Annotated in this window: 50 protein-coding genes (2 of these 50 cut by a window edge); 16 read left to right on the forward strand and 34 right to left on the reverse strand. The window is 41.6% G+C overall.

Annotated features, from left to right (window positions below; genetic code table 11):
- The 3 genes from KZA12_RS10875 to KZA12_RS10885 all read left to right on the forward strand — a co-directional run.
- Positions 1–330, forward strand: the 3' portion of a protein-coding gene (locus KZA12_RS10875; protein ID WP_218690241.1) for a YqiA/YcfP family alpha/beta fold hydrolase. 204 nt of this gene lie to the left of the window's left edge; only the last 330 of its 534 coding nucleotides appear in the window; its start codon lies beyond the left edge, outside the window; the stop codon is at positions 328–330.
- A gap of 81 nt (positions 331–411) precedes the next feature.
- Entirely contained in the window at positions 412–1128 is a 717-nt protein-coding gene (locus KZA12_RS10880) for a hypothetical protein (RefSeq protein ID WP_201623525.1), read from the forward strand.
- A 53-nt stretch (positions 1129–1181) separates the two neighbouring features.
- Positions 1182–3083 (forward strand): monovalent cation:proton antiporter-2 (CPA2) family protein, encoded by a 1902-nt coding sequence (locus KZA12_RS10885; RefSeq protein WP_201623524.1) that lies wholly within the window; start codon positions 1182–1184, stop codon positions 3081–3083.
- 153 nt (positions 3084–3236) lie between these two features.
- Here KZA12_RS10885 and KZA12_RS10890 read toward each other — a convergent pair whose 3' ends face one another.
- Complete coding sequence (locus KZA12_RS10890; RefSeq protein ID WP_218690242.1) at positions 3237–4166, reverse strand: DUF2628 domain-containing protein; 930 nt, start codon at positions 4164–4166, stop codon at positions 3237–3239.
- Positions 4167–4379: 213 nt separating this feature from the next.
- Here KZA12_RS10890 and trmB point away from each other — a divergent pair, with 213 nt between their 5' ends.
- The 3 genes from trmB (at position 4380) to KZA12_RS10905 (ending at position 8618) form a co-directional block, all read left to right on the forward strand.
- Positions 4380–5201, forward strand: coding sequence for a tRNA (guanosine(46)-N7)-methyltransferase TrmB (trmB, locus tag KZA12_RS10895; RefSeq protein WP_218690243.1), 822 nt, complete (start codon positions 4380–4382; stop codon positions 5199–5201).
- A 1288-nt stretch (positions 5202–6489) separates the two neighbouring features.
- Complete coding sequence (recA, locus tag KZA12_RS10900) at positions 6490–7548, forward strand: recombinase RecA (protein ID WP_201623521.1); 1059 nt, start codon at positions 6490–6492, stop codon at positions 7546–7548.
- A gap of 47 nt (positions 7549–7595) precedes the next feature.
- Positions 7596–8618 carry a regulatory protein RecX gene (locus KZA12_RS10905; protein ID WP_218690244.1) on the forward strand — a complete coding sequence of 341 codons (1023 nt, stop codon included), beginning with the start codon at positions 7596–7598 and terminating at the stop codon, positions 8616–8618.
- A gap of 79 nt (positions 8619–8697) precedes the next feature.
- Here the strand turns inward: KZA12_RS10905 and KZA12_RS10910 are convergent, their stop codons facing one another.
- The 7 genes from KZA12_RS10910 to KZA12_RS10940 form a co-directional block, all read right to left on the reverse strand.
- Complete coding sequence (locus KZA12_RS10910; RefSeq protein ID WP_218690281.1) at positions 8698–10155, reverse strand: anion permease; 1458 nt, start codon at positions 10153–10155, stop codon at positions 8698–8700.
- A 257-nt stretch (positions 10156–10412) separates the two neighbouring features.
- Entirely contained in the window at positions 10413–11138 is a 726-nt protein-coding gene (locus KZA12_RS10915; protein ID WP_218690245.1) for a YidB family protein, read from the reverse strand.
- Between the two features lie 238 nt (positions 11139–11376).
- Complete coding sequence (locus tag KZA12_RS10920) at positions 11377–11823, reverse strand: hypothetical protein (RefSeq protein ID WP_256932943.1); 447 nt, start codon at positions 11821–11823, stop codon at positions 11377–11379.
- Between the two features lie 104 nt (positions 11824–11927).
- Entirely contained in the window at positions 11928–12230 is a 303-nt protein-coding gene (locus tag KZA12_RS10925) for a succinate dehydrogenase assembly factor 2 (protein WP_218690247.1), read from the reverse strand.
- Positions 12231–12275: 45 nt separating this feature from the next.
- Positions 12276–13301, reverse strand: coding sequence for a dihydropteroate synthase (folP, locus tag KZA12_RS10930; RefSeq protein ID WP_218690248.1), 1026 nt, complete (start codon positions 13299–13301; stop codon positions 12276–12278).
- Positions 13302–13542: 241 nt separating this feature from the next.
- Positions 13543–15435 carry an ATP-dependent zinc metalloprotease FtsH gene (gene ftsH / locus KZA12_RS10935; protein ID WP_320157834.1) on the reverse strand — a complete coding sequence of 631 codons (1893 nt, stop codon included), beginning with the start codon at positions 15433–15435 and terminating at the stop codon, positions 13543–13545.
- Positions 15436–15709: 274 nt separating this feature from the next.
- Entirely contained in the window at positions 15710–16342 is a 633-nt protein-coding gene (locus KZA12_RS10940; protein WP_201623515.1) for an RlmE family RNA methyltransferase, read from the reverse strand.
- Between the two features lie 430 nt (positions 16343–16772).
- On the opposite strand from KZA12_RS10940, the gene KZA12_RS10945 reads away from it, so the two are divergent.
- Positions 16773–17084 carry a YhbY family RNA-binding protein gene (locus tag KZA12_RS10945; protein ID WP_201623514.1) on the forward strand — a complete coding sequence of 104 codons (312 nt, stop codon included), beginning with the start codon at positions 16773–16775 and terminating at the stop codon, positions 17082–17084.
- A 123-nt stretch (positions 17085–17207) separates the two neighbouring features.
- Positions 17208–17996 (forward strand): hypothetical protein, encoded by a 789-nt coding sequence (locus KZA12_RS10950; RefSeq protein WP_218690249.1) that lies wholly within the window; start codon positions 17208–17210, stop codon positions 17994–17996.
- A 132-nt stretch (positions 17997–18128) separates the two neighbouring features.
- Here the strand turns inward: KZA12_RS10950 and KZA12_RS10955 are convergent, their stop codons facing one another.
- Positions 18129–18848, reverse strand: coding sequence for a CHAP domain-containing protein (locus tag KZA12_RS10955; RefSeq protein ID WP_201623512.1), 720 nt, complete (start codon positions 18846–18848; stop codon positions 18129–18131).
- A gap of 259 nt (positions 18849–19107) precedes the next feature.
- Here KZA12_RS10955 and KZA12_RS10960 point away from each other — a divergent pair, with 259 nt between their 5' ends.
- Positions 19108–19626, forward strand: a complete 519-nt coding sequence (locus KZA12_RS10960) for a hypothetical protein (RefSeq protein ID WP_201623511.1) — start codon at positions 19108–19110, stop codon at positions 19624–19626.
- Between the two features lie 285 nt (positions 19627–19911).
- On the opposite strand, the gene lpxC is transcribed toward KZA12_RS10960, so the two are convergent.
- The 12 genes from lpxC to KZA12_RS11020 form a co-directional block, all read right to left on the reverse strand.
- Complete coding sequence (lpxC, locus tag KZA12_RS10965) at positions 19912–20829, reverse strand: UDP-3-O-acyl-N-acetylglucosamine deacetylase (RefSeq protein ID WP_218690250.1); 918 nt, start codon at positions 20827–20829, stop codon at positions 19912–19914.
- 456 nt (positions 20830–21285) lie between these two features.
- The gene (ftsZ, locus tag KZA12_RS10970; RefSeq protein WP_201623509.1) at positions 21286–22473 is read right to left on the reverse strand and encodes a cell division protein FtsZ; all 1188 of its coding nucleotides are present in this window, start codon (positions 22471–22473) and stop codon (positions 21286–21288) included.
- Between the two features lie 171 nt (positions 22474–22644).
- Positions 22645–23937: a cell division protein FtsA gene (ftsA, locus tag KZA12_RS10975; protein WP_201623508.1), complete on the reverse strand. Its 1293-nt coding sequence runs from the start codon at positions 23935–23937 to the stop codon at positions 22645–22647.
- A gap of 157 nt (positions 23938–24094) precedes the next feature.
- Positions 24095–25075: a cell division protein FtsQ/DivIB gene (locus tag KZA12_RS10980; protein ID WP_373416614.1), complete on the reverse strand. Its 981-nt coding sequence runs from the start codon at positions 25073–25075 to the stop codon at positions 24095–24097.
- A 449-nt stretch (positions 25076–25524) separates the two neighbouring features.
- On the reverse strand, positions 25525–26610 hold the full coding sequence (locus tag KZA12_RS10985) for a D-alanine--D-alanine ligase (protein WP_256932944.1): 1086 nt from the start codon (positions 26608–26610) through the stop codon (positions 25525–25527).
- Positions 26611–26677: 67 nt separating this feature from the next.
- Positions 26678–28117: a UDP-N-acetylmuramate--L-alanine ligase gene (gene murC, locus KZA12_RS10990; protein ID WP_218690251.1), complete on the reverse strand. Its 1440-nt coding sequence runs from the start codon at positions 28115–28117 to the stop codon at positions 26678–26680.
- 61 nt (positions 28118–28178) lie between these two features.
- Entirely contained in the window at positions 28179–29264 is a 1086-nt protein-coding gene (gene murG, locus KZA12_RS10995; protein ID WP_218690252.1) for an undecaprenyldiphospho-muramoylpentapeptide beta-N-acetylglucosaminyltransferase, read from the reverse strand.
- A gap of 313 nt (positions 29265–29577) precedes the next feature.
- Entirely contained in the window at positions 29578–30549 is a 972-nt protein-coding gene (gene gshB / locus KZA12_RS11000) for a glutathione synthase (RefSeq protein ID WP_201623505.1), read from the reverse strand.
- A gap of 206 nt (positions 30550–30755) precedes the next feature.
- Complete coding sequence (gene pyrE / locus KZA12_RS11005) at positions 30756–31469, reverse strand: orotate phosphoribosyltransferase (protein WP_201623504.1); 714 nt, start codon at positions 31467–31469, stop codon at positions 30756–30758.
- A 213-nt stretch (positions 31470–31682) separates the two neighbouring features.
- On the reverse strand, positions 31683–32714 hold the full coding sequence (locus KZA12_RS11010; RefSeq protein ID WP_218690253.1) for a hypothetical protein: 1032 nt from the start codon (positions 32712–32714) through the stop codon (positions 31683–31685).
- Between the two features lie 132 nt (positions 32715–32846).
- Complete coding sequence (locus KZA12_RS11015; protein WP_218690254.1) at positions 32847–33689, reverse strand: SDR family oxidoreductase; 843 nt, start codon at positions 33687–33689, stop codon at positions 32847–32849.
- A gap of 73 nt (positions 33690–33762) precedes the next feature.
- Positions 33763–36063 (reverse strand): DUF4105 domain-containing protein, encoded by a 2301-nt coding sequence (locus tag KZA12_RS11020; protein ID WP_218690255.1) that lies wholly within the window; start codon positions 36061–36063, stop codon positions 33763–33765.
- A 218-nt stretch (positions 36064–36281) separates the two neighbouring features.
- Here KZA12_RS11020 and ampD point away from each other — a divergent pair, with 218 nt between their 5' ends.
- From ampD to KZA12_RS11035, 3 genes are all read left to right on the forward strand, one after another.
- Positions 36282–36893 carry a 1,6-anhydro-N-acetylmuramyl-L-alanine amidase AmpD gene (gene ampD / locus KZA12_RS11025; protein WP_218690256.1) on the forward strand — a complete coding sequence of 204 codons (612 nt, stop codon included), beginning with the start codon at positions 36282–36284 and terminating at the stop codon, positions 36891–36893.
- Between the two features lie 164 nt (positions 36894–37057).
- Positions 37058–38608, forward strand: a complete 1551-nt coding sequence (murJ, locus tag KZA12_RS11030; RefSeq protein WP_201623499.1) for a murein biosynthesis integral membrane protein MurJ — start codon at positions 37058–37060, stop codon at positions 38606–38608.
- Positions 38609–38688: 80 nt separating this feature from the next.
- Positions 38689–39294 carry a hypothetical protein gene (locus KZA12_RS11035; RefSeq protein WP_218690257.1) on the forward strand — a complete coding sequence of 202 codons (606 nt, stop codon included), beginning with the start codon at positions 38689–38691 and terminating at the stop codon, positions 39292–39294.
- A gap of 68 nt (positions 39295–39362) precedes the next feature.
- Here the strand turns inward: KZA12_RS11035 and KZA12_RS11040 are convergent, their stop codons facing one another.
- Positions 39363–39953 carry a GNAT family N-acetyltransferase gene (locus tag KZA12_RS11040; protein ID WP_256932945.1) on the reverse strand — a complete coding sequence of 197 codons (591 nt, stop codon included), beginning with the start codon at positions 39951–39953 and terminating at the stop codon, positions 39363–39365.
- A gap of 336 nt (positions 39954–40289) precedes the next feature.
- Between KZA12_RS11040 and ribF the strand changes: the two genes are divergently transcribed.
- The gene (gene ribF, locus KZA12_RS11045) at positions 40290–41399 is read left to right on the forward strand and encodes a riboflavin biosynthesis protein RibF (RefSeq protein ID WP_218690259.1); all 1110 of its coding nucleotides are present in this window, start codon (positions 40290–40292) and stop codon (positions 41397–41399) included.
- Positions 41400–41631: 232 nt separating this feature from the next.
- Here the strand turns inward: ribF and KZA12_RS11050 are convergent, their stop codons facing one another.
- The 4 genes from KZA12_RS11050 to KZA12_RS11065 all read right to left on the reverse strand — a co-directional run bounded on the left by KZA12_RS11050 (position 41632) and on the right by KZA12_RS11065 (position 46599).
- Positions 41632–41871: a DUF2789 family protein gene (locus KZA12_RS11050; RefSeq protein ID WP_201623495.1), complete on the reverse strand. Its 240-nt coding sequence runs from the start codon at positions 41869–41871 to the stop codon at positions 41632–41634.
- 219 nt (positions 41872–42090) lie between these two features.
- On the reverse strand, positions 42091–43074 hold the full coding sequence (locus KZA12_RS11055) for a malate dehydrogenase (protein ID WP_218690260.1): 984 nt from the start codon (positions 43072–43074) through the stop codon (positions 42091–42093).
- A gap of 196 nt (positions 43075–43270) precedes the next feature.
- Positions 43271–44038: a hypothetical protein gene (locus KZA12_RS11060; protein WP_256932946.1), complete on the reverse strand. Its 768-nt coding sequence runs from the start codon at positions 44036–44038 to the stop codon at positions 43271–43273.
- A gap of 413 nt (positions 44039–44451) precedes the next feature.
- Positions 44452–46599 (reverse strand): lytic transglycosylase domain-containing protein, encoded by a 2148-nt coding sequence (locus KZA12_RS11065; RefSeq protein WP_218690261.1) that lies wholly within the window; start codon positions 46597–46599, stop codon positions 44452–44454.
- Positions 46600–47147: 548 nt separating this feature from the next.
- Here KZA12_RS11065 and miaB point away from each other — a divergent pair.
- Positions 47148–48644, forward strand: coding sequence for a tRNA (N6-isopentenyl adenosine(37)-C2)-methylthiotransferase MiaB (miaB, locus tag KZA12_RS11070; RefSeq protein ID WP_218690262.1), 1497 nt, complete (start codon positions 47148–47150; stop codon positions 48642–48644).
- A gap of 147 nt (positions 48645–48791) precedes the next feature.
- On the opposite strand, the gene KZA12_RS11075 is transcribed toward miaB, so the two are convergent.
- The 6 genes from KZA12_RS11075 to KZA12_RS11100 all read right to left on the reverse strand — a co-directional run bounded on the left by KZA12_RS11075 (position 48792) and on the right by KZA12_RS11100 (position 54858).
- Entirely contained in the window at positions 48792–49037 is a 246-nt protein-coding gene (locus KZA12_RS11075; RefSeq protein ID WP_218690285.1) for a hypothetical protein, read from the reverse strand.
- 55 nt (positions 49038–49092) lie between these two features.
- Complete coding sequence (locus KZA12_RS11080) at positions 49093–50307, reverse strand: RtcB family protein (RefSeq protein WP_218690263.1); 1215 nt, start codon at positions 50305–50307, stop codon at positions 49093–49095.
- Between the two features lie 911 nt (positions 50308–51218).
- Positions 51219–51977, reverse strand: coding sequence for a LysE family translocator (locus KZA12_RS11085; protein WP_218690264.1), 759 nt, complete (start codon positions 51975–51977; stop codon positions 51219–51221).
- A gap of 176 nt (positions 51978–52153) precedes the next feature.
- On the reverse strand, positions 52154–53401 hold the full coding sequence (gene argE, locus KZA12_RS11090) for an acetylornithine deacetylase (RefSeq protein ID WP_218690265.1): 1248 nt from the start codon (positions 53399–53401) through the stop codon (positions 52154–52156).
- Positions 53402–53474: 73 nt separating this feature from the next.
- Positions 53475–53957, reverse strand: coding sequence for a nucleoside deaminase (locus tag KZA12_RS11095; RefSeq protein WP_218690266.1), 483 nt, complete (start codon positions 53955–53957; stop codon positions 53475–53477).
- Positions 53958–54204: 247 nt separating this feature from the next.
- Positions 54205–54858 (reverse strand): UPF0149 family protein, encoded by a 654-nt coding sequence (locus KZA12_RS11100; protein ID WP_201623487.1) that lies wholly within the window; start codon positions 54856–54858, stop codon positions 54205–54207.
- Positions 54859–55067: 209 nt separating this feature from the next.
- On the opposite strand from KZA12_RS11100, the gene KZA12_RS11105 reads away from it, so the two are divergent.
- The gene (locus tag KZA12_RS11105; protein ID WP_201623486.1) at positions 55068–55529 is read left to right on the forward strand and encodes a hypothetical protein; all 462 of its coding nucleotides are present in this window, start codon (positions 55068–55070) and stop codon (positions 55527–55529) included.
- 63 nt (positions 55530–55592) lie between these two features.
- Entirely contained in the window at positions 55593–56060 is a 468-nt protein-coding gene (locus tag KZA12_RS14930; protein WP_256932947.1) for a cell division protein ZapA, read from the forward strand.
- A 69-nt stretch (positions 56061–56129) separates the two neighbouring features.
- On the opposite strand, the gene KZA12_RS11115 is transcribed toward KZA12_RS14930, so the two are convergent.
- Both KZA12_RS11115 and glyS read right to left on the reverse strand, forming a co-directional pair.
- Positions 56130–56378 (reverse strand): hypothetical protein, encoded by a 249-nt coding sequence (locus KZA12_RS11115; RefSeq protein WP_227677275.1) that lies wholly within the window; start codon positions 56376–56378, stop codon positions 56130–56132.
- Positions 56379–56748: 370 nt separating this feature from the next.
- Positions 56749–57671, reverse strand: the end of a protein-coding gene (gene glyS, locus KZA12_RS11120) for a glycine--tRNA ligase subunit beta (protein WP_218690267.1). 1171 nt of this gene lie beyond the right edge of the window; 923 of the gene's 2094 nt are visible here — the last part of the coding sequence; its start codon lies off the right edge, out of view; its stop codon occupies positions 56749–56751.

Consider the following 57671-nt stretch of genomic DNA (forward strand, 5'->3'; position numbering starts at 1 on the left):
CTAGTAGGACACTCGCTCGGTGGCTGGTTTGCCAACCACTTCGCTCATAAGTATGGGCTCAAGTCGTTATTGATTGCGCCTTGTATCAATCCTAACGTAGTGCTCTTTAATAGAGCCGCTAACATAGATGACTTACCTTTTCCTCACCATAATAGCCAGATGACTAAAGTGATGATTGAAGTTAATGATGAGATATTAGCTGTGGCCACCGCGCGCCAAACCTTAATCAAGGTGCCCGAAAGCTGGGAGGTAGAATATTTTGAGGGCGGTCACCATCGCATTGCCCGTGAAGACAAGATTAAAGATTATATTGATGAGCTAACAAAATAATATCAGCGTAAATTATTCATTGTTAATGCTATAAATTATATATACTTGTTTAACTTAAACATTTATTTGATGATACGCCTTATGTCTAGACGCTCCGCTCCCTTTGTTGCCCCCGATTTTCTGGAAGGTCAGCTTGATGAGCTTGACTCAAAACAAGGAAAGAAACGCGCTAAAGCGTTGCTATCGACCCTACAAGAAGATATCGCCAGCTTTCGTGATCAGCAGTTCCCTCCTGATATTTTACGTCAGATTTTTGACATGCCTATTTTTGCAGGCAACTTAGCAGAAGTACAAGCTTATCAGCAGCGCTGGCAGAACTTACTTGAGCGCGCTATGGCTTTTTATCCTGCCGCTTATCTACCCCCTGATTATTTGCCCTTGCCTGCTAGCCTTGAGATTCCCCAGTTTATCTATCATGTTCAGCGTTTACACTTAACTAAGACCCTTGCCAAAGAATCTAAAAGCTTTGGTTCAGTGGCCGCTTTGACAGATAAATGCGGTGATTATAGTGCACAAGAGCTTGAACGCATGGCTGCGGTATTTGAGCAGGATGATGAAGCAAGATTAGTGGCCCATCGTGAGTTTATTGATTTGCGTGCTTATGTTTTTTGCCGAGACAGTAAAGGCGAGATGTTGGAGCCGGAACGGTTACGTTTTTATCGTACAGGCCTGATTATACAGGCCTTACCAGACTTTAAAGTTGTTGATAGTCGGCAGACCCCACGTAAGCGTCGTAATGACGCTTATAGCCAGCCATTGGCTAATAATGACTTGTGGAAGATCTATAAAAAGAAATAAATAATCTAACTTGTCACCTCAATTATATTTTTTTTAATAGCTAGGGATTTACTATGTTCGCTGCCGCTGCCGGCTCACCAAATTTGATGCTTCAAGCTACTATATTTTTGGGAGCAGCGCTGCTGTTTGTCCCGCTTGGCAAGCGCTTTGGTATTGCCACTGTTCTTGGCTATTTGATTACCGGCTTGATATTAGGCCCAAGCGCCCTTGATGTCGCAGGCGATGCTGAGAGCTTATTGCACTTTTCTGAGTTTGGGGTGGTGATGCTATTGTTCATCATTGGCCTTGAATTGCAGCCTTCACGGCTTTGGGCACTGCGTCGCTCTATTTTCGTACTCGGTGGCTTACAAGTCGGGGTTACTGGCACGATATTGATGGCTATTTTGTATGAGGTTTTTTCTCTACATTTAGATACTGCGTTTATTGTCGGTTTTGGTCTCGCCTTGTCCTCTACTGCTTTTGTGTTGCAGATTTTAACCGAGAAGGAGCAGCTCTCTAGTACGCATGGCCGTGAAGCCTTTACTATCTTACTATTCCAAGACATCGCCGTTATCCCCTTACTAGCGGTTATTCCCTTCTTTTCTGGAGTACGGGAACAGAGCTACGACCTTATTTACTTCGCTAAAGTTTTTGCGGTATTTGCCGGCTTAATCATTGCTAGCCGTTACATTGTAAGGCCATTCTTTAAGTTTGTAGCCTCAAGTGGTGCAACAGAGTTATTGACAGCAGTAGCACTATTCATTGTCATGGGGGTGTCCATCTTGATGGGACAGATTGGCCTATCAATGGCATTGGGAGCATTCTTAACCGGTGTGCTACTTGCCGATTCTGAGTATCGTCATGAGCTAGAGGCTAGTATTGAACCCTTTAAAGGGCTATTACTTGGCTTATTTTTTATGTCAGTCGGCATGCTTACTGATGTAAAACTTATTATAGCTAAGCCGCTATTTATCATTGGTTGTGCCATCGCCCTGATGCTGATCAAGTTTGCAGTAGTAGCGGCCATCGCTAAACTCTCAGGTAATCGCGGACCTACTAGTATTCGGCTCGGTGTCACCTTAGCGCAAGGGGGTGAGTTTGCATTTGTCCTGTTTAGTGTGGCCTCGGCGCAAAATGTCTTGCCTCCTGAGCTAGCTAATATGCTCAACCTTATCGTGACTATCTCTATGGCCCTTACGCCAGTTGCTTTTTTATTACTAGAAAAGCTCGGTGAGCCATTTTTTGCTAAGAGCAAACCCAGCCGTGACTACGATACTATCCCTGATCACGAGCATCCGGTCATTATTGCCGGTTTTGGCCGTGTCGGGCAGATCATAGGTCGGGTACTGCGTATGCATAATATTGAGTTTACCGCTATCGAGCGCTCTGCTAATCGGGTAGATTTCGTGCGTAAATTTGGTAACCAAGTCTACTATGGCGACCCGAAAAACCCTGAGATTTTACGAGCTGCGGGTATTGATAAAGCGCGAATATTCATTATTGCCGTTGACGATTTAGAACGTTCTGTCACTACCGCACAGTATCTGCACCGCAACTACCCTGATTTAGTCATTTTAGCTCGGGCGCGCGATCGTCAGCATTATTATCGCTTACGTGAAGTAGGTGTACGCCATATTTGGCGCGAGACTTATTTATCGTCACTCGATATGTCACGTGAGTCACTGCAACTATTGGGTATCTCCCCTGAAAAAGCCCGCGAAACCATTGAGACTTTCCGTGATTACGACGATGATTTGATAGAGCGTCAGCAAGCTATCTATGACGATGAAGCAAGTATGATTGCCTCTGCTCAATCGGCAAGAGCGGAACTTGAGAGCTTGTTTGATGAGGATATTGATAAAGGGCGCAAGTTGGATCTTACTGAGTTTTATGAAGCTCTAAAAAACCAAGCGACGCCGGTTGATAATGCCAATGACTCGGATAAAGATAATATTGTAACTGAGCCGAAACGGTAATGGTTTTTACCCTCTACCCTTGCTATACCCTGCTGGTTTTCTAAAGCCATGACTGTGTAAACTATCGACTAAAAAACAGCTGTTTTTGCAACAGCAGCTGTTCCTAGTAGCGGGTATGACAATCGGCAATGCTTAATACTTGATGCTTAAAGTTTAGTCATTAGCGCAGTATGGAGGTGCTTGTTTTTCATTGAGTGAGCTGGTGCAACGCCAGCTATCAGTGTCAGTATGGTGATAGAACATAAAGGTTTGATTATTAAGATGGCGTATAGGAAACCTGACCTGTTGGATAGTCCCAATAATGGCACAATCTGCTGAAGGCTGGCCCTCTACTTGGGTACTGAGACTTATACGTACTTGTGGATTATCACTATCTACTGGTAGCTCAGTTGGACAACGACCGGTTTGCTCATAAATAATGGCTACTCGATTTTGAGCGGTCTTGGTAATATCATAAGCATCGAACACTACTTCATTCTCTTTTGGCTTAGCAACAATAGGCAAGAACTGCACATAAATGACCATCATCGCAAAACCAAAGAAACCAAAACCTAAGCCAAGACCAAATAAACTCACCCCACCTTCACGTTTAAGGTGCGCTTTTTGTGCCGCTTCATCACGTGGGTTATCTTCAAGCGCATCAGCGATCTCACGACGCGCCATGCGGTAATAATACGCATCTGTCCATCGGGCCACCATAAATGACCAAAACAACCAAATAATAGCAGCAATACCGAAGCGTATAGGCATTTGGTAGACGTCAGCTATAAAAGACATAGCCACAAATTCAAAAGCAACCAATACAATAGCAATATTCAGCTGAATAAATGACCATCCCGCCACGCTATAAACTAGTGCATCCATATAGCGCTTACGATAAAGCAGCCAAGGAAAAGTAATAAAAAAAGCTGCCCAATGCCATTTGGGTGACAAATAGCCTTGTTGGTCAAACTCCGCAAAACGCTTGAGATAATAGTTTTGAGTACGCTGACCAATAAACCATTGATCCAGCTGTTTACGCTTAGTAGCTGTGAGCTTTGGTTGATAAAATGGTGGTGGCGAATCGGTCTCGATAAATAACATGACAGTAGACTCTTCTGTTGGTTATTAAAATAGGGCTAATGAGGTTTTTAACTATTTTTTGACATCAGTATTTTTATAAAAACCTCTGTCATTATAGGGCAACTTATAATGGCTTACGTTGCTTATAAGCAAAAGTGTGATATACATTCACAGTAGAAACTATTTCGCCTATAATGTGCTTATATTTTTCTCTTATTAAGTGCCACTAATCTTATGAGTCAACATCCTCACCCTGATAAACCTACTGACGACCAAGCTGATAATTTTACAGATATTATTAGTGAGGATTCAGTAGTAGCTTCTGAAGATAAGGAAGCTGCTAACAGCAAGCATATGCGTATCGTTAATACTTTTATGAAACGTCGTACTCATATGAATAAGAATGCTGAGCAAGCTCTGACTGCTCCAGAATTTGCCCAATACTTAGTCAACAATAGCTATGGCGATGGTGATTTAGACAACATTCATGATCTACGCATACTGTTCGCTGATACGGTCAACGGCAGTGCAGCGCCTCTCACCCTAGAGATTGGCTTTGGCCTTGGTGATTCGCTCATTGAGATGGCAGCTGCTGAGCCTACGCGTAATTTCGTTGGCGTGGAAGTACATGAGCCAGGTATTGGCAAATGTGCTTATATGGCGGGTACGCAGAATTTAACCAATATAAAAATTATCAATGGCGATGCTATCCAGCTGCTCAAACAACTTCCGGAAAATCATATCGATCGTATTCAATTATACTTTCCTGATCCATGGCAAAAAAAGCGCCATTATAAACGTCGTTTTGTCAGCCCAGAGCGCATGGCTATTGTTACCCGCAGCCTGAAACAAGGCGGCTGGTTCCACACTGCCACTGATTGGGAACATTATGCGTTTTGGATGATTGAGGTGCTAGATGATTTTAACGGGCTAACCAATCAGGCCGGTAAAGGCAAGTTTACTAGTCGCCCCGACTTTCGTCCGATGACTAAATTTGAGCGTCGTGGATTGCAGAGTGGTCATGGGGTTTGGGATCTTATTTATACTAAAGACTAAACCTGTGACCAGCTGATAACGACTACTGTATCCATAAACATAGCGACTGCTTAGACAGTCGCTTTTTTAGGTCTGCTGATAAATAGTTGATAGCTCAGTTTAGATAGACTAGGGTTTTTTGCTTGTCCCTCTACAGGATGATTTTTCTCAGTGCTCAGTCGGCTAATTTAATTAGTTATTATTTTTATCTGAGCTGCTGTTTTATGCTATCAGCCGTCAGCTAGTTATAATCAGCCCTCTACAGATAACCGTAGCTGATGTGAAACCTCGCTGTTATTAGTGACTTTAGTAGTAGTTATTAGCAGCAGTTAGCCCTTTTTAGCTCTAATCTATAAGCGCCAGTGGTTTTGCCATCTGCGCAAACAGTGACAGCATAAGGGTTTGCTGAGTTCTCCCCAGAAGCTGTGGATAACCCTGTGGATAACTCACTACTTGACAGCGATCTGAGTTGATAGCTTAAAGGATAAGGTAAAATTGGTTACTTTTTATACAATTTATAATTTCAATAAAATCAATAGCTTATACATAATTTAAATAGATATAAAATTATTTTAGATTATTTTTAATTAAGTTATTAATAATATCTATGTTTCACAGCTTAAGAACTAATATCAATTATTTTATAGTCCTGAGTCAATTAAATATTGACAACGGCATCCAATAATGTTGCAAATTTATTGAATCGTTAATAGCTAATAGGTGAACCATTTAATGATACAAATCACACTGAAGCCTAAACTATTCTCAACAGCATTAAATTATAGACTATGAATAATAAGGCCTACTGCTTATTTATAGCATCTTTCGTCTAATAAGTAACCTTAATTAACTACTAAAATATTAAAAATTTACGCGACAATGATTGTCGCTTAGCGTCTAGGGTCACTAAATAAAAGCCTTGGATTTTGCTATAATTACCTCATCTAATAAACAGGTGGCCGTAACAGCAAACGTCTAACCCTGTTCTATAATGTCTGGGCAAAGCCTGACTATTATTGACTTTTTATCGTTGATATTTCCTGTATAGTAAGATGATATGTCACTCATATCATCTTGCACTGTTTGTTTCACTCTCAATGCTATACCTTTGGTATGACCTTAATGGTTGTATGATTTAACGCTAGCAATTATAGCAAGGTAAGCCCTATTTACTAATAAAACGACTTACTGGCTATTAAGATAGTTTACTTATTAGGTGATGCTAAGTATCAGTCACTAACTGCTAGCTGAGATGGTTTTATATTTAAATTATCTGTTAATAATATTTGTTGATAACAAGGAGTCCATTATGGACGAGAACAAAGCTAAAGCACTTAAAGCAGCATTAGGTCAAATCGAAAAGCAATTTGGCAAAAATACTATTATGCATCTGGGTGACGATTCAGCCGCTATGGATGTTGATGTAGTCTCAACAGGCTCGCTTGGATTAGATATTGCTCTCGGTATTGGCGGTCTCCCTAAAGGTCGTATTATTGAGATTTATGGTCCTGAAAGCTCAGGTAAAACCACTATGACCTTACAAGCAATCGCCCAGTGCCAAAAGCAAGGCGGTACTTGTGCCTTTATTGATGCTGAGCATGCTCTAGATCCAGTCTATGCACGCAAACTTGGTATCAACACTGACGACTTATTGATCTCTCAGCCTGATAATGGCGAACAAGCGCTTGAAATCACTGATATGCTGGTACGATCAGGTGCAGTCGATATGATCGTTATTGACTCAGTAGCTGCTTTGACGCCACGTGCTGAAATCGAAGGTGAGATGGGTGATTCACATATGGGCTTACAAGCACGTTTGATGAGTCAAGCCCTACGTAAAATTACTGGTAATGCCAAACGCTCTAACTGTATGGTAGTGTTTATTAACCAAATCCGTATGAAAATCGGGGTAATGTTTGGTAGCCCAGAGACGACTACTGGCGGTAACGCTCTAAAGTTTTACGCTTCTGTACGCATGGATATTCGCCGTATTGGTGCAGTCAAAAATGGTGATGAAATCATCGGTAACCAGACTCGTGTCAAAGTCATCAAAAACAAAATGGCTCCGCCTTTTCGTCAAGCAGAGTTCGAAATTACTTATGGTGAAGGTACTAACCATTTAGCAGAAGTAATCGACTTAGGCGTTGAAATCGGTGCCGTAGGTAAAGCGGGCTCTTGGTATAGCTATGGCGATGAAAAAATTGGTCAAGGTAAAGCCAATTCAGTCATCTATCTCAAAGAAAACCCTGCTATTGCTGAAGAAATTGAAGCCAAAATCCGTGCCGAAAAACTAGGCCCAGTTGATGATGGTAAACCAGCAAAAGTTGAAGAAGCTGATGAAGAACTAGCAGCAGAACCAATACAATAGCAGCTGCTTGCTTAGGCGCTGTGATATAACTCGCGTGATTAACTATTATGCAGATTAAAACCTTAGCCGAAATACTAGCTGAGTCGTCAGGCGACTCGGCTAGTTCTACTGTATCTGAACGTAAGCAAAATAAAAAATCTAAAGCTTACTATTCAAACGATAAACAGCCAATCGCGTCTAGCTCTAGCGTAGACGACGCACTCTTCAGCCAAACTCTTTACCCAAAGTCTGCTATCGGCTCTTCAGTTCAAGCTGCTAAATCCAACTCCAATAATAAGAAAAAAAAGAAAAAAACTTTTCATCCCGCCTCAGACTTTATTGCTGAACCTAATGACGCCCCTATCTATCAGCCGCCTGCGGCACAAAGTATCAAGCAGATGCTCGCAGAAATAAAGCAAGATGGCCACCTTAGTCAAAACCAGGCTGTCGATAGTAACAATGACAGCAGTAGCGAAACCATTCATTCAACAGATAATCTTCCCTCTGCTTTAAAGGCCTATCTACGCACGCCTGAGCAAAAACAAGCTGAGTTAGATGCTATCAAAGCTGAGAGTCGCTTACGTTGGCTGGCTTTTTATTACTTGTCTCGCCGTGAGTATGGACGAGCTGAGCTCAAGCAAAAGCTACTCGACAAGGAGCAAGACCCAGATAGCATTGATACCTTACTAGATGAGTTTGCACAAAAAGGCTATCAAAGCGATTATCGTACGACTTTGATGCTGATTCGTGAAAGCATTCGTAAGGGTCGTGGCCGTGGCCATATTAGACAAGAATTTTATAAAAAAAATATCGATATGCCCAGTAATATTGATGAGCTTATTGACATGGCTAATACTGATTCTGAGGAGTTTAGCGAGTTCGTTGATGAAGATGAGGACAGCTTAGTTGAGGGGGTTGATTGGCTCAAACTAGCAGTGACTGCCCGTACCAAAAAATATGGCGACCATATTCCTACTGAACAAAAAGAAAAAGCTAAACAACTACGTTTTTTACAATATCGCGGTTTTAATGGTGATGTTTGCTTTCAAGCGCTCAACTATACTCTAGATACTTTAGATGAGCGCTTTTAGCAGTAGAGACTTAAGCTTACTTAGGAGCTTCTGCGAATTTTTAGCGATAACTCACATCTGATATCAATTGAGGGTGAAATTAATAATAGCCCAAGAACTTCCACCATAGTAGACCTGCGCCAATCCAAATCACTAAGTTCACTACACTCATTACTGCGCCAACTCCCCACCATTCTCCAAGTGTCACATAACCTGAGTTAAAAATAACTGGCGCCGTACCAGTTGCATAATGGGTTAGGGTCATCATAATATTACCAGCTGCTGCCAGAATTAGCGCATACAGCATCGGTGGCGCACCTAAGCTCAGTCCAACCGCATAGAAAGCTGCGAAGAGAGCAGTGATGTGCGCCGTAGTACTTGCAAAGAGGTAGTGAATATAAAGATATACTAAAGTTAGAATCACTACTGCTCCGATCCAACCTAAGCCCGTCATCGCGATCATAGCTTGAATATTTTCTGAAAACCAACTGATTAGCCCTAGTTTATTTAGGTATGAGGCCATCATAATCAAGGCACCGAACCAAATAATAGTATCCCAAGCCGATTTCTCTTGGAGTATATCGTCCCAAGTCAGCACCCCAGTCAGTATCAAAGTGGAGAGGCCAATAAACGCTGTAGTGGTAGCGTCGACGCTATATTGCTCACCTAAGAGTAACGCCGGTATATTGGCCCATAATATAAGCATTAGCGCAAACACCCCAAGCATGATCTTCTCTTGAGTACTTACCTGCCCCATCTCCCGCAAATTGTCTTTTGCAAAATTCTTAGCATCAGGGGTTTGTTTAACTTCGGGAGGATAAATAAGATAAATAACTATTGGCATCAATATCAAACACAACATACCTGGTATAAACATCGCCACTGCCCATGTAGTCCATGACAGCTGAATATCACCACCAGTAGCTTTATTGACTAAGTCAACGACTAAAGGGTTGGGAGCGGTTGCAGTAATAAACATCCCTGAAGTGATAGGGTTAGCGTGATAATTGACCATCGCTAAGTAACTACCGATCTTTTTTTGACTGCCCTCCTCAGGAGTCGAGTGAAAACTTTGCGCAATAGACTTCATAATCGGATGAATAATACCCCCACCTCGTGCAGTATTAGAGGGGGTAATAGGGGCAATCATTAATTCAGCTGCGGTTAGTGAATAAGCCACGCCGATAGTTTTTTTACCAAAAATAGAGATAAAGTAATAAGCAATACGCCGCCCTAGACCAGTTTTTATCAAGCCTCGTGAGATCATAACTGCTATCCCAATCAACCAAATCAGTGGGCTTGAATAGCTAGATAAGGCATCGGCAATAGCTTCTTTTGGACTTTCATTAGTAACACCGGTAAGCGCTACTAAAGTTACAGCGATAATAGCAATAGCCCCAATTGGTAAGGCTTTACCGATAATAGCCACAATAGTTCCAATAAATAGCGCTAACATATGCCAAGCTTCAGGGGTCACGCCAGTAGGTATAGGAATGATAAACCAAATAATTAAAGCCACTAAAATAGCAATGGCACTAGGTATGGGCTTAAACGGCATCATCTACTCTCTTCTCTAATTTATTGATCTAATAGGCTTGATATATAACACTGGGTGTTACTAACTTATAATTAAAGCACAGTTAAACTGTGAAGTAACCATCAACTAACTATATAGATGACATATAACCACTATATGAGTGCTGCTTTATCATAGACAATAAAAAAGAGCACGCTATTTAGCGTACTCTTTAGCTATCTATAAACTCACTTTTATAATAATTTATTTATCTATTCATAATCAATAGCATAAAACTACTATTTTAAGCTACCTAAGCGGCTAGATAGTTGGTTGATAATTTGATCAATCTCTTGGTTGGCTTCAGATTCGTGATCTAAGTTACCGTTAGGAGTCAGCTGATTCATTACTTCAGGTAATAGTTCCGCTAAACCTTGACGGACTTCGCTATCATTAGCTCCTGTATGCGCAGCTACTTGCTGAATCTCATTTTCATCAAATAAGCGACTGACTTCGTTGGGATCAAGATTGTCATTTTGTTGGTTATTACTCATCCAAGACTTAGCTTGGCTCTCATAGCCCATACCCATTATTTTAGATAATGCGCCACTCAAGCCACCATTACGTTGTACCCAGCTGAGTACCATAGGCATTAAAGCAGCTACCAGCATGCCTTTGCCACCGAAGCCACTGCGGCGTTGTCCACCACCTAGCACACTGCCTAAAATATCGCCTAAGCCGCCTGAACCTGAACTCATACCGCCACGTTGGTTACCGCCCATCAGCCCACCTAAGCCGCCTATAATATCATCCAGACCAAAACCATTGTCTTGCTGACGCTCATACTGCTGCGGATTGTAGTCTCGTGGCTGATGGCTACCGCCAGTCAATACGCTACCCAATATATCCCCTAGTCCACCAGTACGGCGTGGCGCACTTTGTTGATTAACGGGATTGCGCTGAGCGTCTTGTGGGTCTAAAGCACTACGGGCAACTTGTGAAACTAAATTTCCTAATAAACTCATGGTATCATCCTTTTATTATTGAGATATTGGTTTGGCCAAATAACGATTAGTAACTTTCATGTCAGCATCCCTATCAAAGAGATAGGGAATAGCTATTCAAGTAAGATAGCAGATATCAATAACTATCTAGATAGGCATTTTGTTATAGGCTGTAGCACTTAGATAACCAACCATAAAAATTTAGTTATCGTTTAACACAGCGCTTTTAATCGGCACATTTAATTCCTGTATCCCACTCTCAAGTGTGCACATAGGTAACCGTAGCTAGTATATTTAGCTGTTGCCACTGCTCCTTACTCATCTGGTCACGATATACTGTCACTGCCCAAGGTTTACGATAAGGTTCAACCAGCTGGAAACTAAAATGAATAATAGCCTGATAACGATATACTTTTACTAGATCAGCTTGCCATAACTTATCACCATGGCCGGTACGCATTAGCAGTTGCCAGCCTTGATTAAGCGGTTGACTTAGGGGTGGCTGACTTAAGTGCAGCAAGATTGGTCGCGATAAAGCCAAATAACTTCCTACCAGCGCAGTTACAGTTATTAGTAACCCATATTGCCAAAGCGATAAATTAGCCGACCAAGCTAATAGTATTAGTACGCTAGTCAATGCCACATATAGCAGCAGCCTTAAATAACTACTAGTACCGATAGCTGTGTCAATGCGTAGCGAAGTCATAAGTATCATATCCTTAGGCTTATACCTTAGCTAATGACGTCATAAAAATTCTGCATTAGCTGGCTCTATAACTGCTAGCAATTATTTTATAGTAGTCATCGCTATCATAACCCTTTGCCGTGGCGCCATGTTTTGATCTTGTTTACTAGTGCCCATACCGCTTTATCTTCTGGTTGGCTCTGATTGGTAAAATAATCTAATAAATCCGGATCTTCATAAGTAAGCATCTCCGCAAAGGTCAGCTGCTCAGCAGGAGTCGCTAGTAGATAAAGCTCTTTAATATAAGGGTCGATATAAAAATCCAACTCTTTGAGTCCGCGGCGTGCTTGATAAATAATACGGCGCTGCTCAGTAGTTGCTTCCGGCTGTTGCGCTGGTTTATTAATCCCTGAATCGATAGTGCTCATAGAATATGCTCTGTATATTATAAAAGTTGAAATAGGCCATCGAAACTACATCTTGCTACTAGTGTTGGTGTTGATGCTGCTGCTGCTGCTGCTGCTGCTGCTGCTGCTGCTGCTGCTGCTGCTGACATTGATACTATTACTGCTATTTGTACTAGTACTAGCACTTTTGTTATTGTTATCAATATCATAAGCCACTAGCTGTTGCCATAAGGCTACTGCTTGCTGCATCATGGCGACATTATGAGTACGGATGATGCTAGCCCCTTGTTGTAATGCTAATAATCCTGCCGCAGTGCTCGCAGCATCACGTTGTACGGCTTGCGTATCTGCCACCGTTGCCACCCCGCTTTTTTGTAGCACTTCTGCCAAAAAACGCTTACGAGAAATGCCGAATATGATTGGCAACTCAAGCGATTGTAAGCGGTGCAATTGGGTTAATAGCGCACAATGATGCTCATAATTCTTAGCAAAGCCAAAGCCTGGATCAATGATTATCTTATCATGCTTGACGCCAGCAGCAGTAACTTGCTCTATACGAGCAATCAGCTCAGCACTCACTTCAGTTATAACATCCTCATAGTGTGCCAAGTCGTTCATAGTCGTCGGTTCACCGCGCATATGCATTAGCATAATAGGTATATCCAGCTGCACTGCCATGGCTGCTGCACCTGGACGTTTTAGCGCGCGCACATCATTCCAAATATCTGCTCCTGCTGCAACAGCGGCTTCTATTACCGCAGGATTGCTAGTATCGATAGACAGCCATATATCATCACCGCACTGCTTACGAATGGCTTTCACTACTGGTATAACTCGATTAATCTCTTCAGTAGTGCCGATGATTTCAGCATTGGGCCGAGTAGACTCACCACCAATATCGATAATAGTTGCCCCTGCTCGTATCATTTCTTGACAGTGGCTAACGGCCTCGTCAACGCCATTAAACCGACCACCGTCTGAAAAGGAATCAGGAGTCACATTTAATATGGCCATAATATGAGGCTGGGATAAGTCTAGCACTTTATGACGACTAGTTATTTTATATGCTGGTAAAGGCTGAAATAATGACATGAGCCATCCAATAGTAGAAATATTTATAGGTAAGGTAACAAATCTTACTTATCATAGCAGTAAAATAACCTTAGGAGTAAGTAGCGCTTACTAGCGATTCTTTATCGTTGGTAACGCTTCCTATTCATCAGCCTTAGTACTAAACTCATTATTAAGCGCAAATTTGCACAAAAAAAAGCCCTTTACTAGAAAGGGCTTCTTACCATAATACTCAATCAACTTATAAAGCTAACAGCCTACTCTACATCGCTGGTAATGGCGGTGGTGTAACAGTAGTAGTCGTATGATCTTTCGAGAGATTGACTTCATTATGTTGATAAACTCTTGGTGCACGTGGTGCTTCACCAGCTAAGATATCTTGTAATTGATCCCGATCGATAGTTTCCCACTTCATTAAAGCATCTACCATAGCATGCATCTTATCTTGGTTGGCTTCGATTAGCTCACGAGCGATATCATACTGCTCTTCTAACATCCGGCGCACTTCATCATCTACTTTTTGCTGAGTAGCTTCTGAAATAGAGCGTCCACCGCCACCAAAGTAGCCTTGCGAATTATCATCATCTTCGTAGACCATGATGCCTAACGCATCAGACATACCGTATTTAGTGACCATCGCTCGTGCCATTTTAGTAGCACGCTCAAAGTCATTAGAAGCGCCCGTTGACATCTGATTAATAAACACTTCTTCTGCAATCCGACCACCGAACAAGATAGCGATATCACTGAGCATTTTTGACTTATAAAGACTAGTTTGGTCATGCTCAGGCAGCTGCCAAGTTACCCCAAGGGCAAAGCCACGTGGCATGATAGTGACTTTATGTACAGGATCAGTGCCTGGTAAAAGTTCAGCGACTAACGCATGGCCTGACTCATGATAAGCAGTAGCACGACGCTCTTCTTCACGGATGACCATAGACTTACGCTCAGGACCCATGTATAGCTTATCTTTAGCGTCTTCAAAGTCATTCATATCTACACTGCGTTTGCTGCGACGAGCGGCAAATAATGCAGCTTCGTTCACTAAGTTGGCAAGCTGTGCACCAGTGAATCCAGGAGTACCACGAGCCAGTGAATTGGCATCGACCCCAGTAGTGTTAGGCAGCTTACGCAAATGCACTTTTAAAATTTGCTCACGACCTTTAATGTCTGGCAAGCCTACTTGTACTTGACGGTCAAAACGGCCTGGACGTAATAAAGCTTTATCGAGTACATCGGCACGGTTAGTTGCCGCAATAACGATAACGCCTTCATTACCTTCAAAACCATCCATCTCAACTAGTAATTGGTTAAGCGTCTGCTCACGTTCATCATTACCACCGCCCATGCCGGAACCACGATGGCGACCTACTGCATCAATCTCATCGATAAAGATGATACATGGCGCACTTTTCTTGGCCTGTTCAAACATATCACGGACACGAGAAGCACCAACACCGACGAACATCTCCACAAAATCAGACCCTGAAATTGAGAAGAATGGTACTTTAGCCTCACCTGCAATGGCTCGCGCTAACAGTGTTTTACCAGTACCCGGTGGACCTACCATCAAAATACCACGTGGAATAGTAGCACCAAGTTTAGTAAATTTGTCAGGATCACGTAAGAACTCAACTACTTCAACGACTTCTTCTTTGGCTTCTTCACAACCAGCCACATCGTCGAAGTTTACTTTGATCTGGTCTTCAGTAAGCATTTTAGCTTTCGATTTACCGAAGCTCATCGGACCGCCACCTTTCCCGCCAGCGCCACCTTGCATATTACGCATAAAGAATAAAAAGAGGCCGATAATCAACAGGATTGGGAAGCTGGCAATTAACAACTGCATTAAGACACTTTGACGCTTAGGTGCCGTACCTTCAATATTTACTTTGTTTTCACGCAGTAGCGGTAGTAGCTGTTCATCAGCTACAGCAGGGCGAATGGTCTCAAAAGTTGAACCATTTTTCTTCTCGCCAGTGATTTGCTCGCCGTCAATTTCAATGCTAGCTACCTGATTTTCGGACACTGCGGTCACGAATTCAGAGTAGTTTAGGCTATCAGGCTCAGTAGATTTATCAAAGCCGCTGAATACCAGCACCAAAACGCCGATTATCACCAGCCACAATAAGGTATTTTTTACCATGTCGCTCACTAGTTTTCCCATCCCTTACTTATTGGTGTGTCAACTTGACACGTGACGCCTATAAACTTAATCGTTTATTATCAGACGACTTTGCTTAAAATAAATACTAGAAACAAAGTTAATATAGCATTATATGTGGATTTAACTCTTATTATTCAATACATAGGTTGAGTTTATTGAGTTAACAATTGTAGCAGTTTCTATCTGCTTTAAAGGAGCTTACCGATGATTTATCATAGGTTATCAACTTATCATAACCTATTGAATAGCCTGAATATATAAATTATTTTATAGCTATCCAAAACACCTCTTTTGAGCGCGGGCGTGATGCATCAGGTTTAATCGTACGCACTTTACTAAAATCAATCTGCATCTTTTTACGTAGCTCTTGTGTTCCAGAACCTTGGAATACTTTCATGATCAACGCCCCACCCTCTGGCAATGTGGCCAAAGCAAAATCTACTGCCAGCTCGCATAAGTAAATCATTCGTGGCTGATCAATAGCACTATTGCCTGCAGTATTAGGGGCCATATCTGACAACACTACATCTACTGACCTGTCGCCGACCTCAGCCATAATACTGTCAAAAACTGCTGCTTCGCGAAAATCCCCTTGAATAAAGGTAACATCTGCCAAGGCATCCATGGCTAAAATATCAGAAGCTATTAATGTTCCTTTTTCTCCAACCAATTTGCTGGCTACTTGTGACCAACTACCCGGAGCACTTCCTAAATCAACTACGGTCATACCTTTACTAATAAGATTAGTCTTGTCATTGATCTCAATGAGTTTATAAGCGGCACGTGCACGATAGCCATCTTGTTGGGCTTTTTTCACATAATGATCATCAATATGTTCTTTTATCCAAGCGCGGCTACTTTTGGTTAGCTTTTTATTATCGATACGCGTGGCCAAAATAATTACTCCTATTGCTATGACTATCAATTATGCTTATTGACTATGATTATTAAGTATTACTCAGCCGCTCATGACTATAGCCATGAGCAATTATTACGGATATACGGGTTTATAATTTTTAAATAAACAGTTTTTACAGCGTTACTTGATTAAGAAACTTAGCCATTAAGCTTATTTGTTTAAATTCACTATTAAGCTTAGTCATTAACCGAAACCAACCCTCTAAATAGAAGGTGATAACCATCATTTAACTGCTTTATTGTTCAGTAGCGTCTATAATGAGCTAAAGCATCCAGTTTAACATCTTCATTCGCTAAAATCGTGCACAATTCTACAGTTTCCGTGCAAGATGAGTATAAGTTATTTATAATAGTCATCAGCCTACGATGGTCATTACCTTTTTATTTTATTAACGCTTAGGAATTATATGCAACTCGACAACGCTACAATCAAACGCCTAAAAGGTATCGGTCATGAGCTAAAACCCATAGTTATGATTGGTAATAACGGCGTTACCCCAGCTATCACCGAAGAAATTAATCGTGCTCTAAACGATCACGAGCTCATTAAAGTCAAATTGCCTGCTGGTAGTAAGGCTGAACGCGACTTAGTTTGCACTGAACTTGCTGTTGCTGCCAAAGCCCAACTGATTCACACTATTGGACGCATGGCTTTATTACTACGTCAAAACCCAAATGCCAATCCAAAGCTTTCAAATTTGGCGCGTCACGCAGAATAACTATAATAAGCTAAAATTGCTTATTGTAAGAGTGATAACTATAAAGGCCGCGAGTAATAGCTACCGCGGCCTTTGTTTTATATTTTTTACTACAAATAGCAACTGCTACTGTGAATCAACATTATGAGTCAACTCTTTCAGCTACAGCTGGCTACTGAAAATTTAGCCGCAAATGCAGAGCAACTTGGGGTATCTGTATCGCAACTGTTAGCAATTCAAGTTACTGTGAGCGCCACTCTTATGCCACAGTCAACGCTTCAGCTCTATCTGAACTATAAAATACAACTGCCTAGCCAGTATTTAGCAGATCAGTTAAATTGGCCAAAATGGCAGCAGCAGCAAGTTAAGTTTACTGACTATTTATGGGAGCAGACTTGTCTTGAGTGCTTTATAGCTAGCCAGCTAAAGCCAGTTGCTAATGCTACAACTACAATAGAATATCCGACTGGTTATATTGAAATTAATGCCAGTCCAAGTGGCAGTTATGCTGTTTATGAATTTAATAGCTATCGCCAGCCCAGCTCTTTACCTCCTAACCCTTTGTTACAGCCCAATGGCGAGCATAGGGTGGATATCAATTGGCCTATTTATCCCACAAGCCAATCAAAGCGGTCCATTCAATCGCTGCTAAAATCTGATTCGAACATCAACATTGAGTCCAGTATTGTCAGCCACCCTTTTACTAGCAATGGTAATACTGATCATGCCTATGAATGTGGTTTCTCTGTTGACTTAGATCAGCTTACGATGACTACTACCAAGGCCGACGAAATGAGCTTGAATCACAATATTGGTTTACTACATCCTTGTGTAATTTTAAGCTTCGATAAGGTTGTTTTATACTTCGCCCCTAGGCACGCAACTCCACCCGATTTCCATCAACGCCAATACTGGACAGCATTCAATCAATAACCGCTGTATGCAATCCTAAATAGCCTTTAATAACCAACATAAGCAGCAGATGCAAAAAAACTCAGCGATGCTTTAAATAGCATTGCTGAGTTTTTTGAGCATTATAAGTCTATAGCCGTCTTAAGCGATCTGTTATTCAGCCATTGCTAGGTAGATACCACGGTTTGATGCATCATCCATATATTGTGAATCGCGCCATGTTGTGTAGCTATAGGCATCACTATAAGGGCTGATACTACTCTGACGGAAGTCCGATACCCAACCATTACCATCAAAGATCTGGATATGTCCGTGCGGATGCTTTGAGGAGCGATCATAAACAACAACGTCGCCTACTTGTGATTGCGAACTATTACTAATTTTAGTAAAACCTGCATTGCTAAGGGTACCACGACTAGCGTATTGATAAGCTGAAGGATTAGGTGTGAAGTCATAGCCAGCCATCTGTAAGGCTTGACGAACATAGCGAGCACAGTATCCAGTACTTCTAGATACAGCCACTCTTGAAGCATGAGCGGCAGCAATAGCAGGAGCTGAGTTACTATTCAATACAGAGCCTGATTGCTGTTGTCTTTCATAAGATAGGCGGTTAGTTAGTGAGGCTAGTTTATATTCTTTTTGTTTGGCCTGAGCACTAAGATTATCTATCGCTTGACTGATTTCATCATTGCTAGAGACATAAGCACCACTGTTAGAACTATAAATATTTTTTGTGGAACCATAATTTTTGGAAATGGTGCTATTGGTAATATGAGTCAAGGTATTATTAGGTTGAAAGGTTATTTCAGCAGCACCACTAGTTTGTGCTATGCCCATTCCCAATACTGATAATATTAATAAAGCTCGTTTCATAAATTTACTACCTATTGTTAATACAAGATTGCTCGTCATCCGTGACGAAACATCAATTAATTTAGAGGATATAATTATCAAATAAACATGATAAAATCCTGTTTAAAGCAGCTAACCTTTAGTCTTCAGTGGAGCGTTGGCAGTATTACCGATGCATTAGACCACCTCTCAAAGCGCTTGCGATCAATCTTATCTATGTTAGTAATTAACTCAATGGTTTTGTCTATCGCTTTATTCACCTATCAGATGAGTTATCACGATGCCAAAAAAACAGCCTAATCAGCTTGCTCAACTTATTGATCATCAAACCTTTGCTGGTAGCGCGCTACCCCAAACCCTTGCTGACAATATGCGTCTCTATGTAGAAGCGACTAATGAGATTAAAAAGCTTCTAGTAGACTGTCTACCAGATGAAATACTTGCTAGTTGCTGGGTAGTAGGGTTAAGCACTGAACAAATAACTCTCAGCGTAACTTCAACTACTGCAGCCAATCACATCCGTTATTTACAAAAATCTTATCTACAGCTTTTAACGGAGCAGTCTTTAACATTTCAACAACTCAAGCATATCCGTGTCGTGGTAGTTAATAAAACTAATGATAACTATCACTCTCCACAACCATCTGTACTAACAACGACTTCATCAAAACAACCTAAAGCTAGTACATATCGGGCTCTAAGCCAAAATACAAAAAGGACTATATCACAGGCTGCTGAGCATGTCACCACAGATAAAAAGCTTAAAAATGCCCTTATGCGACTGTTAAATGATGAATAATAGCCAAGTTACACTGTAATTCTATGTAAATATAACTAAAAAAAAGCTGACTAAAGCGGCATCTTTTATAGTTTTTGAATAATAAAAAAGTCGTCCTCTCTTTATATGCATTATATGAATATAAAGAGAGGACGACTTTTTGCTAGGCGAAGGGTTTATATGGCTTAGGATAGAGCTATTCATCAATTATTTACTTAGCTAAAAATTGACATTTTAGCGCTAATTAATTGCACAAGGCATGTAATCTTACGTAATTGTTGCGATACATCCTGTATATTCGTGTATTCATCCTTCAATACTTAGGCTACTCAAAGGTAAATATTCGATAGGACAACTTACATTGTCATCAAAAGTTACAATTTCGAAGCTACTTTTGTCTGAAAGAATCTCGCGCACTAGCAAATTGTTTAATGCATGGCCTGATTTATAAGCATTAAAACGACCAATTATTGGATAGCCAATCAAATATAAATCACCTAGCGCATCTAATATTTTATGACGAACAAATTCGTCAGCATAACGCAAACCTTCAGCGTTGAGGATTTTTGCGTCATCGATGACGATGGCATTGTCCATGCTGCCACCTAACGCCAAATTATTACTACGCAGTGTTTCAATATCGCTTAAAAAGCCAAAAGTGCGAGCAGAGCTTAACTCTTCGATAAAGTTTTGGGTAGAAAAGCATAATTGGGCATGCTGATGGTTCTTATCAAAAGCAGGATGATCAAAATCTATTTCGAAGTTTAATTCAAAGCCATCATAAGGACGCAGTTCTGCCCATTTATCGTCAACTTTCACTTTTACGGGCTTAACGATTCTTAGGAACCTCTTAGCAGCTTCTTGCTCACGAAAACCAGCTTGTAGCAATAGCCCTACAAAAGGAGAAGCACTACCATCCATAATTGGAATTTCGCTAGCAGATACTCGAATTAACAGATTATCAACCCCAACACCTGCGATGGCGCTAAGTAAATGTTCGACAGTACCCACACGCGTACCACCGAACACTAAGTTCGATGACATCATAGTGTCTTGTACTAAAAAAGCACTAGCAGGAATAGGAGCGCTACCGATGATATCAGAACGCTCAAAGACTACGCCAGTATTAATAGGTTGTGGATGAAACTCTAGATCGACAGGCTCGCCACTATGCAGACCGATGCCGGTTATGGCTATAGCTGTTTTTATAGTTCGTTGATTCATGGCTACTCTCTCACATATTTTGTTACAATTGCCATAGTGTACCATTAGCTACCCCTAATCCGCTATAGGTACAAATCGTTAATTTGCTCATTACTTATATTGAGTGGCTAAATCAACAACCATTTATTATAAAATTTGGCTCAGTAAGAGGGCCACTAGGCAATTACTGACTAATTAGCAACCAACAACTAAATAGTTAAATAAACAACGAAAATAGCCATTAATGGAGCATTAAACCGTCAATTAGCTGCAAAAATTCAAAAAAAAGCTAAAAAAAAGCCAACGACGAAGCGTTGGCTTTTTTGATAACTATTGATAACAACCAATAACTACAGCGATATATAACTAATGGTTATAAACAATACTATATTGCTAAATAATAGCTATTAATAGTATTCCACTAAATTATTACAGTTGCTACCACTAACTTGTAAATAATGACTATCAGTTTTAGCCTTACTTATTTTGTTGACGCTTTAAGTAGTCTTGAATACTGTTAGTTTTGGTAGCTTGATGCTCTTGGATTGCGCCAGGACGAGTAATATTGTCTTGGAAAGTCTGAGTTTTCGACTGTTTTTGACTATTCAAAGCACTAGTATGCAAATTAGGATCAACTGACTGATTACTAGTCACTGAAGGTATTGGTGCTACGACTTCAGTTAAGTCTTCATTCAAAGTCAATCCAGTAGCAATAACCGTAACATGCAGATCATCACCCATCTCTTCATCAATTACTGAACCATAGAAGATGTTAGCGTCGTCATTATCAGTGATACCTTCAACGATTTCGCTGATTTGGTTGAATTCATCTAAAGATAAAGACTCAGATGAAATAACGTTAACTAATAAGCCTTTAGCGTTTTCTAGGCGTAGATCATCAAGTAATGGTGATCTGATGGCTTTTTCTGTGGCTTGACGAGCACGATCATCGCCGCTTGCACGACCAATACCCATCATCGCATGACCTTTAGCAGTCATTGCGGTACGGATATCGTTAAAGTCAATATTGATAAGCCCTTCACGAGCGATAGTTTCAGCTATACCTTGTACAGCATGCAATAGCACATCATCAGCTTTTTTGAAGGCATCCTGCATTGAAATATTGCCGTAGATGCTCATTAACTTATCATTAGGGATAGTAATAATAGAGTCGACAAAATTGGTTAACTGCTCGATACCAGCTTTAGCCGCTTTGATGCGCTTGCCCCCTTCAAATTTGAAAGGGGTAGTGACGACAGCAACCGTCAAAACTTCCATCTCTTTGGCAATACGTGCGACTACTGGAGCAGCCCCTGTACCAGTACCGCCACCCATACCAGCAGTAATAAACACCATGTCTGAGTGTTCAAGTAAAGTGCGAATAGCTTCTTCTTCGCTCTCAGCAGCTTCACGTCCTACTTCTGGATTAGCGCCTGCACCAAGACCGCGGTTACTCTTAGCACCTAATTGTAACTTGTGCGGTGCCGTTAAGCGATCAAGCGCTTGTTTATCTGTATTAGCACAGACGAACGTCACCCCTTTTATACCCTGTTGCACCATGTGTTCAACTGCATTACCGCCGCCGCCGCCGACACCGAATACGATAAAACGTGCTTGGCCATTACTTTGAGGTTGGTTGTCATGTGGCATGGTGTATTTTGACATAAAAAGATTCTCCAGTTGCAGATAGCATGATGGTCGATACGTAATGACGCTTATACAACGTGCTATCGACTGACTATATATAAATGTAGGTAAATAAATCGAAATAAATAAGGGTCTAAATAACAGTTAGCATTCATATAATTGGTTATGAGCGCTAGCTGTAGTAACTATCTATAATATTTTTTTGAGCACACTACTAAAACGTTGGCCAACACCTTGAAAAACATTCTTTACCCGTCGCTGCTTGGCAGCTTCCGGCTCACTTTGCTCACTGTGGCGGAACTGTTCACTCTGACTATATAGTAGAGTACCAAAGGCGGTCTGATAAGCACTGTCATGTATTTGATCATTAAGCTGCTTAAACGAAGCGTCATTATCAAAATGGTTATAAGCACTAATTGCAGGATGGGTATTGGTCAATACTACTGGCATTTTCAATAGCTTTTTGGCAAAAGGTACCATGCCTTTAATAGCACTACCGCCGCCAGTAAGTACAAAACCGCGATCAAGGTAATGTAGCAGATCTACCTCATGTAGCTGACGCGCCACTTCAGTAAATATCTGCACATAACGTGCTTCAATAATTTGCGCTAAGCTGTAAGTATGTACATTAAGCGCATCGCTCGATCCTTGCGTCTTATATAACAAGAATACGCTAGGATCTATACTATTGATATCCGCAGTACCATGCAATTTTTTCAGCTTTTCAGCTTCTATCATTGAAATACCAAAGTCTGCTGATATATCCATAGTTACCGCATGGCTACCGATAGCAATACAATGAGTGAATATTAGTTTGTTTTCTTTATAGACGCAAATACTAGTTGTGCTCGCACCAATATCTATAAGACAAATACCTTGCTGACGCTCTTCACTCATTAGGCTATATTCAGCACTAGTCACTGCATCAAAGACCACGTGATCAATACCAACGTCACAACTCTGTAGTAGTTTTTGAATATTTTGACGACTGACCACAGGCATCATCATCATGTGATACATAACGCTGATGTTTTTAGCTAACATCTCGATAGCGTCATCAACGATATTGTCTTGATCATCAACATAGACGCCTTGCTGACAGCAATGCATCAAGTAATAATCCGCTGGCAAGTCCTTTGATTTAGCGTTAGCCAAGGCTTTTACCATGTCTTTAGCGCTAACTATATCATCTTCAACCAGCACGCTGCCGACGCTATTCTTGCTAGATAGCTCAGGTGTTGACAGCGTCAACCATACGCTATGAACTCGGCAATTTGCGACATCTTCGGCTTCTTGAATGGCTTGCTTAATAGCGCTTTGTAAACGTTCACGATGCTTAATCTGGCCTTGGTAAAAGTCACTGTTTTTGACTTGCCCAACGCCCATAATGCGGATGTCTTTTTCAGACACGACGCTGCCGATCACTACATAAACTGCAGTGGCACTTAGATGAACTACAACTAGATTTTCAGTATTTTTCATGGTACCAGACAAATTATCGCTAAACAGGGAACCATATGACGTCCCCATTAAATCATCAAAAAAGTGTTTTGGGCTATTATCTAAATAAATGTAATATTATTCGTCTATTTACCCAGTTTTATAAAGGCTATAACCTACAATTAATTATCCGCTACAATCAGGGTCTGTTAGTAGGGTCAACCTCAGTAGTAGAAATGTCAGTAGTAGCAACCTTAGTATCAACTTTGCTGCTAGTCACTTGAGTACTATCAGGCTTAGTGTTATCGACTTTGCTACTAGTCACTTTAGTACTATCAACCTTAGTGCTATCGACTTTGCTGCTAGCATCAGTAGCATCGGTAGTCGCTACTACGGGTTCAATCGCATGCCAAGTAATAGTAAAGCCATTCTTATAACGCAGATCCACTGACTGAACCTCATCACGGCGACTACTTAACTGATTACCCAATAACTGACTAAGATTAAGTAATTTTTGTGCTGTATTTTCATTATCAACTATCACTCGTAGACCGTTATCAAAACGAATCAACCAAGTCATGCGTTTAGTTAAGATAATATCCTCTACTTGCATGTCAATAGGAGCATACCAATCATTAACTTGCTGCATTTGTTGCATGATAACGGGTGCTTGGTCAACTTCACCTTGCAAATTAGCAAAGCTTTGTTGGCGTAAGTCTTTATTATCGGTAGGTACAAACACTACGCCTTTGGCATCTACTAAACGCTCAGTACCAAAATTAGCAATAGCTTGCTTGGGCAGCGCAGTAATAACAATACCTTGTTGCCAATCACGAGTTACGCTCACTTGATCAACCCAAGCCATACCTATAACTATGTCGCGCAAAGCTTGCAGATCAGTAGTAAAAAAACTACTAACCTTCTGTTGGTCCATAGCTTGTTTTAAGGTCTGGTATTGAGTGCTAGTCAAGCCTTCACTACTTACTTGAATAGCGGCAGGTGGTGCATCTCGTAAAGCTTTCGCACCCATTATCAATATCAGTAGTAATAAACCAATAAATAGTGCCATAAAAAAATATTTGGCTGAACTTGGCATTGACAACTTAGACTTCGAACGAAGGGTGTCATTACTCATCAAGTCATTTACTTCATTGACAGCTTGAGCCATGATGGTATTCACCCCTAATTTACTTTTGCTAATATTGAGTTACTTTTGAGACTACAGCTTTACTAATTTATCACTAAATCTAAACTTCTATCATAGCCCATTATAAACGAATAACTATAAGTCACTTAAGAAAATATTCATAATAAACATGTGATAAGCGCTAACATATAATCAATGATTAGCATTTATTTAGTCGAATTAAATCATTAATAATCTAAATATTCGGTTAATTACATGTCATTTATTTAGTAGTCAACTTTAGTTATCGAGCCTAGTGGTTAAAATTGTGACATATCATATACTTAACTACCAAAACAAGTCAATCTTTATCAGAGTAGCAGAGTTATGGCAATCTTAACGTATTTTGACGTTAAACAATAGCCTAACCCGTGCTATGACTATTGAATTTACACAAGTTTACATGAAGTTGTGCTATATCAACTCTAATCAAGCATTACTGCTTATATAGTTTGCGCTAAAATATGCCAGCATAACTGATCAAAGTCCATTCCACGAGCCTTAGCTGCCATCGGCACTAAACTATGACTAGTCATTCCAGGAACGGTATTGATCTCTAGCAACCAGAAATTACCTTGCTGATCTTGCATAGCATCCACTCGGCCCCAGCCTTTGGCGTCTACCGCACGGAACGCTGCAAGACTTAGAGCTTGAAGATGCTGTTCTTCACTAGCACTTAGGCCACAGGGAATATAGTAGCCGGTATCATTACGATTGTACTTAGCGTCAAAATCATAGAAGTTAGTAATATCTGCTGGCTCTAACCGGATAACTGGATAAGCTTCATCATCGACGATAGCGATAGTGAATTCGCGGCCAGTAATCCAACGCTCAGCCATTACCGCATCGCCGCAACCGATAGCCGTTGCATAAGCTGCTGGTAGCTCGTCTAAATTATTGACCTTAGTCATCCCTATACTAGAACCTTCGTGAACTGGCTTGATAATGAGCGGTAGACCCAACATATTAACCACTTGCTGCCAATCAGTATCTGCAGTTAATAATGCAAAAGGGGCTGTCGCCAAACCACACCCTTGCCATAGCTGTTTGGTACGAACTTTATCCATACCTAAAGCTGAGGCTAGGATGCCAGATCCAGTTTGCGGGATATCTAACCATTGTAACATCCCTTGCAGTACACCGTCTTCACCGCCACGACCATGCAGCACATTAAACACCCGATCATAGGCCATTAGATCGGTAATCTGTTGATATTTAGGATCGAAGTGAGTAGCGTCAACACCCTGATTCTGTAAAGCTAGTAATACAGCGGCTCCACTATCTAAAGAAACACTGCGCTCATTGCTGTTGCCACCATATACCACAGCTACTTTGCCGAATTCGCTAGCATCTTTTACTTTACTAACTATTGGCTGTTGCTGAGTTTTTACCACTGCTGCTAATGCCAATTCTGGCTTCTGTATTTTAGTGGCATCATGGTTAGCACTGTTATTTTGCTCATTAGCAGCAGCATCAACGCCGTCTAGATTAGGCTGATTCGAGCTTTCTTTATTATTATTACCGCTCATATGAATAACTCCTATAATTTTAAGACCCACGGTTAAGCGCTTAGGTTGTTTAATGTTTGTTAAAATCTTATTTGAGGTATAGACCATTGGCTACCAAATCGATAGCTATTTGCCCTACATTACCAGCACCTTGGGTAATAAGCATATCATTTGCTTGTAATAAGCGCTGCATCACTGGCGCGATATTGGCTTTATCGACGATAGTCGGCTCAACAGCGCCACGCAGACGGATACTACGTGCTAATGACTTAGTATCAGCGCCAGTAATTGGGCTCTCACCTGCCGAATAAACGTCTAGTAATAATAATTCGTCAACACTCGATAACACTTCAACGAAGTCATCAAAACAGTCACGAGTACGGCTGTAACGATGAGGCTGGAACATCATTACTAAACGGCGCTCAGGGAAGCTTTGTCGTGCAGCTTTGATAGTAGCATCGACCTCTTTTGGATGATGGCCATAATCATCGATTAGTAGCACATCACCATTATCAACGGCGATAGGGCCATGTTGCTCAAAACGACGGCCTACCCCTTCAAACTTCTGTAGTGCCCGCTTGATTGCTTCGTCATCAACGCCTTCATCGCTAGCCATAGTAATAGCAGCAAGCGCATTGTACACATTATGAATACCCGGAATATTCAAGGTCAAACGTAGTGGCTCATGATCACGGCGTAGCACAGTAAAATGGGTCTTAGTGCCTTCAACGACAACGTCAATCGCTTGCACGTCATTAAAAGGCTCAAGGCCAAAGGTCAGTACGGGACGACCTATATCATCGATCATAGCATAAAGCTCAGGATCATCGCCGCAGACTACTGCCAAACCATAAAAAGGCATGTTTTGCAAAAACTGAATATAAGCGGCTTTTAGTTTATCGAAGCTGTTGTCATAAGTTTCCATGTGATCTTGGTCGATATTAGTCACAATCGCCGCCATCGGATGCAAGGACAAGAATGAGGCATCAGACTCATCCGCTTCAGCAATCAAAAAGCGACTACTGCCTAATGCAGCATTTTTTCCTGAGGCATTGAGCTTGCCACCTATCACATAAGTGGGATCAAGATTCCCCTCATTCATCATAGTGGTTAGTAAGCTGGTCGTCGTCGTTTTACCATGCGCACCTGCAACCGCAATACCGTGACGATAACGCATCAATTCACCGAGCATGTCAGCACGACGCACTACTGGTAGACGAGCTTTAAGGGCCGCTTCAATTTCAGGGTTGCTACGATCAATCGCTGATGACACTACTATCACATCGGCATTAGAGATATTTTTTGAATCATGCCCAATAAATATCTCAATACCTATCTGCTGCAGACGACTAGTGACTGGACTTTGCACAATATCTGAGCCGCTGACTCTATAACCTTGGTTGTTCATGACCTCAGCGATACCACACATTCCCGAACCGCCAATACCAACGAAATGCAAATGCTGAATACGGCGCATTTCTGGAATCTCAATAAGGCGTTTAGGTAAAGCTTTTGCAGATGTGGACATAACAGAGTCTCTTTATAAAAGTCGATAAAATATAGTTAGATAAGTAGTCAAAAAGTACAGCTTATAGTGCTTGCCATATAAGTTCTGCCACTTGTTGACTGGCAGTACGGTTGGCAAGGGCATGACCTTTACTAGCCATAGCTAAGCAAGCCGCTCGATCTAAAGCTAGCAGTTCAGTGCTCAGACGGCTAGGCGTTAACTCAGCTTGCGGCAATAATAGCGCTGCATCATGTGTAGTCAGAGTGCGCGCATTGGCCGTTTGATGATCATCAACGGCATGTGGCAAAGGTACAAAAATCGCTGCAATGCCGACGTTTTGGATCTCAGTGACCGTCAAGGCACCAGCGCGACAAACAATGATATCGGCCCAATTATAAGCGGCTGCCATATCATCAATAAAAGGCTGTACGCTAAACTCATGAGCGCTTAGATCTTCATTATCATAAGCCGCTTGGGTAGCAGCCTCATTGTTACGGCCGCATTGATGACGTACTGAAAAGGGCTTATCTATCAAGGCTAAGGCTTTTGGTACTGTGTCATTAAGTACTTGCGCTCCTAGCGAGCCGCCTACTACTAACAAACGCAGTGGGGTTTGATCCGCTATATCATAACGTAGCGTTGGCGCGGCAACACCAGTGATAGTATTACGCACCGGATTACCAACGGTTTCTAGCTTGGCATCGAGCTTACTATCTGCAAAGGTGTTCTCAAAAGCTTGCAGTACTTTGCTAGCGATTTTGGCTAAATAACGATTGCTCATGCCAGCGATAGCATTTTGCTCATGAATGATCAGTGGCGTACTAGTCATGCGTGCTGCAATGCCTCCAGGTGCAGTAACGTAGCCACCAAAGCCTACTACTATCTCTATGTTGTTGCCACGAATAATTTTGGCTGCGGCCATGGTAGCCGACAACAGAGTGATTGGCATCTTAAACAGGCGACCTATACCTTTGCCACGTAGTCCTTGCATGGCAATAGGATGGAAGGTATAACCGGTAGGCTGTACTAAGCCATTTTCCATACCAGTTGCCGTACCTAACCAATGAATCACCGCGCCGCGCTTAACCAACTCTTCGCTAACGGCTAACGCTGGGAATACATGACCACCAGTGCCAGCAGCCATCATCAATATATGCGGTGTCTTCATGAATGCCTGCCTATCTTATCTTTACTAATGAATATTAGGATCTCTAAACTGTTGCTGACTTTCAGGGTGCAAAAGCACGCATAGTATAGAGTAAATTATCTATAAATATATAACGTTTTTTAAGCTAAATATTTAGCTGCTATTTTGTAGTAATAAGCGCTAAAAATGATCAAATATTGATCGTATTTCTTTGCTTTTTACTAGCTCATTACACCTTAACGTTTAACTATAGATTACTGCCAAAAACTTATTAAAAAACGCTTATATCAGTTGATAAAACCAGTCTTAAGGCCAGTCAAAAAACAACAAGCTTCTAACGGTTCTGATGGCGTGCTTCTACCGCTATAATAAAGTCAGTTGCAATATCAGTACCGCACTGATCATCGATCTCGCGTACACAAGTAGGGCTAGTGACATTAATCTCAGTAATACGGCCACCGATCAGATCTAGTCCTACGAACATCAAGCCTTTTTGTTTGACGATAGGCGCTACTATTTCAGCCACTTTACGTTCAGCATCAGTTAATGGCATGGCGACTCCACTACCCCCTGCTGCTAAGTTACCTCGAGTTTCGCCTTTGCTAGGAATTCGAGCTAAGCAATAATCTACTACTACTCCATCGACAATCAACACTCGCTTATCACCTTGTTTAATCTCTGGCAAATAGCGCTGTGCCATAATCGGTAAAGTTTCAAGCTCCGTCAAAACTTCGATAGTCACCCCAATATTAGGACTATCTGCTGTTAAACGGAAGATACCAGTGCCACCCATGCCATCAAGAGGTTTGACAATAACGTCTTGCTGCTCAGCGATAAACTGACGAATATGGGCCTGCTTACTAGTGACAATCGTTGGACTCATATAGTCACTAAACCAAGTCGCAAATAGCTTCTCATTACAGTCACGTACCGCTTGCGGATCATTAACCACTAGCACGCCAGCAGCCTTCGCATGATCTAACATATAAGTAGCATAGACAAAGCGCATATCGAACGGGGGATCTTTACGCATCAAAATTACGTCATAATCACTAACAGCGACGGTAGCCTTTTCGCCTAACGTATAAAAGTTCTCAGGATCACGCTGTACTGTTACTGGTTGCGAGTCTATCTTTAACTGTCCGCGATCCAGCCATAAGTCATGAATCTGACAATAGCCTAACTTGTGTCCACGATCTTGCGCAGACCACATCATCGCTAAGCTAGTGTCTTTTTTGTAATTTACTCGCTCGATAGGATCCATAATAACTAGGATATTTAAAGACTTTGCAGCAGATTGAGACATAGGAACGCTCGCTAGTAGTAACAGTAAACAACTGAATAATTGATGGTTTCAAAACAACAGTAGAAATAAACAAGGCTTCTGATTAATGCTAAATCTAAGTCTTTTCAGATTAGCTAAAGCTTTTCAAATACAAAGCCCTAGTAATAAAGAAGCATTAACGGTAAAAATATATTAGTCATATAAATAATTAGAGACACTTAAGGCGACTAAACTCCATATTGCTGGCGGTAATGCTGCATTTTCGCTAATTGACTGCCGTTTTCATGGGTATTATCTTTCGAGTTATCGCCAAGCGCTAAATAACTGATTAGATCGTCCATATCCACTAAAGTCAGTACTGGAACTTGTAAAGCAGAAGCTAATTCTTGAATAGCTGAATGCTCGCCTTGGCCTTTTTCTTTACGATCTAGAGCGACAATAATTCCTGCCACAGTAGCACCAGCCTGTTCTAGGATATCCAGTACTTCACGCATGGCGGTGCCTGCAGTAATAACATCATCTAATATCCACACCGACTTGCCACTGACATCAGCACCGACTAAGTTGCCCCCTTCGCCGTGGGATTTGACTTCTTTGCGGTTATAACCCCACTTAGCATTGATCCCATGATGCAGCCATAAGGCTTGTGCGGTTGCCGCTACAAAAGGAATACCTTTATAGGCTGCCCCAAAGATAACCAGCTCTTTATTATCTGCATTTTTATGCTGTTCGGCCAAGGCGTCAGCATAACCAGTTGCCAATAAGGATAACATCTCGCCCGAGGCTAGCAAGCCTGCATTAAAAAAGTAGGGACTAATACGTCCCGACTTGAGTACGAACTCACCGAATTTTAGTACTTGGTTGTCTAAAGCCAGCTGGATAAAGTGCTGCGCTGAAAATAAAGGGGTTTGAGCACTTCGAAGATTTTGAGTATCGGGCATTAGACAGTCCTGTTAGTGAATTTTAGGGTCAAAGCAGCAGTGAATTTTAGAATCATAATCCGTGTGTAATAAAGCTGTACAGCCAGCACTTGGCTATACACTCTACTATTAACTGCACTATTATTTCATAACTATAAAAATTTATAGCTTTTAAGCGTTAATTGTAAAAGCAACAAAAGCCGTCATTATAAATATCATTATAAAAATTGTCAGCTAAATTGACCAACCATTGATAGCATAATCTTGCATATTGGCATAGCGATTAAGAAGCGCGCAGCGTGAGGAGATATTAAAGTAGCAATTGCCATTCTTATCAGCTTGGATATCCCAGCCTAAATGATGAGCTGCTACGATAATATGTCCGCTAAACAGCCGAATCTGTCGATAGTGTTGACGGCTTGCTGGGGCGTTTCCCAACTGGCTAAGCAAGTAACTGCGTACATATTGACAGAGTTGCGCAGCACTGTAGCTTTTATTAATGGTTTTGCGCGTAGGGCATTGCTTTAGAGCATGCACAGCCACGCTACATGCCATAATATCAGTGGCCAAACTACCGCTACCAGTCTCAAACTCTTGCGGCTGCAATATCACTTGCCAATCATCAGCATAAAGACTGTTAAGCAACTCATCAGCATTATAGCGTTTTACTAAGGTGCGTAGCGTAGCTGACTTACTATCATGAGTGGCGGTATCTGTCAGTGGGCGGGCTTTAATAATGCTTTTGTTAGTCATATCAGTAGTCAAAAAACCAAAGCGAGTCAGTTTTGGATAGGCACTAATAGCGTTCTGAATATCTGCCATATCTATTAGCTGCATACTATCAATACTAGTGAGCAACGCCTGTTCACTAGCGTGATTAGGATCGTATCTATAATTTTGATAAAAGCTATCAGGCAACTCAATTAGCTGGGCCGCTTTGAGTAGCGCTAAATGCTCAGCCAAAGGTTCTGATGCTATCAAAGCCCATTTTGATAGACGTTCAGCAGCTGATTGCTGAAAGCGAGAGGACTTACCATAGAGCCGACGCAACTGACTATTCTCTCGTCGTGCTGGCTCTGGAATATCACTCAATGACCGTGCTGGATCAATCGGTGTCTGCTTAGGGTCAAAATTGGGATGCACTATAGCTGGCTGCTGATTAGTCGATAGACTCGATAGCTCAACACTATCTGCTACTGGCTTAGCTTCTTGATGTATGGCATGACTGCTAGGCAAACAATCATTAGAAGTATGGGGCTGAGTCATAGCATATCCGTGATACTTAAAAACATAAAATAGCAGTAACTTATAAATTAGCAGCCAGCTCAATAATAGCTACTGATACTCTAAGTCACCGTTTATACAATCTAAATAATATTATAATTCTTTCAACAGACTCTAATCCTGTTGATGCTGCAATATATCACTATACCCAGCTTGCCAATCGGCAAACTCAAGCCAAGCTAATGGAATATTGCTGTGTAAGCGCTTGCCGGTAATCGCTGTCTGCTTATCATCGACAATTGGCGGCGATTGTTGTAGCTGCTGACTTAGCCAAGCGCTCAATTGTAAGGTAGTCACTGGTAAATAATCAGTAGCCAAATAAAGCGACTTAGGTGCCTCAATGGTCAGTACTTTACTAATAATAGTGACCAAATCGCTATCCATGATCCGATTGCTCCAATCAGCGCTAGCTATAGGGTCTTTGTTGTCCTCTTTGACCTTACGTAAACGCATTAAACGCTGGCGTCCATAAATGCCACTAGGACGAATAATAACAGCTTTATCAGCAAAACCTTGTTGCAGCGCTTGCTCCGCCTGCAATATTACTTTTGAGGCATCACGCTCAGGAGTAGCTGGTGTCGTATTTTCGTCAATCCACTCGCCTTTATTTTGACCATATACACCTGTTGATGAGATGAATACTACACGCTCAAGTTTAGGTAACTGCTCAGCAAGCTGGACCAAATGCTGACAGATACTTAAATAGCTCTTATTATAACCGCTAGTTGAGTACTCATCAGGGGTGACGATAATAGTGATACAAGTAAAGTCTTGCAACTGTTCGGCACTGACTTTAAGCGCATCGGCTTGGATAAAATTTGCTTGCTCAGCTAAAGCGTAATCGCTACGCGCGCTGCGTGCAAGTCCAGTCACTGAGTAACCTTGTTGGGCAAGCTTATTAGTCACTGGTAAACCAATATCACCTTGACCGATAACTAGCCATTGCTGAGTGCTCATAAACGGTCCTTATTTATAATTGTTTTTGCTACGGTTATTAATAACTGTGTTTGATAATTAGCTTTGATAGTTCTTAAAAGTAACGCATGTAAGCTAATTTTATATCATCGTTAGCATCGACACGATCTTGCCAATCGTAGCTAGCATTGATACGTAGTGCTTGTTTTTTATCTATATCATATTGCAACCCAAGAGTAGTAATAGGCTGCCAGTAGCTACCCTGCGCATCTTCGTCACTGCTGCCATGATACCAATATGGCAGTTGCAATTCAGCTTGCGCACGTAACTGATTGTTAATCTGATAGACACAACCAGCATTGACCCCAGCACCTACACGGTAGCCTTTGCTAATTCCACGCCCACCTTGCACTGCTCCAGTAGCCAAGGCGTAACACAGCTGCGGCGGCATCTCAGCGCTTATTAAGCCTGATGACTCTGTGGCTGGCGTACCAAATGCCCACGATTTGCCGTATTCAAGGGTAGTACTAGCCACTAAATGATCAGTGCCATCTCGTCGCGAGCCATCATTAACCCGAGTGGCTTCGACACTGGCACCCCAAGTTTTACCTTTTTGGGCAGTATTGACTGGATTAAATGAGCGCCCACGAATCAAGGTAAAGTTCTGTAATTCGACCTTTCTTGGCTGCTCACCTTTATCGTTATGGTTATCATAAAAGCGCAGCGTTGCTTCAAGCCCTTCTAAGTCGAAGAACTGGTGAAATCCGGTAGGACGATCCAAAGTATCGTGAAAGCCTGCGCGTAGTCCGACATCGATATAGCTGTTGTCGCCACGATTACCTATGCCAATATGACCGCGCTGTAAAGAATGACGGTCAAGTGGATTATTATCTGAGGCAGCAATAGCTAACGGCAATAGCGTTTGGCCATCAGTAGCCATACTTGACGCCGGGTTGCTATCAACTGATTTAATAGCTTCAATCTCACTATTACTTAGCTGATGATAGCCTAGCTGGTCTTTGCTAGTAAGCTTGGCTTGTTGTTTTGCTTGATTTAACTGTGCTTGGCGCACGCTACTATCAGAAGGAGTAAAGCGACTGCTGGCTAGCAGCTGGTTTTTTTGTAGTAAGTTGACGACATCGGAGGGAATAACCGCGTACGGCAGCTGACTTAATAAGTGCTCATCGGGCCGTACCACATCGATCAGCCGTAAAATCTCAGAAGCGCAGTTATCTGTGGCAAAGTAATAAGGTAGCGCTAAGTCTTTAGTTTCCCAAACATGCAACATGATTTGCTGCACCTCATCCGGAGTCAAATTTAACTGATAAGTCCAACTATCCCGTTCGTCAGTTTTTAAATACTCTGCCAGCTTTTTTGGATAAGGATCAATCTCGATCAAATTATTATAGCGACCAGTCGCTGATTTTATGGCATAGAGGATAAAGTTATCAGAACTATCACCATCGACCGTATCATTAAGCGCATAAGCATGGTGAATTTGATTAAAATCTGCCGCACTAGCTGCTGAATCTATACGCATCAGAGTATGTCCAAACCCAGAGATGGGATTGTCTAGATATTCTTCAGCGAACATTACTGACAGCTGCGCAGGGGCTAGCTCTGTCATCCAAGCATCCAGCTTTGGGCAGTCAATCTGCAATTGAGCATCGTGAAAATTCAAACTATCCGTTAGCCATTTGACTCGCGCCGGAAAGCGACAAAGTACCGAATCATTTGCAGCAATGTGTGCATTACTGCTGGTGTTAGCAGTGCTGCGCGCCCTAGTGAACTCTTGCGCTAGTGCAACTAATGTCGCATCAAGTTCTGCAGCTGAATCTTGCTGACCAGTAGCGCTTAAAAAGAATTTTGGGTTGTCGATCATACTGTTATTTGTATTTTTGGTAAAAATACTTTTATTATCATCAATAAAATATAATAACCTGCGCCAAGTCGTATGCTGAGCTAAATTGTCCGCTTGCACTTGTTGACGCCAAGTCATGAGCAGCTGCTCAGCGTTGTTTGCTACTGCACTAGTACTAGCTTTAGAACTAGCAGCCGTAGCATTGCTATTGTTTGGTGCCTCATTAGTGACTTGCTTAGCGACTTGCTTAGCGACTTGCTTAGTGCCTTGATTAGTGACCTTACTAGCAGCAGTCAACGCTGGGTTTACATCGATTATTTTTGCCTTAGTTGCTAATGGCTGGGTTTCATCCGCTAATGCTCCTGTTGTCACTACTGATTCTGGAGTCGGTAAAAACGCTTGCGACTGTACAGTCAATAGTAAGCCGGCGATAGTAGCCGGTAAACGAGCACGCTTACTTATTCTAGCCCAACGACTTCTAGCGAAACTATCCTCGGCAACCTTAAAGTTAGCTTGCGGGTATGCGGATACTATTACATTAGGTGCTTTAGGCATAGAATAAATCCTCGTGCTTTATTAAAGTGTATTTGCTAAGGTTTACTGGTAATTTACAAATAAAAGCTTAGATAAATTTTGTTGATTTTCATGAACTTTGTCCATTATATTTATAATTAGTTATTAGCGTCGGTTGCTTAGTAATATTTTGCGCACTATCTTACTGATTAACTTGCTAACGATCTTGCTTTAAATCAATCTATATCTTAGAGAATACTATGCCAATATCAGCAAACCTGTCATTGTCAGCTGCTGCGATGACCATTAGTGAGGGGCACTTATCAGCAGCTACGTGGCTGTGCTCCCCTAATAGCAACTCGCGTCCTAATGACATCGATATCGATACTATCGTTATTCATAATATCAGCTTACCACCTAGTGAGTTCGGCGCTGCTGACGCCAATGGGACTCACTATGTCAAAGCGCTATTTACCAATCAACTAGACTGGCAAGCGCATCCTTATTTTCAAACTATAGAAGGCGCAGAAGTCTCGGCACATCTATTTATAGAGCGTGATGGCGCTATCACTCAATTCGTAAACTTTAATGAGCGGGCTTGGCATGCCGGTAGATCAAGTTATTTGGGCCGTACTCAATGTAATGATTATAGCATTGGTATCGAACTTGAAGGATCAGATTTTAGCCCTTTTACCGACCAGCAGTACCAAGTCTTGGCGCAAGTCATTAGCGCTATTTATCAGGCTTATCCTAAAACTTGCCAGCACTTGACTGGACACAGTGATATTGCTCCAGGACGTAAGACCGATCCAGGTGATTATTTTGAATGGGCTAAATTACGCGCCATGGTTACGCAAAATCGTATGGGCTAGTGTCCATCACTACCTTTATACCCGCCGAAAGCCATTCATTATTCTATGCTATAGATGAGCTATGAATATGCTATAGATAGGCTATAGATAGGCTATGAAAATGCTATAATCCGTCAGTTTTTTTGCAGTAGTCAATTATCAGACAAATTAGCGAATAGGTTCCCATGGCAAAAAGTCGATTATTTCGTTCCACGATGGTGGTCAGTAGCATGACCATGCTATCGCGTATCTTAGGTCTAGTACGTGATATCGTATTACTAGGGGTGTTTGGTGCAGGTGGGTTAATGGATGCCTTTTTGGTAGCCTTTAAGATCCCTAACTTTCTGCGACGTCTGTTTGCTGAAGGCGCATTTAGCCAAGCTTTCGTACCAGTATTATCTGAATACAAAGAAAAGTACAGCTTACAACAAGTTCAAATTCTAGTCAGTCGCACCTCAGGCGCACTGCTGCTTATTTTATCGATGCTCACTCTTGTGGTGATTTTGATTGCCCCTTGGGTAGTAACCTTGTTCGCTCCAGGTTTCGCTGATCAGCCCAATAAATTTGCGCTTACTGCTGAACTATTGCGCTTAACTTTTCCTTATTTATTATTTATTTCTATGACGGCCTTTGCCAGCGGCATTTTGCAGAGTTATGGGCGCTTTGCTGCTCCTGCTTTTGCACCAGTACTGCTGAACTTATGCATGATAGGTGCAGCGGTGGTTATTTCACCGATGTTAGACACGCCTATTATGGCGCTAGGCTATGCAGTGGCTATCTCCGGTCTACTACAGCTATTGATCCAATTGCCGCAGTTATCGCAACAAAAGCTATTAGTGATGCCTAAAATTGACTTCCAACATGAAGGCGTTAGGCGTATCTTAAAGCTGATGCTGCCAGCTATCTTTGGCGTGTCAGTTACCCAGATTAACTTACTCCTCAATACTATATTCGCCTCCTTAATGATTGGCGGTTCAGTATCTTGGTTATATGCTGCTGAGCGTATGAGCGAACTACCGCTAGGACTAATTGGGGTGGCTATTGGTACGGTTATCTTACCGAGTTTATCTAAAAGTGAGGCAAAAAAAGACGATGCTAGCTTTAAGAAAACTATCGATTGGGCGGCACGTTTAATCGTCGTCGTCGGTCTACCTGCTGCTGCTGCGCTATTCGTACTTGCTGATGTGTTGATGCAAGCGTTATTTTTACGTGGCGAATTCAGTTTACGTGATGCGCAAATGAGTGGTTTAGCGCTACGTAGTATGGCTGGTGGAATCTTAGGCTTTATGCTTATTAAAGTTTTTGCACCCGCTTTTTTTGCTCGTCAAGATATCAGAACGCCAGTCAAGATTGGTATTATTTCAGTATTTGCTAACATGATTTTTAGTGTGATCTTTATCGGTATTTTTTATCTGTTTGATATACCGCTGCATGGTGGCCTTGCGCTGGCAACTACTTTCGCCTCCTTTGTTAATGCCGGTTTGCTGTATTATTTCTTACATAAGCGTGATATTTTTCGCTTTGACAGCCATTGGAAAAAACTTTTTAGCCAGTTTTTGGCTGCTACCGTATCGATGGTGACAGCTCTATACTTAATGCTTCCTTACTTCCCAACTGATTCAGCGCAATGGAAGCGATTAGTGGCTTTATTGATTATCTGCACGGTAGGTGCCTTAGTCTACGCGGTAGTGCTAATCGCTAGTGGCTTTCGTCCACGCCAGCTTAGACACGGTTAAAGGGATACCAGTCACCAAAACAGGCTTAAGCTGTCCATTGGCTGTTACTATATAAATATATACGAATTCTGAGGTCTGCTATGAGAACCAAAACTTTAAAGTTACCATCACTACTAATAGCTAGCTTGTTAAGCACTGGCTTGCTGTTAAGTGGCTGTAGTAGTAATGATGTCGACGAAGTTAGTACTGAGGGCAACTCAGCTGATACGGTCGCTAACAAACAGAAGGCTGATAGTGCTACCAATAGCAGCAGTAATAGCACAGAAGAATCAGTAGCGGCCCCTAAAAGTGCCTCTAGCGATGCAACTACTGATCAGGCAGTTAGTGACGTTACCAATCCAGCACTTGCTACGGGTGAGCAGCCCAGTCTGGTCAATAACCCTACTGAAGCTGGCACCCCTGAAGATACGGTAAAACAAGCGCTCAACACTTTATATTATGGCGATGTTAAACAAGCAGCAACTTACTATAAAGTAGATCTAGCTAATTTTGAGCAAGAGCTTGCGAAGACCCAGTATGCTTTTCAGCAGACCGTAGAAGGCGTTACTATCACTAATACTAGCTATAATGAAGATAAGACCCGCGCTACTATAGACGGTGAGCTCATGCTAAAAGGTCAAAAACAACCCGCCCCGCTGTCTTATGAACTACAAAAAGTAGATGGCAAATGGAAAATACTAGGCTAAATAGCTGAGCAAACTTTTAATGAAGGTTGCAAGCAAGGTTTTGAGTAAGTATTTAACAAAACCTTGCGCTAGTCTTGGCTCTTAACCGCTATACCTAGCATCACTACATCCGCTATAAAGCCTTGCATATCGCAGACTTGGGGCATATAGCCCCACTGCTCAAAACCCAGCTTATGAAATAGTCCTAAGCTGGGTTTATTATGGGCGAAGACCAGAGCGACAATATTGCGAATACCTAAATTTGGTGCTTGCAAAAGCATCCAGCGGGTAAGCAAGCTGCCTAACCCTTGGCCATGATAATCACTATGCAAATAAATACTAATTTCGCTACTGATATGATAAGCCGGACGCGAGTACAAGTCGCTAAAACTGCCCCAAGCTACAATGATTGACGGTTGCTTATTTAGATTGTGTTCCTGGTTATGCTCTTCGCTGTTACTAGTTTTAACCACATAAATGGGCCGTGTAGGACTGTCAATATGCTCGCTAAACCAATCAGCGCGCTCTTCACAACTGACTGGCACTAAATTGGCCGTAGCTTGCTTACCAGCGATAGTTTGGTTATAAATAGCTAACACAACGGCTAGATCATCAGCAGTTGCGCGTTGAACTATAAATTTATCAGTTAGCCTTATTGGCTCAGCATGAAACTCACTCATAATAGCTCTCATAGTTAATATAGGGGTGTTGTCTTAATTATTGTAAGGGTTATTGCAGTATTTATTGACTCAGTTATAGACTTAATAAAGGGTGGGCCGTTAATCAGTATTCTAATAGCGACGATTAGAATAGTGAGTGTTGGAATAATCAGTGCTATAAAATAGCTATTAATGACGTCATCGGTTACCTTATTGACAATGTTATCGGTAATGTTACTGATAATGTCAGTAGTAATGTCACTGACGCTATTTTACTTTATAATGACTGGCTTTAAACCCTGCAAATCTATCTTGGCAGTGTTTTTATTTATTCGCTCTTATCGTAGCTGCAAACTTATGAATACCTATTTTCTTGAGCAACTAATTACCACATCAAACGCGATGCTGACGGACAATGATCCGTTGGCAGCGGCTAACTATCCGTCACAACTGACGCCTTGCGTGTTAACTATTGGCAATTTTGATGGTGTGCACTTAGGTCATCAAGCTATGCTGGCGCAAGTGCTTACTATAGCTAATGAGTCAAACTTGAGCTCAGCAGTGATGATATTTGAGCCACAGCCACGGGAGTTCTTTTCTCCTGATACTGCCCCTGCTCGCTTAACTAATTTAGCAGAAAAACAAGCCTTATTAGCTGAGCATGGCGTTGAGACCCTGATAGTAGTCAGTTTTGATAGCGACTTTCGTGCTTTATCGGCTAAGGCATTTGCTGATTTATTAGCCTTGCAGCTCAATGTACAAGCCTTAGTGTTAGGCGATGATTTTCGTTTTGGTCATGACCGCATTGGCGACAGTCAGTTTTTGCGTGATTATGGCTTGCAAGTGATTAACCTACATACGGTTACTGACACTAATCATAACGACAGTGACCACAGCGCGGTTGCTAACGATACTGCTGAATTGAACACTGCTGAGCGTATTAGCTCTACGCGAGTGCGTGACTTACTATTGGCTGGTGATATCAACGCTGCCAATAAGTTACTGGGTCGCGACTATACTATTACCGGATTAGTAGTCAGTGGTGATAAGATCGGGCGTACTTTGGACTTCCCTACTGCTAATATCGATTTGGCTCGTATTAAACCCGCTCTACATGGTATTTTCGCTGTTGATGTGGTTGCGCTCGATGATAAAGGTGAAGTTATCGCTGATGGGCTAAGCCAGTTTGCGACTAATGGCCAGAGCGGCGTGGCCGGTTTACAGCCGCATAGTCTATTTGGTACGGCTAGTATCGGCACTCGACCTTCAGTTGATAAGCCTCATGAATGGCGTTTAGAAGTACACTTTCCACAGTTGCAAGCCGACTTGTATGAGCAGACCTTGCAAGTACGTTTTTTGCATTTTTTGCATGGTGAACGTCACTATAACGGCTTAGAAGCTTTGAGAGCAGGGATACATAACGATGTGGCAGATTTATTAGTATGGCGACAACAGCAGCTTGACTAGCCTTATCCTAGGCTCATTTATAAAGTAACCTGTTTGCTCAGTGCTAGCGCTAAGTGACGATTCTATATAGCCTCTACACCGCTCGCATAAAAAACCCACAAAAAGCTCGTTTGTGGGTTTTTTTTGCATTATTAACTATGTAACTGGCGGTTGAAACTAATTATTTAAGATAATTAATTATTTAAGCCTAAGTGTTTGGGAGTAATTATTTAAAACTAAGGATTAATGCCCATTAAGCGGTAGGATGCAAACGTACATTCAACTCATCGATAATCTCTACCCATACTGCGTCTTTTTTCCATTCTTCTTGTAAGAACATACGTTGCTTCTCATCCCAAATTTTCGACTTTGTCAGCTCTTCGTCTTTGGCTAACTGGTTATTTTCAATAAAAGCATCAATAGCTGCGTCTGAGCTATCTAATCCTAATTGAGCAAATAAGTCGTTTATACTGTAACTTGGTTCACCTAACATTATCTCTCTCCTTTAATTTCGGCAATTATTTTTGTGTTTATTATCTCACTAATCAGCAACTATTGTAGCAAGGTAGATTAAACGATCTGTTATCCAACGTTACCAGTTATGTTAACGTTGTACTCTACTCTAAACTTGTATATCCGCAAAAAACTCTTAAAAAAAAGCCTCACTATAATAGTAAGACTTTTTTATTATCTATTAGCTATAAAATTTAGCTTATGGCAATAGATGTGATACGGCATCACGCTCTTCGCTAAGCTCTTGCTCAGTAGCTGCCATTTTATCTTTTGAGAAGTCTGATGATACATCAACACCCTCAACGATAGACCAGTCACCATCTTTACAAGTACAAGGGAATGAGTAGATCAAACCTTTAGCAATACCATATTCGCCATTAGAATAGACACCCATAGATACCCAATCATCGCCCTCTGTACCCATTACCCAGGTACGTACATGGGCAATAGCTGCGTTAGCAGCAGAGGCTGCTGAAGAGGCACCACGTGCTTTAATAATTGCTGCGCCACGCTTCTGTACTTCTGGGATATAAGTGTTTTCATACCAATCACGATCAACCAAATCCAAGGCTGGCTTACCGTTAACCGTACAAGCCGTTAGATCAGGATACTGAGTGGATGAATGGTTGCCCCAGATGATCATCTTCTTAACATCATTGACTGTAGTTTCTGTCTTTTCAGCCAACTGAGCTATACCACGGTTGTGATCCAAACGAGTCATTGCAGTAAAATTACGTGGATCAAGATCTGGTGCATTACGCTGAGCGATAACCGCGTTAGTGTTTGCAGGGTTACCCACAACTAAAACTTTTACATCACGGTTAGCCACGTCATTAAGTGCTTTACCTTGGGCTGAAAAAATCGCCGCGTTAGCTTCTAATAAATCTTTGCGTTCCATACCTGGACCACGTGGGCGTGAGCCTACTAATAAAGCATAACTCACATCTTTAAATGCTACTTTGGCATCATCCGTTTGAACGATATCTACTAATAAAGGAAAGGCACAGTCTTGTAGTTCCATAACCACACCCTTAAGGGCGTCAAGTGCTGGAGTGATTTCAAGTAAATTCAAAATAACAGGCTGATCTTTACCTAGCATCTCACCAGATGCAATACGAAATAACATTGCATAGCTGATATTACCTGCAGCACCAGTTACGGCAACACGTATAGGCTGTTTCATAAAATACTCCCTAATTGATTATTAGATATGGTTTTCTTGCTTATTAATTTATGCTCATTGAGCTTGTATGTAGCAACTGCCATAAACCGAGGCTAGTGTAGCACTTCGTTTGCCAAACCGTCTAGGGACAACGGTAAGTGCATTATGGTCTATTTTGTTACATTTTATACTTACCATAACTTAAAGATATCAGCGCTTATTTGCCGCCTGAAATGATAAAGTTTTTACCACAACTATTTATTGGACTGCTACAAGTACCGAACTGGTTACCCTCATAACAGATATGCACTTCGGTAAGGATGGATTGACGCCGGTTAGCATCCTGACAGATCAGGTCAATACTGGCACTATTCATTCCACTATTTAGTCGAGTCATCTGACCTAGAAAACTTGACTTAGAAACGGTATAACTATTGCCACTGTTGAGCTCACTTGGTAACTTTAACTCGCTAGCAAGACTGACAATCTGGCGAAAGTAATTGTTGGCACTCAGTGGGCTGCAAGCACCATATCTATACCACGCTTGGCTCCGAACCGTACTATCTGGCATGATACGGTTGACCACTTTAAGTTGTAAAGGCGTCAAATCAGGCTCACTACCCCGTTCACAACGATTGCCAGAGCCTAGATTGAGACCTGCTACTGTCAGTGAATAGCCTTCTAAACACTGGCGCATGCGCGAACGCGAGGGTTGCATTTTACATAACGCTGGAGTCATCTCAATCATCAGTACTCGCTGCCCGCTCTTAGATACATTGGCAGCTTGAGCGGGCGTTGATGTCATCCCTAATAGCAGGCAGCATCCTACGATAGCACTAAACAAAGTAGACTTAGTAGATGTAGTAGCTGCTGAATAGCTGCCGGTTATCGACTTTAATTTTATGATATAGCACCACCATAGCTGCTTAATCAACTGCGAGTTAGTGATTATAGGACTGGTATGTTGTAAGGATTTTTTTATCATAATTAATAAAACATTCAGTCGTTATCAAGCGATGGTTATAGACTTAGGTAACCATACTCAGAATAGTGATAATATTTAATGCAATGGTAACAAAACCCTTTTTTTAATCTATAGCAGAAACGTAAGTTGCTGAGCAAACCGCTGAGAATATTCTTTTATTAGCGCCCAGTTTCGACAATAGCTTCTATTAAAATAGTAGGTAATAAGACTATAAAATAAACTCTTAAAAATAGAGTAAATAAGGCAACACCAAGGAACACCTGCTTAGGGTGTGTTTATTGAATACTTTTAGCAACAAGGCTAAAAAAATAAGCCATTAGTAGCGAAGTACTAATGGCTTATTTGCACAAATAATGATTTAAATAATAGCGACAGATTATAACAACGCTACGGTCGATAGCTATCAGCTATAGTTAAAAAGCGGCTGGAATAGTACCCATACGCTGAGTGATAGGCTGCCCACGACCTAATAGATTACTATATATCGTAGCATTCTCCATAACATGTTTGACATAATTGCGGGTCTCAGGATAAGCGATAGATTCAACATACTGGTCAGCATCAAGCGTCCCATACACTGGCTGCCAGCGCTTAGCTTTATTAGGTCCTGCATTATAGCCTGCCGTTGCTAGTACTGGCTGAGAATTTAACTTAGCCAAAATATCACTCATATACCAAGTGCCATAACGAATATTAGTATCGCCACTATTAGCTTTAGTTGCGCTATAGGCTTCACCTAAATTACGAGCAATATACTTGGCGGTGTCGGGCATAATTTGCATCAGACCACTAGCGCCAACGTTCGAGCGTGCCGAGGTCACAAAACGACTTTCTTGACGCATAATGCCATAAGCCCAAGCCGGATCTATACCTGCGTTCTGGCTATAACGAACTACAGAGCTCTGATGTGGCATCGGGTGTGATAGCGCTAAACTACTGGCTTTATCAGTATTATCTGCCGCATAAATAGCACGATCAAGCCAGCCTACATCATGTGCTTGTAGCGCTGCTGCAATGATCAAGTTGTCATCACGCTTGTCACGAGCCTGCTTAACCGCCCAGTTCCATTCGCGATTAGCATGAGTTCGATTGGCATCACCATTATATAAAGCGAAAGCACGAGCGAAGTTTGGGTCTTGCAGGACACGAGCACGATCAGCGCTACTAACGTTAGGTAAGTTATTACCGCCTAAGGCATTAATATCAAAACGCTGACCCGCCTTATCTTTAGCCATCAAACCATAATACTCATTACTCTTGGCTAGCTGCTGATACATTTTTTTAGCAGTGCTGCGCTTACTATTATCGCCTGATTGCTCATAAGCACGTGCTAGCCAGTATTGCCATTTGTTAGTTTTTTGAGTTTCAGCATCCATTTTGGAGATGGCTTCAACCACATCATCCCAACGACTAAAGCGAATAGCAGCTATAGCATAATCTTCAGCTTCTTCAAAGTTAAAGTCATTATCCAAGCTGTTACGGAACCAGTCAACGGCCTCAGCATTGAAGCCATCATCAGTATTGTGCCCCATACGCTCTACCCCAAGGATACGATAGGCATAACGACGAGTGTCATCATTTAACAGGCGCGCTGAACGCTGATTATCTTGCTTAATATCGAATTCCAGCTGTTGCGAGGCTTCACGATAAGATTTGTCAGCTAGGCGTCCCATAGCATATAGATATAAGTATTGGTTGGTTTGGCTATTAGGCTGCATGCCAAAACGACTGAAGAACGACGTTGGGCTTAGCTGAATTTCACTGAGTGCCGAATAAGGAATAGTGGCCCCAAGACGTGAAGACAATGTCATTATATCGCCAGTCTTACCCTTACGCAGCATACGCTTTAGCCGTGCTGCACGGTCTTGATTACTGATCAACGCATTGTTATTCATCTCAGTCGCTAGCTGCTCACATAGTGCTGGCTGCTTGAGAGTTTTAAGCCAAACGTCTGATTTCTCTGCCATGGCACGCATAGTATCGCCACCATTATTAAAACCCAGCCCAATAGCACAGCGCTCGCTCGCATCGGCGTTGGTGATCAAATTGGCCACTTGACGTACAGAAGCATAATCCCCTGCAGCTGCTTTAGTTTCAGCAAAATCAGCAGCCAGTTTTTCAGCCATAACGGTATTTGGATATTGACGAACAAATTGTGATACTGCTGCTGAACTTTGCGCATTCAAATCTAAGTTCATTCGCCAATAAGTAGGATACATCGCAAACAAGCCACCGCTCATCGACTGCTCATAATTATAGAGCGCATTCACATCGCCACGACTTTCCGCTTGGGCGGCAGCATTAAAGGAACTAACACTACTATCTTGCTGAAAATTAGTCGATTGCTGAAAGTTGCTTGGTTGCTCAAAGTTGCTTGGTTGCTGATAAGTATTCTCTTCACTATTACCCCATGTCAGCTCAGCATGAGCGACTTGTGATAACCCTAGCGCACTCATTGCCGTTGCTAAGCTAAGAGCACTCATTTTCAGGGTGGCGGCATTGAAGCATTTGGGCCTAGTGTCACTATTACTAAGGTTGTGGGCAACATTATGCTTTGTCATTCTGACTCTCTTAATTATGTAAAGACATATTAGATATTCGACCTTGAGGTTATTATCGAAATATCAGACACGCCCTAATAAGGCTTAAACAGCGATTCATTGAATATCGCTAAGGTGATGGCGCTTATCATACTATATTAAGCCAACATTAGGCCAATGTTGAACCATTACCTTTACCAATTATAAATAAATAGGACAATAGCGAGTAACACAACCGTGATATGAGTGCTTTAAGATACGCAACTGGTTGTAATCTAATACTTTAAGTTAACTGTACTAGATAATAGTTAAAGACTAGTGATAGCTAACAAAGCTCTATTACTAAAAATGCTGAGAGGTAAAAGCTAGCATTAAAGCGCTGTTATCAAGGTCTATGCTTAGCTTAGACAGCGATTAGTTAAGCAATTGATACTATTATAAATAATTTATCATGATTATAGCTATCAGACTAAGCTTCTTTTTCACATTGCTGACCGATTATGATAAAATATGCCACCATTAATGGCCTGCTGCCGCTATATTCTGTTTGTTAATCATGGACTTTACTTATGAGTGTTACTGTATTTAACCCCCGCATCGATGACGCTGTTGCTAACCAAACTGATAGCGATATGGTTAGTGGTACTATGGTCAATGCTCCTGTAAAGCTAGCCTCAGAGGCAGCGCCAGCCATAGCAGCTAAAAAAGTCTTTATTACTACTCAAGGCTGTCAGATGAATGTCTATGATTCTGGCAAAATGATTGATGTGCTCGGCGATTCGCATGGTATGGAAGTCACTTATAATATCGATGAAGCTGATGTGCTACTGATGAATACTTGCTCTATTCGTGAGAAAGCACAAGAAAAAGTCTTCTCTGAATTAGGCCGCTGGCGCAAGTTAAAAGAAAAACGTCCAGAGTTAGTGATTGGTGTTGGCGGCTGCGTAGCTTCACAAGAAGGCGATAACATCCAAAAGCGTGCGCCTTATGTCGATATGGTATTTGGACCACAAACTTTGCATCGCTTACCTGAGTTGTATGATCAATCCAATAAGCAGCATGATATCGCCCCAAAAAACCGTATCGGTACTATCGATGTGTCCTTCCCTAGTATCGAGAAGTTCGACTTCTTGCCGGAGCCACGGGTCGAAGGTTACAAAGCTTTTGTCTCGATCATGGAAGGCTGCTCAAAATATTGCTCATTCTGTGTAGTGCCTTATACTCGCGGCGAAGAGTTGTCCCGCCCACTCGATGATGTGTTGGCTGAGATTGATATCTTAGCAGCGCAAGGTGTTCGTGAGATAAACTTATTAGGTCAGAACGTCAACGGCTATCGTGGCGAAAAAGACGATGGCAGCATTTGCCGTTTTGCTGAGCTATTACACTACGTCTCACATGTCGATGGTGTAGAGCGTATTCGTTATACTACTAGTCATCCGTTAGAGTTTACTGATGATATTATTGACGCTTATGCCCAACTACCGGAGCTAGTATCACATCTGCATCTACCAGTGCAGAGTGGCTCGAATGCGATATTGGCAGCGATGAAGCGCAACCATACTATTGATGTTTATATCGATCAGATCAATAAACTTAAAGCTATTCGTCCTGATATTCATCTCTCTAGTGATTTCATTATCGGCTTTCCTGGTGAGACCGATGAAGACTTTCAGCAAACGCTAAATTTAGCTAAAGAATTGAACTTCGATCATTCCTATAGCTTTATCTATTCTAAGCGTCCAGGCACACCAGCCGCTGAACTGCCTGATGATGTGACTTTTAAGACTAAAAAGGCACGCTTAGCTGAATTTCAAAAGGTTATTATCGATTCAACGCTACAAAAATCTTATGAGATGGTTGGTACGACCACTCGAGTATTAGTCGAGCAAGTAGCCAATCGTCACCCTGATTGTTTGATCGGTACCGCTGATAATACTCGTACGGTGATGTTCCCCTATGACGCTGATAAAATGGACGAGCTACTAGGCAAGATCGTTAACGTGCGCATTACTGACTTTGTCAGTCCGCATATGGTCAAGGGTGAGCTGATTGAGGTCTTAGCTTAGGTTGATTGATCTTCAATATTTGATTGAAATCTTGTAGGTTGGCGTGAAGATTGTGACAGTCAACGATTATAGAATAAGAAAAGCCGTTCGCTATTGATAGTGAACGGCTTTTTTGTGAGTGAATGTTTATCTAGATTGAATCAAAAGCTACTCTAATGACCAGTCTGTGCGTCGCAGCTGTTGCTTGGTTTCACGACGGCGCTTTTTACGAGCGATATCGATATCTTCTCTTTCATGAATCCCGCCCTTTTTTAACAGCGGGTCAAGCGCCAAATAGTTGCGTGGTTTGACAGTGCCTAGTAATTGACTAGGGCTATTGAGAACATCGCTATTGCGACTTTCTAACTGCCGTTCAATCTGCTTGGCCTTTTTTAAGGTTTGTTTTAAGCTCATTAGATTACCTATATTTATAATTTATTCGATCAATTTTGGTTTTTAGCGGCAAGCATTAGCCTTTAATACACATAACCTGCTTTAGCGTATGCACGACTTCTACTAAGTCGCTCTGGTTGGCCATCACTTCATCGATATCTTTATAGGCGTTAGGAATTTCATCGATAACCCCTTTATCTTTACGACATTCGACGCCTTGGGTTTGTGCTTTTAACTCATCAATAGTGAAAGTACGCACCGCCTTACCCCGACTCATACGTCGCCCTGCTCCATGTGAACAGGAACAAAACGACTCACTATTGCCTAGACCACTAACAATAAAAGACTTAGCGCCCATCGAGCCAGGAATAATCCCCAGCTCACCGGCATAAGCACTAATAGCCCCTTTACGAGTGACATAGACTTGCTCACCAAAATGCACTTCTTCATTGACGTAATTATGATGACAGTTGATAGCCTCTTTGGTTAGCTGAAAGCGTGGCAATCCTACTTGTGGCGACTGCAAGGATTTGATAACCAAGCGCATCATCTCGCGACGATTCTCCAAGGCATAGTCTTGCGCCCATTCCACAGCTTCAATATAATCAGCAAAGCTATCAGAACCCGCAGCAAAGTAGGACAAATCGCGATCAGGCACATGACCAAAGCGTGATTGACGCTCCTTTTTAGCCAAATTAATAAAATACTGACCAATACAATTACCAATGCCGCGACTGCCAGAATGTAGCATTACCCAGACATCATTATTCTCATCTAAGCACAACTCAATAAAGTGATTACCTCCGCCCAAAGTCCCTATTTGCTTAGCCCAAGTACGCTCAAAACCTCTGAGCATTTTAAGCAGCCCCGGATGTTTATCAGTAATCGGCTTTAGCCGTTTTGCCAGTGGGTCAAGAGTCGATATTTTGGCTTGAATTTGCTTATGCATATTAAAACCAAGCGGTACTTGTTGCTCCACTGCTAAACGTAGTGACTTTAGGCTATCGGGTAAATCGCTTGCTGTTAGTGATAATCGCACTGCATTCATTCCACAGCCAATGTCGACCCCGACTGCCGCTGGAATAATGGCCGATTTAGTAGGAATCACACTCCCTACGGTTGCCCCTTTACCCACATGTACATCAGGCATCACTGCAATATGTGAATGCACAAACTCCAACTGTGCTAAGTTACGCAGCTGTTGTAAGGCACCTTGCTCTATATCAGTAGTGTAAATCTTCACCGGCAGCCCATTTTTACCACTTTCATTTAATACTAATTGAATGCTCATTAATAATTTTTCCATCTTTTAATTATCATTGATACTTTATTGCTAGGCTTTTATTATTTTTTATCAATTATTCTTTATCAATTATTAGGTAATACTTATCCCGCCTAATTAAATAAGAAAATTATTTTTAATAAGTTAAATTTTAGACAATAAAATACCGTTACCTTTATTGAGAGCAAATAAATAATCTCAATAAAGATATATTCTATTTTTTGGTTTTTGAAGTTTAATAAAAGATTGATAGCAGGTAGTAGCCAAGATAATATTTACTAATAAATATCGCTGGTACTAGTGCTTATAAGCCATAGCTATGAAAGTGAAAAGCTGAGCCGATAGGATTATTTATTTACCATAATACGGCTGTGTATCATCCAAGACCTAGCAAAACGCTAAGCAGACTTGTCGATATAATCGTATTATATAAATAGATATTTCCGTGCAGCGCCAGACTAAGCATTGTGTAGCAAGGCTTAAGGTATAAGCCACTAAATATAGTCTGAGGTGATTAGCTCGGCAGATGTTGATAAAGCCAATAGATTAGCAGAGAACTGCTGTCTAAAACTTAGCCCAACCTTTGCGAGGTCATCACTGCTGTCATTTCATTAATACATTCAATCTTTAAAAACGTCAAAAACATCTTAGCTTTTAGGTGGGACATCGTTATTCCTCCATAGGTTGTGGCTAACTGTCAAAGGCTGACAATAGCAGGGTAATTAAGATAGGTTATTAGCGAATAGTATAAATCTAATCGATAATATTGAATTATAATAAAGGTTTAAATTATAAAGTCAATAATTTTTTGAATATTCCAATAAAAATTTATTATATTAATAAACAATAACATTTTTTCATAGAGAAAAATTCTTTTAATAGTTATAAAAATCCATAGCCAGCTAATAAAATACTTTATATTAATTTAATAAATTACTAATGACTTCCACTAATAAAGCGCCAGCAATTAACATAAAAATAACACTACAAGCACGATTTAACCAAGTTAGACGGTTACCAACATCGAGCCAGCCCGCTAGTTTTTTACCACTGACAGTATAGATTATTTGCCATATAGTCTCACTTAAGAATAGCCCTATAGTTAGCAAGATATATTGCGGAAAAAGCGCTGCGCTAAAATTGATAAATTTGGGGAAAAAAGCCGCGAAGAATAAAATAGCTTTTGGATTAGATAACGACACCCAAACTCCAGTACGGAATAAGGTGAAGTTAGTAGGGCTAGTGTTGACCGCAGCGCTAGATAATGATCGTGGCTTAGGGGCTTGATGAAGGCTATAAGACCTATTAGCGTTATCCGACATTTCATCGTTATCTAAGTAGTCAGCAGCTACCTCTGCACTCACTGCGCGGGCGTCGTCCATCAAGCTACGGTCGCTAGTATCACGCCATGAGCTTATACCTAAATAGATTAGATAAACAGCGCCCACTGTTTTGATAACCTCTAATAACCAAGGCGATTGACGACTAATGACATCTAGTCCAAGCAGTGTCGATAACAGTAGAATAAACAGTCCCAGACTCAGTCCTGCCAGCGTCCATAAGGTACGTTTGACGCCATAGTTCATGCCATACTGAAACGCCAATAGCATATTAGGACCGGGGGTCGCTGATATAAAAAACGTACTCGCAAAGAACACTGCAAACAGGTGCCAAGACATCAACTAACCCCTAATGTATTGATTAAAAGCCTGTGCTTAGTGAGGCTATTATTAGAAAGCTTACACTGAAACGCCGTGCCACGCTAAACAACAACCATCAAAAAAACACCGCCATAAAGACGGTGTATTTTATACCTATTGAAGCTCATTTGAAATGATGATTAACTTTATAGTAGCTAAACGCTGGTACAACTCTCAAGCAAACGCTGTAGAAATCCATCACAGCGCTCAAGTTCAGCAAGTTCGACATATTCATCCGCTTTATGAGCCTGCTCAATACTACCTGGGCCACAGATGATAGTTGGAATGCCAGCATTAGTGAACTGCCCTCCTTCGGTAGCGTAGGCAACTTTATGGCGTTTACTATCCTCAACCAATGCCGCTACTAACTGTTGTAGCTCATCATTAGTGCTGTCAGTCATCGCTGGCACACTTTCTTCTTGTAGCAGCTCAATACCAGTCTCAGGGGCACGTAATTGCATCTGCGCGTTTAGCTCCGCAACTTTGGCCTGAATAGGTAGTAGGATATCCTCTTGAGTCATATGCGGTAGATTGCGATAATCAAAAGTAAATTCACATAAATTCGGCACAATATTAGTCGCTGTACCTCCTTGAATCGTACCTACTGAGAGCGTGGAATACGGTACATCAAATAGGGCATCGCTATCATCACGGTGACTTAATTTTTCTGCCAAATCATCGACAAAACCGATTAAGCGACTAGCGTAGCTGATTGAATTGACCCCTTGAGTAGTCAGTGACGAATGAGCAGACTTGCCATGCACACGGCAGCGATACACCGCAATACCTTTATGCGCCACCACCATAGTCATATTAGTCGGCTCGCCAACGATACAATAATCAGGCTTGATACCACGAGTCGCCAAATCTGCCAAAATTAATGGCGCTCCTAGACAGCCTACTTCCTCATCAAAAGATAAAGCCAAATGGATAGGACGATGCAGCTTACCGGCTTTAGAGAGCTTTACCGCCGCTGGTAGTAGATTCAGTGCACAAGCGATAAAACCCTTCATGTCGCAAGAGCCACGTCCGTAAAGGCGTGAGCCACGAATAGTAGCGTTGAACGGATCAGAAGTCCATTGCTGCCCATCGACTGGTACCACATCAGTATGCCCAGATAATACTAGACCGCCAGTGCTAATATCCGCGTGCTCACCAGCAGCCACCGTAACGAATAGATTGGCTTTATCTTGCGCCTGATTAAAAGTCAAATCTACTGACAAACCCAACTGCTCACAGTAAGCTTGCACTTGTTTAATGAGCGCTAGATTTGAATAGCGACTGACAGTATCAAAACTGATCAAATGGCTCAGCCAATCAACACTGTTATGAGGGTAAGCCTCAGTAGGCTTAGGCTGACGATCAGTTTGATAATCAGTGGTAGTGCTAGTAGTTACAACCATTGGATATCCCTTCAGTACATTAGTACATTCAATATAAGAGCAAGTCAACGAATGAGGCTAAAATCTTGCTTTTTTAGGCTTGTTGCTGAGCACGACGTTGCAACTCTTTTACTTGTTGATCTAATCCGGCGATCGGCCCTTCTACTGGTATATTGGGCGCAACTTGTTGAATAGCTAAGCTGTTGATCGGTGAAGTCGATTCCACCCCCATCTCCTGCATCCACTCGCCCAATTGTTCAGATGAGCTAATATAGACAATACGGCCAAGACCAGCCCAAGCATGCGCCGCTGAACACATAGCGCAATGCTCACCTGAAGTATAGACTGTAGCTTGTGCTCGTGCCTCTGCAGTCATATTTTGCGCCGCCCAACGAGCTACTGCAATTTCTGGATGATAAGTAGGATCAACGCTATTAGCACGGTTACGATCTTCATTCATTACCGTACCATCAGCGGCGACTAGCACACTACCAAATGGCTGATCGCCAGCCTCTAAAGCTTCAGTTGCTAGCTCAATGCAGCGCTGCAAATGTTGTTGGTCATTATCCTTTGTCATGATCTATTCTCCAGCTTATTTTTATTTATCATTAGGCGGTGTTCAGCAGTTCGGCACACACAGCCCTATATAGTTATCACTATCGAACACGCTCTAATGCTTAACCCCCATATTAGCTCTTATTGCAGCATTGTATTGAGGTCAATTTGCTCCCGATAGCTTACTGAGGTTACTAAACCGTGAATAGGCTTTAATTACTAACGATCAGTCGTCAAAGCTAGGCAGTCAAACATAAAAGCTAAAAGGCTTACGATGGATTGTTTTTATTCATTATATCGATCACAGGTGGGATACGCTTTGGCAACTTGCCCTCTGCTTGTAACTCTTTGGTAGTTTTAGCATCTATAGCCAAACCTGCAATCAGCGGCAGATCTTTTACTGGTTTGCGTGGACGAGTAGCAAAACTAACTGGCACCATACGGGCAAACTCATAAAGATGAAGGTAGGACTCTTCGCCCCCTTCAAAATCTTCATCGTCTTCTAGGCGAATACCACCGATCTTAGCTAGATCAATGAGCATTTCGTTCTCTTCGCTAGTTAAATGACTATCCGTAATACCAAACCCAGTCATAAAGCCATTTGACCACTGTTTCAAGGCCATTACTCGCTCGTATAAATCATGTTCATCATCAGGTACTAATGGCGCAAAAGCATAAGCATCATCTTTATCTTTGAGCTGAAATACCGTATCTTCAGCCTCTTCGGCTAATAAGGTCAACGCAGGCTCTGGTAGTGGCGAAAAGCTTAATTCCTCAAGCACAGTAGCCCAGACTTGCTCATCAGGCGCATCACAGGCAGTCATCATGCCAGTCATAAAGCCGTGCAATTCGCTGATAGTCACATCAGTCCACTCTTCAAATACAGTAGACCAAGTATTCCAGCCTGAGATATTATCATTCATAAAAGATGTCCTAGTTATTGGTTAATGCTATTTAGTTATTAATTAGCGTAGCTATAAATAATTATAGCCAACTGACCAATCGAGATATAAAGTAAGACAATAAGGGTAATTACCTTGTTGATATAGATATTATGCGGTCACCTATGGCATTATTAAACGTATAAACATAAATTCATTCACACTCTACTGGTTAAGGATACAAACTGACTATGTATGATCAATTAAAAGTCTTAGAAAAGATGATACTCGATATCAAGAAGCAGCATCAACTTGTCAGTGGCGAACTTAATCGCCTCAAACAGCGGCCAAATATCGACCCCAAAGAACTATCAACCCTCAAAGCCAAACTAGATAGCAGCTATGCTGAACGTGACAATGGTAAAAAGCGCTTTGTTGACTTGGATAATCGTTATCAGAGTTTAGCTGAAGCCCATCATATGATAGGGGAAGAACAAGATAAGATTCAAAACCAGCTGGCTGAGTTGCAACAAAGCAATGAACAGTTGCAACAGCATAACAATACGCTTAAACAGCAAAGCTTGGAGCTGCAACAGCAAAACGAAGAGATCAAAAAGCAAAATAATGACTTGCAAGAGAAAAACCAATTGGCAGCAGAGCGCACCCAAGTGGTATTGCAGCGTTTGACTCGTATTGACCAAATAGACGGTTAGGCTCAGTTGTCGTTTACTTAGCTGACCATACTTTAACTGTTTTTATATTTTGTAGGATTTTTTATGACCGATAATAACTCAAATACTCAAGCTACAGCGCAACAAAAATCAGCAACTACTGATAAAAAACCTGATAATCAAGAGCTTAAGCCAGTCATTCAGACGCCAGGTACTAATAGTGTACCATCAGCAGCCAAAGGTGCTGATAGCTCTAAAAAGACGGTGAAACCCGCTGAAGCACCAATGAAGATGGTCAACATCTTTATTGCTGACTCCAGTTACAATATCTTTTGTCCAGTACATGAAGAACAAGAATTGCGCTCAGCTGTGCATTACATCAATAACTTCGCTACCGATATAAAAAAAGATGCCCCTAAATTGAGTCAAGAAGACTTATTGGTTTTAACTTGCCTAAACCTATACGAAAAGATTCAAGACAATAATAAGGCCGAGATCAGTCGTCAGCAGCAAAATGATCAAAACGAAGCCTTTTTAAACAAAATCATAAAAGATGCGCAGTCCATTTTATAATCGTTCTATAACAGCTATCGTAAGTAGAGGCTGAGCTTAACTGATATAAAGGTAAAATAAAGAACCAGCTTATGGCTTATAGCTTTTGCCTGCATGAAAATCAGCTTGATGTTCATAATTGCAAAAGAATAAGGTATTGTCTTCTGTTAGATCACTAGCAGCTGACTTAGATGCCACAGTTTTGGTTTCGAGCACACCACGATATTCGGCTAAGCTATGACCACAAAAATTGCAATTGCGGGGTTCAGTTACGTCGCCTTCTTGTGGCATCATGCTTTTTGGTGCACGTGGGTACATGACTTTATAGAACAGCCACATGCAGATCCAAACTATAATTATTATGATGACAATAGCAAACACGATAGTGCTCCTTTAAACAATATTTAATGATCTATGACTTAGAGTTTACTGTAACTGACGCAGCCAGCACAATGGCTACTCTGTGTAATTACTCACTACTTACCTAGTGGTTAAATAAAATAGAAGTATTAAAAACTAAGCTATTACAGATTCAGCTCCTAAAAAATAAGTCGCTTCATACTGTGCTTAGTAATCCGCTGGACATAATAACCCATAAAAAACTGGCTCTGTAATGATCAATTAGCAGAGCCAGTTTTTTATTTATATAAAGCTTTAATCAGCGTACAGTTGACCAGTAAGCCACGGTTAAATAATTCCTTCACTATAGCTATAACTGCAGCTCACTAATATCAGCAACCGTCAAGAACAACGCCCGAACTTGCTTTAGCAGTGCCAAGCGATTGTTTTTAAGTGCTAGCTCTTCGCTATTGACCATTACCCCTTCAAAGAATTGAGTTAATGGCTCATCTAAGCTAGCTAGCGTTTGCAAGATCTGAGTGTAATCTGCTCGTGCCAGTAAAGGCTCTACTGCTGTCTGTGCTTGACTCACTGCCCGATATAACTCTTGCTCCGCAGGCTCTAATAATAATGACTCATCGACACTACTTGCTACATCAGATTCAGACTTAGCCAAAATATTAGCCACGCGCTTATTAGAGTCTGCTAGCTTTGATGCTTGCGGCAAGGCACTAAAGGCTTGCACCGCGCGAATACGCTGATCAAAATCCAGTGGCATATGCGGATTAATAGCTTGTACGGCTTGGATAGTATCAACGCTGACACCTTGTTCAGTATACATCGCCCGATAACGTGAATTCAAAAACGCCATTACTTGAGTAAGAGTATCACCCATTTTAGCGATTTTGCTGTCTTCGCCACTAGTATAGTTATTAACCGCTTGCTCAACTAGAGCAACCAAATTAATAGGTAGTTGCTTTTCGATCAAGATACGCAAGATACCAATAGCTGAACGGCGCAAGCTAAACGGATCTTTTGAGCCAGTAGGCGCTTGGTCGATAGCAAAAATACCTACTAAGGTATCTAAACGATCGGCTAAGGCCAAACATATTCCAATAGGGGTTTGTGGCAATACATCTCCACTAAATTTCGGTAAATACTGCTCTTCCAAACTAGCAGCAACCGCTTCAGGCTCATCATTAAGACGGGCATAATAAGTGCCAGCAATACCTTGTAATTCAGGGTACTCACCAACTAAAGAGCTGGCTAAATCAGCTTTGGACAAAATGGCCG

The sequence above is a fragment of the Psychrobacter sp. BF1 genome, assembly GCF_019279065.1.
GTDB classification, from domain to species: domain Bacteria; phylum Pseudomonadota; class Gammaproteobacteria; order Pseudomonadales; family Moraxellaceae; genus Psychrobacter; species Psychrobacter urativorans.

What these genes read in the sequence shown, in the direction of transcription:
- KZA12_RS10880 (WP_201623525.1), top strand. Translation starts at nt 412, where the DNA reads ATGTCTAGACGCTCCGCTCCCTTTGTTGCCCCCGATTTTCTGGAAGGT.
- KZA12_RS10885 (WP_201623524.1), top strand. Translation starts at nt 1,182, where the DNA reads ATGTTCGCTGCCGCTGCCGGCTCACCAAATTTGATGCTTCAAGCTACT.
- KZA12_RS10890 (WP_218690242.1), bottom strand. Translation starts at nt 4,166, where the DNA reads ATGTTATTTATCGAGACCGATTCGCCACCACCATTTTATCAACCAAAG.
- trmB (WP_218690243.1), top strand. Translation starts at nt 4,380, where the DNA reads ATGAGTCAACATCCTCACCCTGATAAACCTACTGACGACCAAGCTGAT.
- recA (WP_201623521.1), top strand. Translation starts at nt 6,490, where the DNA reads ATGGACGAGAACAAAGCTAAAGCACTTAAAGCAGCATTAGGTCAAATC.
- KZA12_RS10905 (WP_218690244.1), top strand. Translation starts at nt 7,596, where the DNA reads ATGCAGATTAAAACCTTAGCCGAAATACTAGCTGAGTCGTCAGGCGAC.
- KZA12_RS10910 (WP_218690281.1), bottom strand. Translation starts at nt 10,155, where the DNA reads ATGCCGTTTAAGCCCATACCTAGTGCCATTGCTATTTTAGTGGCTTTA.
- KZA12_RS10915 (WP_218690245.1), bottom strand. Translation starts at nt 11,138, where the DNA reads ATGAGTTTATTAGGAAATTTAGTTTCACAAGTTGCCCGTAGTGCTTTA.
- KZA12_RS10920 (WP_256932943.1), bottom strand. Translation starts at nt 11,823, where the DNA reads ATGACTTCGCTACGCATTGACACAGCTATCGGTACTAGTAGTTATTTA.
- KZA12_RS10925 (WP_218690247.1), bottom strand. Translation starts at nt 12,230, where the DNA reads ATGAGCACTATCGATTCAGGGATTAATAAACCAGCGCAACAGCCGGAA.
- folP (WP_218690248.1), bottom strand. Translation starts at nt 13,301, where the DNA reads ATGTCATTATTTCAGCCTTTACCAGCATATAAAATAACTAGTCGTCAT.
- KZA12_RS10945 (WP_201623514.1), top strand. Translation starts at nt 16,773, where the DNA reads ATGCAACTCGACAACGCTACAATCAAACGCCTAAAAGGTATCGGTCAT.
- KZA12_RS10950 (WP_218690249.1), top strand. Translation starts at nt 17,208, where the DNA reads ATGAGTCAACTCTTTCAGCTACAGCTGGCTACTGAAAATTTAGCCGCA.
- KZA12_RS10955 (WP_201623512.1), bottom strand. Translation starts at nt 18,848, where the DNA reads ATGAAACGAGCTTTATTAATATTATCAGTATTGGGAATGGGCATAGCA.
- KZA12_RS10960 (WP_201623511.1), top strand. Translation starts at nt 19,108, where the DNA reads ATGCCAAAAAAACAGCCTAATCAGCTTGCTCAACTTATTGATCATCAA.
- lpxC (WP_218690250.1), bottom strand. Translation starts at nt 20,829, where the DNA reads ATGAATCAACGAACTATAAAAACAGCTATAGCCATAACCGGCATCGGT.
- ftsZ (WP_201623509.1), bottom strand. Translation starts at nt 22,473, where the DNA reads ATGTCAAAATACACCATGCCACATGACAACCAACCTCAAAGTAATGGC.
- ftsA (WP_201623508.1), bottom strand. Translation starts at nt 23,937, where the DNA reads ATGAAAAATACTGAAAATCTAGTTGTAGTTCATCTAAGTGCCACTGCA.
- KZA12_RS10985 (WP_256932944.1), bottom strand. Translation starts at nt 26,610, where the DNA reads ATGAGCGGTAATAATAATAAAGAAAGCTCGAATCAGCCTAATCTAGAC.
- murC (WP_218690251.1), bottom strand. Translation starts at nt 28,117, where the DNA reads ATGTCCACATCTGCAAAAGCTTTACCTAAACGCCTTATTGAGATTCCA.
- murG (WP_218690252.1), bottom strand. Translation starts at nt 29,264, where the DNA reads ATGAAGACACCGCATATATTGATGATGGCTGCTGGCACTGGTGGTCAT.
- gshB (WP_201623505.1), bottom strand. Translation starts at nt 30,549, where the DNA reads ATGTCTCAATCTGCTGCAAAGTCTTTAAATATCCTAGTTATTATGGAT.
- pyrE (WP_201623504.1), bottom strand. Translation starts at nt 31,469, where the DNA reads ATGCCCGATACTCAAAATCTTCGAAGTGCTCAAACCCCTTTATTTTCA.
- KZA12_RS11010 (WP_218690253.1), bottom strand. Translation starts at nt 32,714, where the DNA reads ATGACTCAGCCCCATACTTCTAATGATTGTTTGCCTAGCAGTCATGCC.
- KZA12_RS11015 (WP_218690254.1), bottom strand. Translation starts at nt 33,689, where the DNA reads ATGAGCACTCAGCAATGGCTAGTTATCGGTCAAGGTGATATTGGTTTA.
- KZA12_RS11020 (WP_218690255.1), bottom strand. Translation starts at nt 36,063, where the DNA reads ATGCCTAAAGCACCTAATGTAATAGTATCCGCATACCCGCAAGCTAAC.
- ampD (WP_218690256.1), top strand. Translation starts at nt 36,282, where the DNA reads ATGCCAATATCAGCAAACCTGTCATTGTCAGCTGCTGCGATGACCATT.
- murJ (WP_201623499.1), top strand. Translation starts at nt 37,058, where the DNA reads ATGGCAAAAAGTCGATTATTTCGTTCCACGATGGTGGTCAGTAGCATG.
- KZA12_RS11035 (WP_218690257.1), top strand. Translation starts at nt 38,689, where the DNA reads ATGAGAACCAAAACTTTAAAGTTACCATCACTACTAATAGCTAGCTTG.
- KZA12_RS11040 (WP_256932945.1), bottom strand. Translation starts at nt 39,953, where the DNA reads ATGAGTGAGTTTCATGCTGAGCCAATAAGGCTAACTGATAAATTTATA.
- ribF (WP_218690259.1), top strand. Translation starts at nt 40,290, where the DNA reads ATGAATACCTATTTTCTTGAGCAACTAATTACCACATCAAACGCGATG.
- KZA12_RS11050 (WP_201623495.1), bottom strand. Translation starts at nt 41,871, where the DNA reads ATGTTAGGTGAACCAAGTTACAGTATAAACGACTTATTTGCTCAATTA.
- KZA12_RS11055 (WP_218690260.1), bottom strand. Translation starts at nt 43,074, where the DNA reads ATGAAACAGCCTATACGTGTTGCCGTAACTGGTGCTGCAGGTAATATC.
- KZA12_RS11060 (WP_256932946.1), bottom strand. Translation starts at nt 44,038, where the DNA reads ATGATAAAAAAATCCTTACAACATACCAGTCCTATAATCACTAACTCG.
- KZA12_RS11065 (WP_218690261.1), bottom strand. Translation starts at nt 46,599, where the DNA reads ATGACAAAGCATAATGTTGCCCACAACCTTAGTAATAGTGACACTAGG.
- miaB (WP_218690262.1), top strand. Translation starts at nt 47,148, where the DNA reads ATGAGTGTTACTGTATTTAACCCCCGCATCGATGACGCTGTTGCTAAC.
- KZA12_RS11075 (WP_218690285.1), bottom strand. Translation starts at nt 49,037, where the DNA reads ATGAGCTTAAAACAAACCTTAAAAAAGGCCAAGCAGATTGAACGGCAG.
- KZA12_RS11080 (WP_218690263.1), bottom strand. Translation starts at nt 50,307, where the DNA reads ATGAGCATTCAATTAGTATTAAATGAAAGTGGTAAAAATGGGCTGCCG.
- KZA12_RS11085 (WP_218690264.1), bottom strand. Translation starts at nt 51,977, where the DNA reads ATGTCTTGGCACCTGTTTGCAGTGTTCTTTGCGAGTACGTTTTTTATA.
- argE (WP_218690265.1), bottom strand. Translation starts at nt 53,401, where the DNA reads ATGGTTGTAACTACTAGCACTACCACTGATTATCAAACTGATCGTCAG.
- KZA12_RS11095 (WP_218690266.1), bottom strand. Translation starts at nt 53,957, where the DNA reads ATGACAAAGGATAATGACCAACAACATTTGCAGCGCTGCATTGAGCTA.
- KZA12_RS11100 (WP_201623487.1), bottom strand. Translation starts at nt 54,858, where the DNA reads ATGAATGATAATATCTCAGGCTGGAATACTTGGTCTACTGTATTTGAA.
- KZA12_RS11105 (WP_201623486.1), top strand. Translation starts at nt 55,068, where the DNA reads ATGTATGATCAATTAAAAGTCTTAGAAAAGATGATACTCGATATCAAG.
- KZA12_RS14930 (WP_256932947.1), top strand. Translation starts at nt 55,593, where the DNA reads ATGACCGATAATAACTCAAATACTCAAGCTACAGCGCAACAAAAATCA.
- KZA12_RS11115 (WP_227677275.1), bottom strand. Translation starts at nt 56,378, where the DNA reads ATGTGGCTGTTCTATAAAGTCATGTACCCACGTGCACCAAAAAGCATG.